Genomic DNA, 56300 nt, shown 5'->3' on the forward strand with positions numbered 1-56300 from the left:
TTATGTCTTTTTATCTTATTTAAGAAGGCTCTTTTTATTAAGTTATCAAGGTGCGAAACTTAAGTTATTAGACTAAGATAGAAAGAAGGGAATATATGATACGTGTAATTCGCTGGATATTTTACATGTCTGGTCTTGTGGTGTTTAGTTTTGGCATAACGATTACGTTGAAAATGCAGCATTTAGGTGTGCACCCGTGGGATGTTCTGAATGTTGCCTTATATGAAAAAGCGGGCTTATCGATTGGATCCTGGACAATTATTATTTCTATTTTATTAATCATTATTTCATGGATACTGGATAAAAGTTATATAAAAATAGGGACTTTTTTAAATGCTATTCTTGTGGGAGCGTTTGTCGATCTTTTTCTATGGCTGGATTTTCTTCCAAATGCAACCCATACATGGACAGATATCATCATCATAATTACTGGAATCATTATTATGGGACTGGGCGGTGGTCTGTATAATTCAGCTGAAGTGGGAGCAGGACCCAGGGATGGATTTATGCTTTCTATTTCAGATAAGCTTGGTGCATCCGTTGGCAAGGTGAGGATCATTACGGAAACGCTGGTGTTGCTGATTGGACTGGTTTTGGGAGGTCCGGTATTTATCATCACATTTATTTTTACTTTTATACAAAGTCCAATATTTGCTTTTTCTCTTGAACAATTTAAAAAGGTTATTGCCATCCTACAAGAGCGATATCTGAAAAAGCAATATTCTAAATCAAGTGCATAGTTTTAACAAAATAGAAGTGCATATTTTTATAAACAAGCGCACTTTATTGGGACTGATGTGATGTTAGGAATAATTGAGTATGATGATAAACGGATTTGAATTTGCCAGGTGAAAGTAGGCAGGAAGAGTCCTGTCTTTTTTTTTCGTTAGGAAATTCTAAAAAATTTACTTTCTCCTTAAGTGTATAAGTGTATAAGTGATATTCTGATCGCTGACGAAAAGTGTTTTTCGTTAATCTAAGTTAATTAGTCCAAATGCTTGCACTCCTATAAGTGCTTCTGAAAAAGCAAAATACGCTTGCAAAAGTCCTTTTATGATTGCCACGTTTTCTAAAATAGTTAAATTTATAAAATACGATCCTAAATGGCTAATAAAATTAAAATATGCTCTAGAGGAAAATTGAATTATCAGTGCTTATTCCCCTTGCAAAACAATATTTTAACTTCTGCAGCATTTTTCATTACATGCTAGAATAATAAAAAATTCAAAAAGAGAAGGAGTGTAATGAAAATGCAAACTTCTAATGTTATTTATTTTCCGGATCAAACCCAAAATAAATTATTAGAGATTTTTGATGACATTTTTAATTTTTCAGTGAATCGATTTTACCAAACCATTTTGGGAAGTACGGAAGAAATGATTACAAGTATGAATGTTTCGGATGTATTGGTGGATAGAGTTTTTCCGCAATTAGTATGGTGGACCATATTTTGTTCCCCTACTGAAAAGAGATTAACCATTTATCAACAGTATTTACATTATAATAAACATAAATGGCAGAAAATAAGTCCTGCTGTAAAGGAAGTACTAGTAAGCTGGCTCAATCTAAATCCAGGTTATTATTATGTTGACAACACAAATAGTGAGAGTGGAAGAGTTTTTTTATTAAGCGATGTAATTGACGGTGAGAATAAAATTGTAGGGATTTACAATAAAACATTTCAGGCTCCTGAAAAAGGGGAGATGATAATTGGTCTATTGCTGCCAATGGGTGATGGAATCTATACCACTCCAGGTGGGTTATTTCACATTCCTATACCGCTAACACAAAAGATAGTTCATGAAATATTACCTTACTATGAAAAGCATTCTATTTCTCCAAATTACCAGTTTAACCCGCATCTTTTTCCTTCATTGATTACAATTACACTTAAAAAGCTGGACAAACTGATTGAAGGTTCTTTGAATGAATTCTAATGTGACGAAAATAATTAATCAATTATCCAATGGCAAAATTAGAATTATTTTTGTTGAAAATATGAATAAGATAAAGTGGCAGCCTACTAAAGAGTCCAAACAATCATAAATGACCAGAGGAATCTCCTTTGGTCATTATCTGTTAATACATATTTATCGCAGTGTAACTGACTGTAATACTCCCACTTCAAGAATTAAGGGAACATAAAATTCTAAGGGGGAGATCCAACAGCCAGTAACGGCCCGATTGGTTCAAGGACCTTTAGGTCATACCGTGCGGTGCTAACATTCGGTGGGGGATGAAAAGAAAATGAAAAGAAAACCCCCACTGAATGAAGTTTCACTTAATTTCAATCGTTTTCGTATCTGCTCGATCCAAATCATATTCCTCAATAACATTTTGAAGCCAAAACCAACAAAGAACAAGAACAGCGAGTGTAGCAATTATTACTATAAAGACAGCTTTTTTACCTTTCATTATAAATCCCCCTTGTAGGAGTAGCTAGCTTAAGCGTACCAAATCAAACGTTTACTGTAAATCCTATTTTATATTTAAAAGAGCTGAAAAACAATATGAAATGGAGATTTCACTTAATGTTAACGATTACAGATGTTCCTGCGAATAACAGACAATATGGTATAGTAATAATATGTTAGTTTCTTAAGAGGTGTTGAGAGAAGCACGCCCGAAGTTTGGAGATAAACCAAGACTACATAATTATCTCTCAACTTTATGTAAGTTTCTCTCAACTAATTATATTTCTCTCGCAACTAATCCAGACGCACAAGCGGGAAATACCTCACCAACTAAAGTTTTACCGTATTGCTCCAGCCACCTCATAATCAGTTAAATCAATGTCGATCTCCTTGCCAAGAGCCAAATGAGCTAGTTGCAAGCCAATATATGGTCCCATTGTTAAACCGGATGCACCAAGCCCGTTTGCAAGCAACAGTCCATCAAAGCCGGGAAGTGGACCGATCACAGGAAGAAAACCTGGTGTAACCGGGCGAAAACCTATCCTTGTTTCCAAAACGGTGCTAGAAGCCAGTCCTGGAGCTACATCCAATGCTTTTGTTAATATTTCATGCTGTCCTCCTGCCGTAATTCGATAATCAAAACCAGTCTCGTCTTCATGTGTTGAACCAAGAATAATTCTGCTATCGTCAAATGCTAATAAATAGTGATTCGTTGGTGGCATTACGACAGGCCATTTTGACGTATCCATATGGGGTACTTTAACATGCATGATTTGTGCACGTTGCGGGGTAATATCAAATTCTACATCCAATGGCCTTAAAAGTTCATTCATCCAAGCCCCGGTTGCAGCAATAACTGTATCTGCTTCAACAACTTCATCATTAATCTTAACACCTGTAACCTGTGACCCCGCATGCATGATGCTGGCACTACCATAAAGTAATGAAGCACCATGCTTCTGTGCCTCTTTTAGTAATGCATCCCGAAGTTTACGACCATCCACTCTGGCAGCACCACTTACATGAACGGATCCATATCCATCATGCAAAAGCGGAAATTTAGCCTTTGATTGCGCAGAATCAAGCAGGGTAATTTCGCCAATCTCCGGAGTGTCTTCCCTGCGTTTTACCGCCCGATCACGTATTGCAGCTAGTTTTCCTTCATCTGTGTGAAGACTGATTGCTCCAACTTGGGCATAGCCTGTATCGTTTTCTCCCTTTGCTGCAAGCTCCTCGATCAGTTGAGGGTATATACGTGCTCCATTTTTTGCTAAATGATACCATGCTTTATTACGTCTTTGGGAAAGCCATGGACAGACAATTCCTGCTGCTGCGTCCGTTGCCTGGCCATTATCTTTCCGGTCTATTACAATGACCTCAGCACCGTTTTTTGCCAGTTGATATGCAGTTGAAACTCCTAAAATTCCGCCACCTATGATAATAAATTTCCCAGCCATTCAGTCTGCCTTTACTACTTGTTTCATTGCTTTCATTTTACCCAAATGCTCATTTTCATGCTGAATTATCATTTCAAAAATATCTTCGTAGGTTTTAAAATTACCAAAAGGCAATGAATATGGCAGATCCTGCTTAAGAAAATCTTCAGATAGTTCATTAATTCTTGGCTGTTGCTCCTCTAAATAGTTTACAAGCACTAAAAGCTTAGGTGCATCCATGTCCCAGTCAGCTGGCTTGGTACCACTAGCAAACAGCTTATTATAGCTTTCAGGGAAATTGGCAGATTGGCTCGGATAACCAAATAAAAATCCTTCAGCGGTTACAAGTACATGTCCAATATGCCAGCGTATGGTATTATTAAAATACTTTGCTTGAATATCAGCCGTTTTTTCGTCTAGCTCTTTAACAAAAGAAAGAAAAGCATCTCGGGTCATTTCAAATTGTTTCGACATAAAGAATCCCTCCATTATTTTATGTTCTTTATTCATCATAAGAATAATGAAGAGAAATGTAAAATTAATCGATTTTTAAAAGGAAAATAACGATTAATAAAGAATAATAATATAGAGGGGAGAGATAAAAAAATGAAGCAGAATAGATTAGGAAGAATTTTATTTTGGTTTGGTATTGCTGTTATAGTTATAGGAATTATTCAGGCATATATGATGGCGAGTAATACATTCTATGATGATGGCTTTGGAAATCAAGAGGTTATGATAGAATGGAGGTTTTTCTTTCAAATGGCATTTCAGTCAGCGATCAATGGAATGATTATTATTGGGATATCGGAGGTAATTAAATTACTACATAATACATATGGTGAAATTTCCGAGCTAAAATTGTTTAAAGCGGATCATCAAGCAGTACAGCCATCAGATATATCAAATGAAGTTCTTGAGAAATCATCGGATTGGACATTGGATGAAACTGATATTGAAAAAATTTATCAATTATATTCGGATGCTGCTATTATTGAACTTTTACCATCGCAAATGGAAGGATATTGTGTTGTTAAGCTCCAAAAGGATGAGGGAGCATTTATAAAAATAGTAGATGTTGGAGGATTTAGTGCACAGGAAGTTCATCATCCAGAGACCAAACAGAAAATTACAAACTGGTATAATGACAGAGTTTGATCACGTTGCCGATGCACTCGGGATTATGATAAAATTAAATAGGTTCAGTTGAGTAATTTTCTACTCATCACATGTTAAATTATGATAATCTTATAAGTGGAAAACATACTAGAAGGAGAATCGTCGAAATGAATAAAACATTAATTTTCGGTCATAAAAGTCCCGACACGGATACAATTTGCTCAGCACTTGCCTATGCTAATTTGAAAAATAAACTTGGAGTTCATGCAGAGCCTGCAAGACTTGGAGAAGTCAGCAAAGAAACACAGTTTGCATTGGATTATTTTGGTGTGGAAGCTCCACAATTCATTGAAAAAGTCGAATCAGATATTGAGGACGTTATTTTAGTTGACCATAATGAATTCCAGCAAAGTGTTGATAATATTAAAGATGTTCGGATTGCTGAAGTCATTGATCATCATCGAATTTCTAATTTTGAAACGAAAGAACCATTATACTTTCGAGCAGAGCCTGTAGGTTGTACTGCAACTATTTTGAATAAAATGTATAAAGAAAATGGAGTTCCTGTTTCTAAAGAAATTGCCGGGCTATTAGTGTCTGCAATTGTTTCCGATTCGCTTTTGTTAAAATCACCAACATGTACGAAAGAAGATGTGGATGCAGCCTATGAACTAGCGGAAATTGCCGGTGTGAATCTGGAAATCTATGGACTTGAGATGCTTCAGGCTGGTGCTGATTTAAGTGATAAAACAGTAACAGAGCTGTTAACAATGGATGCCAAAGTATTTGCAATGGGGGATGCTAAAGTCGAAATTGCCCAGGTGAATGCAGTCGATACAAGTAAAGTTTATGCATTTCAGGATGATATTACTACCGAAATTGCACAAATAATCAAGAATAAAGAACTTGACCTTTTCCTATTTGTTGTAACAGATATTTTAAATAACGACTCGGAAATTCTTGCACTAGGTAGTGGAAGAGATAAAGTAGAGCAGGCATTTGGAGTAAATCTAAAAAATGACAGAGCGCTTTTAAAAGGTGTTGTATCTCGCAAAAAACAAATTGTTCCCAATTTGACGGAAATATTTAGTAAATAGTGTAGTTAATTTTAATATCTAGGAATGAAATCTGGATGTTAATGGTGTAGCTGGATATTTAGAGCAAGGTTAATCGAATTATAGTTAATTTGTTTTCCACATTGTTTTATGCCATAAACGAGCTATTTAACGGAATAATGAAGGGGGAATTTACCATGGCTAACCATAAGATTTATACAATGAGTGTCGCAAGTGTCTATCCCCATTATGTTACAAAAGCAGAGAAAAAAGGTCGTTCAAAATCAGAGGTCGATGAAATCATCCGTTGGTTGACAGGATATAACCAGGAAGAGCTAGAAGTACAACTGGAAAAACAGACAGACTTTGAGACCTTTTTTGCGGAAGCTCCTCAACTGAATCGCGCGCGTGCTTTGATCAAGGGTGTGATCTGCGGCGTCCGAGTGGAAGATATCGAAGAACCAACAATGCAGGAAATTCGCTATTTGGATAAGCTAATCGATGAGTTAGCAAAGGGAAAAGCGATGGAGAAGATTTTGCGGAAATAGTACTAAAAGTTATAAACGAAAATACACTGCTTTCATTTCTAGTTGGAAGAGCGAAGAATAAGGGAATAGAAATCGAACCTCCATTTTAATGGAAGTTCTTTTGCAAGGGTGATTCGCTTTTTCGCTAAAGCAATGGGGTTGAACGAGAAGTTATTATAAATTAACATCGCATTTCGTATATATGAATTGCAGATAAGTAAAGGGTCAGATCACTTTATTAAGTGATTCTGACCCTAAAAGTATTGTTATTCTTTTGGCTGTAAATCTTCAATCGAATCAATGTCCACATATTCAGGTACAGTCAAACCAATTATTGTACCTTGTAAGTTTGGTCCTAAATCAACAATATCTTCCTTATATTCTTCATAGAAAGCACCGTGTGTTATAGGCAGCCATGGAGCAAGTGATGCATCAGCCTCACCGTTAGCAATTGCTTGGAATACAATTGCTGGGTCGACAGGTGTTAATGTTACCTGATACCCTTGTTCTTCTAATACAAGCCTCATCACTTCACCAGAAGAACGTTCTGAATCCCACGGGGTTAATACGAGTTCGATTTCTTCTCCCTCTACTGGTTCAACACCCTCAGTCCATTCATTTACCTTGTCTTGGTTCTCTTCTACCCAAGCACTCGCTGCTTCCTCGATCGAAGTGTCTTGTGCCTCAAGCATGACTCCTTCCATATCTTCTACTTCCCAGTTGAAACGATCAAGAATTTCATAAGCACTTGGCATGTCCTCTTCTAAACCAATTCTAGTTATTGTGTTTATGTTCTCCTCTTCACCAAATGTACCTTTTGGATCCTCTAAATATTTCAAATCATGAGAAGCAAACATATAGTGTGGATTCCAGCCTACTACAATAATTGGTTCTTCATTATTAATTGCCTCACCCAGCTCAGTCATCATACCTGCTGTTGAACTTTCTAAAAGTGTCCAACCCTCTAAGTTTTCATACTCCTCTAAAGTACTTTCTGTAAGTCCCATTGCTCCTGCACCAGGCTCTATGCCGACAATAGTATAATCGACCGCTTCACTTATATTGGCAGTTCCTTCTCCTGCATTCCCATTATTCTGCGCTTCTTCTTCATTACCGTCATTACCACAGGCGGTTAACAATAAAGAAAAAGACAAGGCAAACGCTATCCCAATTAACTTTAATTTTCTCAACTTTTCTTCCCCCTTCTAATGTAATAAGACTGAACATATGCCCTGAAATGTTTCCATCTTAGTTTAACGATAACTAACTTATGAATAAATTCAGGAAACCCAATGAAAAATTATACTATAGAGGGGGTTTCCAGTAAACGTGGATAAAACTCCGTATTATAGAATGTAAGATAATAAAGTTATGTTTAGGTAATTGAATTTCAAAATTCATAGAAATAATCATATATACTCCATATAACGAAGTATTACACAAACTTCTCATTTTTAAACTAGGTGTTAAACAAGATGAGGAATTGGCGAGGAATATTGCGGTAGTCGCTTATTAAGCTATGCGTTATTTAGTGAATTTCGGTTAATGAAATGATTGAACTTTATTCGAAAGCTACAAGAATAGAAAAAATATAGAAAAATAAAAAGGACTTCTCTTCAGTGAGAAGTCCTTTCATATTAGTTAGTTACGCTTTTTCAACGTTAGTAGCTTGTGGGCCACGGTTACCTTCTTCAATATCGAAAGTTACAGCTTGCCCTTCATCCAAAGTTTTAAATCCTTCGCCTTGAATTGCTGAGAAATGTACGAATACATCGTCTCCACCTTCAACTTCGATAAAACCGAAGCCTTTGTCTGCGTTAAACCATTTTACTGAACCTTTGTTCATGTTAAATTCCTCCAAGTGCATTTGTAGCACATTATTACTATTTTTGTTCTAAATTCAAGACGATAATCATTAAAAGTTTAATATTTATATCTTGTATTGCTAACGAACATCAATAATTAATAATAGTATACCACATATATAAAAATATATAAACCTTTATTAAAAAAAACTTAATAAAATCGGAAATATTTAAATGTAACGGTGTGTACGCTTGATACCTATGAAAAACCCAAATTTCTCTAGAGCCTTTCGAATTCTGCGACAGCCATATGCTTGTTCATCATAATGTATCCGATCAATGGCATTTTTGATATTGATTTCCTCTTGATCCGGCTGGTGCACCTTGATTTCATAATAAGCAGTTGACCTAGACAGGTTCAATAGTTCACACTGATGTTTGACCGTTAACTGCTTACTATCAAAGTCTATCAAAGCTTTTTTCTCTTCCACTCGGAGATCTGTTGTTGTTTTTTTAGCCAATTCATATCCACTGTCAGCTGTCCAATTTGATTAATCAGTTCCTCCTTTAGAATAATCCATCACATAGTAAATCTTAGGAATTACAGAGTAGCTAGATGTTTACGAATCATTTATAATGAATATAAATACTTTTTAAAGTAGGTGATGTTTATGAAACCAATTAAGGTTGATCACAAAGACATTAAAGATGCCGTTAAAACAGGGAATGCCTATATTCAAGTCGGTGAACAGAAATTTTTGTTGATGGAGGTTGAAGAGGCAAACGATGGTGCGGACTACATTGTAACAGATTCTCAGGAAGAGGAACAATTGCTGCATGCACTAGACGGTGATAATCCGATTTTATCCGAAGAAGAAATTAATAACATGCTAAGGCGGTAGGATATGGAGACACATTGGAGAAAGTCTGCAATCCAATCATTATTGGATTTAGATAAATGGAGATGGAGCATAGACCTGCCACCAATTGCGGAGTATTTAAAAAGTACTGTTGAAACGTATTTTAAACGTCAGGATTTTTCGTTTTATATTCCAGGACATCAAGTTCTTATTCGACATCCTCATCAAAAGCCACTTTTGTAAGGCATAACATATTCAATTATTAGTACTGTTATTGATAAAGATTGTACTGGAATTAGGTCAGATTGTAGAAGAAGGCGCAAATCTTAATTATAAGGTTTGCGCCTTTATAACATTAGCACAAAAAATCAAGTTACTTGAAAAATATTTAGTTATACTGGATTTGTAAGGTTAAGGGGTGACCAAATGTCCTATCAAGATTATGAAAAGGCTATTCAAAGATCATTAAATTTTATTGAACAACATTTAACTAATGAATTGCAACTTAACCTATTGGCTGAGCATGTCGGTTATTCGAGGTTTCATTTTCAACGTATTTTCCGAAAGATTATTGGTAAATCAATTGCTCAATATATAAGAGAACGACGAATGACCCAAAGTGCAAGGAAGTTAATTACTACGGATCAAAGAGTGATTGACATAGCTATGACCTTTCGATTTAATTCGCAGGAATCTTTTACAAGAGCCTTTAAGAAAGTTTACGACATGACACCAGGAGAATATCGGAAACTGCTTAGAAAATTAGTTAGCAAAGGAGAGTTCATTGTGAGTACTAAAAGTAACATACCTAACGGTTGGATTATGACAGGTGAATCGCCATTTGATTACGAAACTGGTTTAGACAACAGTGTTGTACATAGCGGTAATTACTCGGCATATTTGAAATCAAAAGATGAAAAAGCAAGAAGTTTTGTGACATTGATGCAACAAATTAAGTCAGATAAATATCGGGGAGAACGGGTTCGATTTTCTGTATTTGTGAAAAGTACAGATGTTAAAGAAAATGCTGGCTTGTGGATGAGAGTCGATCATTCTTCTGGGGAGGTCCTTGCCTTTGATAATATGATGAATCGTCCAATCAAAGGAACAAACGAATGGAATCATTTCAGCGTTGTATTGGATATTCCAATAAAAAGTGAAGTAATAGCATTTGGTGAGCCATTCGGGTTACGGAAAATCTATTAAACGACTTTATTTTTATGTGTGAATCCCGATTGAAACCAACCTATTTTACGCGGCAAGGCAAACTATCGTTTAAAAGCATCATTCTATTTAGTTTTAACTTTGTAAAAAAGAGTATCCAAATTGAGTTGGATACTCTTTTTGACCTCATGAACCAATCGGATATTAGAGTCAGTAAGCAGGCATTTTCTGAGGCTAGGCGAAAAATATCTCCTCATGCATTTATAAAACTAACTGACGCAGTTACAGACTGGTTCTATGATGACGATTCCTTTAAAACATTCAAAGGCTATAGGCTCTCAGCAATTGATGGTTCCATTTTTGAACTAAATAATTCAGAACGGCTAAGCGATGCCTATGGTTATGCTGAAGGCAGCAAAACGGTTAAACTTGCACGAGCTATGGCATCCAGTATCTATGATATAGAAAATGATATGATCATGGAAGCAACTATCACACGGTATACTTCTGCTGAACGTGATATAGCCATGGAACTGATAGAAAAGATGAAAATGAAGGGATTAAAGAACGATCTTATCCTCTTTGATAGAGGATATCCTTCAAAGAAGTTTATCTCCTACTTATACAATAGTGGAGTTCATTGCCTAATTCGTGCGCCCAAATCCACATTAAAAGTAGTCATGGAAGCAAAAGAACCAGATCAAATCGTAGAGTTAGAGATAGATGGAAAGACAATACCTCTACGTGTTCTAAGATTCACGTTAGACTCAGGTGTTGAAGAAATTCTTATCACTATTTTATTAGATCCAAGTTTGACAGTTCAAGATTTTAAAGAACTTTACTTCAAACGTTGGGGGATTGAAACAAAGTATGATGAATTAAAAAACAAACTACAGATCCAAAATTTCACAGGAGATACCGTCATCTCCGTAGAACAAGACTTTTATGCATCCGTTTATTTAGCGAATATGGTTGCTCTCGTAAAACAAGAAGTAAATGAGATAATCGCCCAAGAAGATGAAGAGAAACAACTAAAACATGAATACAAAGCGAATACAAATATTGTTATTGGCAAATTAAAAAATAAAATGATTCAATTGTTATTAGAAGATCAACCCGAAAGACGACAAGCAAAATTTCACCAAATTATGCAAGATATTTCACGCAACAAGATAGCGATCCGTCCTGGGAGGAGCTATACACGCAAAATGGGTCTAAATGCCAATAGGAATTCACTCAACCAGAAAAGATGTTTATAATTTCATTTTAATAAAAGATAGGAGGAAATTTAAAAGGCAATTGAACGAAACTCTGATAGATAAGGACTCATATGGATTTGTAAAAAAATAGAAATACAAATCCCGGGCATCCTATTGCTTTTTTTTAAGCTAATTGATTGAATTACTAAATTACTGTCGTCAAATATTTATTAGAATTTCAACTGTAAATTATTTCCATTTTAGCTTGATGACATTGGCCCCGACCCCTTCCAGCGATCACTAAGGAGTGGCACGGCGGTCAAGGGCAAGCAGCTTCGCTGTGGTTATGCATCCTTTCCAAAGTGTACAGTAGCCGGTGTCTTGTCTTCCAACGCCTGATGGGTCTTCTCCAGTTGTAATGATCAATGTAAAGCTTCGTCATTTGTTTTAATTCCAATACTGTTTCCGGATATAGTAAATAAAGTCTTTCCCATTTATAGCTTCGGAAAAAACGTTCTGTCCTAGCATTGTCCTTTGCGCGTCCTCTCCCATCCATACTGATTTTTATTGATTCATATTTTTTGATGCAGTCAATATAATCTTTAGATGTGAATTGACTTCCCTGATCGCTATAAACCGCTCAGCATAAAATTGATTGGAAAGAGATGCAACGATTAACCAAACAGATTGAACAAAAAGATAAAATGAATGATCAGCTAAAAAAAGAAAATGATAATCTAGCTAAAAAGGTTGAAGCCCTCATAAAAGAAGTTGCCCGTCTGAATCAAATCAATGGAATGGATGGTACCAATAGTGGCTTACCTACCAGTCAAACCCCCCTTCAAAAGAAAAAGCACGTTCCCAATAGTCGTTCCCAATCAAAGAAAAAGAAAGGTGGTCAACCAGGACATAAAAAGCATACGCTCAAGAAATTCGATGACCAAGAAATCAATGCGTATGAGGAACATAAAGTCTTGGAATGCCCGCATTGTCAAGGAACCATCGAAAAAATAGATGATGGAAAAACCAAAGATGAATTTGATTATGAGGTTGTCCTTGTCAAAAAACGCCATCATTTTCCCGTGTATCAGTGTACGAATTGTCATCGGAAAACACACACGTCCATTCCAGTCCGTTTGAAAGAAGAAAATCAATATGGTCCACATGTTCAAGCTATAGCACTTACTTTCATGAATGAAGGAAATGTGAGTATCAATAAAACGCAAGAGATGATCAAGGGATTTACGTTTAGTGAGATTGTTCCAAGTGAAGGTTATCTAGCTAAATTACATCGACGAGCTTCCAAAACATTAGCCCCTTTTTCGGAAGAAATGCATAAGCATCTTCTCACACAGTCGCTGATTCATTGGGACGATACTGTCATCATGGTCAATCAGCATCGTGCTTGTCTGCGTTTTTATGGAGACGAATATCTCGCTCTCTATAAAGCACATATGCAAAAGAATAAAAAGGGTGTCGTTGAAGATCAACTGTTGACTTTACTCAACGAGACGACAACCGTCATGCATGATCATCTCACGATGAACTATGGTGAAGAGTTCTCTTATACAAACGTTGAGTGTAATGTGCATTTACTGCTAGATTTGCGTAGCTGTGTAGATAATACCCAGCATCGATGGGCAGACGATCTCGCAAATCTAATCGGCGACACTCATAAAAAGAGAAAACAACTAATCGCCGAGGGTGTAGACGGTTTTTCCTTTCTAGAAGCAGATGCTTTCTTTATAAAGCTGAACGAGTGCTGGCTTTTAGGTGATAAAGAAAACAAAAAAGACGATCACCTCTATTATGTAAGGAAAGAACGGGCTTTACTCAATCGTCTAATGAAATACCGGATGGAGTACTTTAACTGGGTGCTAGACTTCAACGTTCCCTTTTCAAACAATACGAGTGAACGTAGTTTACGAAGTGTAAAGTCGAAGATGAAAATCGCTGGACAATTTCAGTCTATTCTATCCGCACAAAATTATGCGACCATTCGGATTTATGCAGAAACCTGCAAACGACATGGTTTTAATATTTTGGACGCTTTGCAGCGAGCCGTAGAAGGCAATCCATATACACTGAAAGAAATTTTAACCAATCAAATAAACCGATGAAAAATTTGAACGTCCATCGGTTTATTTGTCATGCCAAGAATAGGTAGGCTGTGAATAGTAACAATATTTATAGAAACTTGCCAAATGGTGCTGGGATTTGGTTTTCTTCCATACTAACTGGATTTTTGAATTGTATTGCTTTCTTTAAAAATCTGACAGGTAGCTTGACCAGTACGGGAACATGAAGGACATTTTCCAACATTAATCAATTGTAATCCGTAATCGACTGCATCTGCTGCATTATTAAAAAAGTGATCCGCACCTATTTCATCAACTAATCCACTTGTTTTAAACGTCTGATTAACTTCATCATTAAGCTCGGCAATTAAAGTTTTGCCACCCATCTTTCTAAAGTCTCTAAGTAGCGATCGTAAATTAGCTTCTCCAGTTGCATCAATCAGCGAAACATGCTTCATTTTCAGTACAAGAACAGTAGGACGCTTATTAATGGACCGGGTAATCATTGATTCAAATTTATCTGCAGCTCCAAAAAATAAAGGACCTTCAACTGTATAAAAGGCAAGCTGTGGACACTTAACGCCGAAATCCTCTGATTCCGGTAATTCATTTTTACCTTTTAATATAGCTGGAATAACCTTTTCAACCTCCAGTACCTCACTCATTCGTTTAATAAAGGAGACCATTGCCAGCAACAATCCAATTTGTACAGCGACAGTCAGATTGACTAAAACAGTTAATAAAAATGTAGCTGCTAGCACCAGAGAATCACTGGATTTTAGTTTTAATACATGGAAAAATGATTTGTATTCACTCATATTAAAAGCTACGATCATTAAAATTGGCGCCATACTTGCCAACGGAATATGGGATGCATAGGGCGCAAGTAGCAATAATGTGATTAAAACGAATATACTTTGAAAAACACCTGAGTATGGACTGACTGCACCACTTTTAATATTCGTGGCAGTTCGGGCAATCGCCCCTGTTGCAGGAATTCCTCCAAATAATGGTGTGACCATATTGGCAATTCCTTGTCCCATCAGCTCACGGTTGGAATGGTGGCGTTTGCCAGTCATCCCATCAGATACAACTGCTGATAATAAAGATTCAATCCCGCCAAGCATGGCTATTACGAAGGCAGGCTGCCACAGCATCAGTATTTTCTCCCAGCTTATTTTCGGTATATGAAAGCTGGGAAGCGATTGTGAAATCCCCCCAAATGCAGTTCCGATTGTTGCAATCTTATCAGGATAGAATAAAAATGCAATTATGGTTGGTATTAGTAGAGCAACTAAAAGTATTGGTACCCTTGGAAAGAATTTTGGAATAAAAACTATAATTAACAATCCGATAGCAGCAGTGAGAAAACTATACCAATTAATTGTATTAATATGCTGTAATAGTTGGATAATATTTTGATGGAAATATTCCTTTTTCTCAAGTCCTTCCAAACCTAAAAAGTCACCAATCTGACCACTAAATATAATGACTGCAATTCCAGTAGTAAATCCGATTGTAACTGAACGAGGAATGAACTTTATTAAATTTCCCAATTTAAAAATGCCCATGATTAGGAGCATTATCCCTGCCAGGAATCCTGCAATTAAAAGATTCTCATAACCATATTGTAAAACAATTGCCAATAGGATTGGGATGAATGCCCCAGTTGGCCCGGCTATTTGAAATCTTGAACCACCGAGTAATGCGACAAGTAAACCGGCAATAATTGTCGTGTAAAGACCATATTCCGGCTTTACTCCTGATGCTATCGCAAATGCCATTCCAAGCGGTATTGCAACAATCCCAACCGTGATTCCAGCGATTAAATCTTTTCTTAAGTCATTAAAGGATAATCCTTTAAAGCGATCATCTCTGAACAATTTTCGTGTCATCTCCTATAGTTATCTTCTGAAAAAATTAAATTAGGCTCCAATAGCTATCATACCATGTAAAATAATTTAATGAATAAATTACAATCATCGTCAGAGACTAAATACAAATTGGAAAGGGGGAAATTTTAAATGGCAGGGAAACCCAAAGGTCCAAAGCAGCAGGAGCGCCCGAAATTACCGCAAAGTCCAGACCAACCATATGGGGAGCCTTTAAGTGGCTCGAAAAAAGTTAAAAACGCAAATCACTCCAGGCAAAAGCATAACCCACATCATGGATTATAGAAGCAATAAACAAGTATCCTAATTGTAATTGGGGTACTTGTTTTGGTGTATAGAAAATGGTGAAAATTATGGACTGTGGATAATGAATTAAATGATCTACACCCATGCCCTGCTCCAGGAAACGTTTAATATTTGTCCTATCTGCATATGTGCATATAAATACTTCGTAAGCATGCACAGCGCAGACGTAGAGTATTATTCGTCTGAACTATGGCATCCGTCTAAAGGCTTGGCAAATGCCACGTTTTCTAATATCATTTTAATTATGCGCTATTCAAACTAACATTGTATTGGTAGTTAACGGATTAAGATGGGGAGATGATAAAAATGTGGAATGATTTTAAAGAATTTGCATTCAAAGGAAATGTAATGGATCTGGCTGTTGCGGTCGTTATTGGAGCGGCTTTTGGAGCAATTGTCACTTCATTGGTCGACAATATTATTACACCACTTGTTGGGGTTATGGCTGGTGGCATTAATTTTACTGGTTTATCTATTCAAGTTGGGTCTGCTGAAATATTATATGGTAATTTTATTCAATCTATTTTTGACTTTCTGATTGTCGCATTTTCTATTTTTTTGTTTATCCGGTTGTTAATGAAATTTAAACGGAAAAAAGAAGAGGAAGAGACTGAGGAAGCAGAAGAGGTAAATGTGCAGGAAGAGCTTTTAACAGAGATCAGGGATTTGTTGAAGGAACAAAATAGAACAAGTAACTAGAAAAAATGGTTGTATTGCTTCCAAGAAAGAAGCAAATACAACCATTTTACGTTTAAGAATATAATTTTCTAGTAATCAATGTTTGAAAAGTCAAGAATATGCCACCAACTGTCCAATATAATGGCAAAGCAGCAGGTGCATTAAAGGAAATGATCCCAATCATGAGTGGTGAAATGAATCCTAAAATGTCCATTTGTTTTTTCTGCTGGGCATCCATTCCCATTTGAGAAACTTTAAATTGGAAAAAATATACGGCTACAGCAATAAGTGTCAGCAGAATATCTGCCTGACCTAAATGAAACCAAAGAAAAGAGTGTGCAGCAATTTCAGGTGTACTTAAAATCGCATAATAAAAACCAATTAAGATTGGAAATTGTATGAGCATTGGTAAGCAACCGACAAATGAAGCAAGGGGATTCATTTGATGCTTCCGGTAAAGCTCCATAAGCTCCTGCTGCTTATTGGTTTGTGATTCACTATCTGTTTTACCTTTATATTTTTCATTTAATATATCCATTTCAGGTTTCAGCATACTCAGTTTTCCACGTAACTGAAGACTGCTTTTTGTTTGCTTCAAAAAGAACGGCATGATCGCAAGTCGTATTAATAATGTGATTAATATGATCGACCAACCATAATTACCATTCAGGAATGCTGCAAAACTCTTGAGTAAAAAGGAAAATGGATCTACTAAATAATTGTTGAACCAAATAGGTGATATATTGGTAGTGCCTTGGCAGCCTGCTAAAAAGATTAATAATAAAACTAAGGTAAACCGATATTTTTTAAAGAAAGTGAATACAGAATGTTTTCCCATTGTTGTCCTCCTCGTTTTATGTTTCTTTTATTTACGAACGAGAAGGCATGATTTTCGGAATCATCATCTGGTATTTCAATTCGCTTCATTTTATTTGTTAGCCAGTTTCTTTTTTCAAGAACCACACCGACAACTTCCACTAATGGGATTTGTTGTGCCTGAAAGGAATGCTGCTTTCTTGTGTAATATTCATTCATTTTCTTTATGTTAGATAAAGAAAAGTGGATAATTTGATAGGCACAGAAAATAGATAAAAACAAGCTTACATAAAAGGAAAGCAACGAGGAATCACCCAATATATCAAATAAAAACTCAATCAACATCTGTAGTCACCTCCTTCTAATTGTTACAAGTGTATAATTTTAGTACGTTTCAATTCGTTTAAGGTTTCCATGTTTACAAGTTTAAGATTAAAAAAGTACACAAAATTATAATAATTTTTGTTATGATTACCTTACGTTTTATAAATTTAGAGATGGGGAGCTAATTATGGTTTATATTCAAGATCCATGGTTTACGGTAGAAAAAATAAATGGAACAACATTCGCCATCAGTGAATATGGCCATTGGGAAAAGGTACATTCATTTTTGCTGATTGGAGAAGAAAAGGCTGCTTTGATTGATACAGGACTCGGCTTTGATAGTATAAAAAGAATAACGGATCAGTTAACAGACTTACCAATAATCGTGATCACTACACATGTACATTGGGATCATATTGGGAGTCATGCGGAATTCAACGAGGTTTATGTACATAAAATGGATGCAGATTGGTTAATGAACGGAATTAAAGGATTAAGTATCGAGCAGATTCGAAAAGATGTTGGCAGGGACATAACAAAGCCAACATCAGATATATTTGATCCATCAACATTCAAGCCCTATCAAGGGAAACCAACAGGGGTATTGAATGATGGTGATGTGATTGAGTTAGGAAATCGCAAACTAACTATTCTACATACACCGGGACATTCACCCGGACATATTTGTATTTTAGAACTACAGCATGGATATCTGTTTACAGGGGATTTATTGTATATCGGGACTCCAATCTATGCATTTTATCCAACGACAAATCCGGTTGACCTGGTCAATTCATTAGATAAAATTGCTAAGCAGAAAGGTGTCAGCAAAGTATTTGGATCACATAATCAGTTAGGATTGGATCCAGCGATTTTAAATGAAGTTCAAGCAGCGGTTAAAGAGCTGCGTGAAAAAGATGTTATAAGACATGGAACAGGTATTCACTATTTTGAAAGTTTTAGCGTGCAGTTTTAATTGAAAGAGAGGGTGCCATGTTTAACTCCTATGAACATATAAAGGATGGTAATGATAAACAGAAAAAAGCTTATATTGCAATCCATCATTTAAACATAATGAATGATTTAGCAGCGTATACACCAGTTCTTTGTGGAACAATTCCGATTGAGGTTGATCTGGCTAACTCAGACCTTGATATAGTCATGGAAGTGAATGAACTGGAGTGTTTTGAGAGAAAGATAAAAACGTTATATCACAACCAAGCAAGCTTTCGTAGTACACGAACTAATATCAGAGACAGAGAAGTGGTAAAAGCTAACTTCTTTCATAAAGGTTTTGAATTTGAATTGTTTGGTCAAAATCAGCCTGTCCATCAACAACATGCATTTCTGCACATGGTGATAGAGAAAGCGTTAATTGACGAAAATCCTAATCTAAGGGAACAAGTGATTAATCTTAAATTGCGGGGCTACAAAACAGAACCTGCCTTCTGTGAGGTATTAGGAATTGCTGGCGATCCCTATGAAGGTCTTATAGCTTATGGAGAAGAAAGAGGATTTGTGAGTTATCAGCTAGAATCTCCGCCTCAAGTCTGAGAATATTTCATGCTGCAGATAGTAGAGGGAAAAGTGACGACATGGTAGAATTTTTTATAGACAGGGAAATCAGAATCTTTCCAATAGAAAGGAAGAAATGAATGGACGCGATAATTGAAGTGAATCAGCTTAAGAAAATCTACAAAAAAAGAAGGTCTAAAGAATATATCCATGCAGTAAATGATATTTCTTTTACAGTGAATCGAGGTGAAATTCTGGGACTGCTTGGACCAAATGGAGCAGGGAAAACAACGACAATTAAAATGATTTGTGGGTTGTTAATTGCTGATTCCGGAACAATTACCGTAAATGGAATTAATATTCGTGAGAAACGGCTGGGAGCACTAAGCCACATAAGTGCAGTGCTTGAAGGGAACAGGAATTTGTATTGGCGCTTAACAGTCAGGGAAAACCTGGAATATTTTGCCGGTAATCGGGGGTTATCCCGTCAGGATGTCAGAGAGCGTGTTGATAACCTTTTGGTAAAATTCCGGCTGAAAGATAAGGAAAATGAACTCGTAAACCGTCTGTCCCGGGGGATGCAGCAGAAGCTGGCGATAGCTGTTGCAATGCTGGCGGAAAGTGATGTTATTTTACTCGATGAGCCTACACTTGGACTCGATGTAGAAACAGGCTATGAAGTGCGTGAATTGCTGAAAGAAATTGTGCGTGATTTTAAGCGGACGATTATTATTAGTTCTCATGATATGGACGTTGTACAGGATTTATGTGAGCGAACTGTAATTATTAATAAAGGAAAAGTTGTTACAGATGACAAGGTTGAAAATTTATTAAAACTTTTCGATGTTCGTGCATATACCATTACACTTGGCGGATTATTAAGTGAAAAACAGCTGCATTTATTACAAGAAAAATTCCCTCATCTAGAATACTCACCAGATACTTTTCAATCCACGCTAGAAGTTGATCTAGCTAAAAGTGAGGAAATATATGATTTATTTGATGTATTAAAACTGGAAAGTACCCCGGTAGAATCGATTGATCGACGTACCATTAATTTTGAGCAAATTTTCATGAAAATTGTAAAGGGGGATACGCAAAATGAAATGGCTCAATCTTCTTAAGGCGAATACGAGAAAAGAGTACCTTGAATTAAAGCGATATTTGCCAAATACAATTGCAATGCTTTTAACCTTTTATATTGTATTCCTTGGCTTATTTGGGACTATCCACTTTATTGGTGATCCAAGCACACAGGACGTGAATACACAGTATGTTATTGTCAATTATATTTTTTGGTTTTTAACCATTACGGTGATTAATAGCATTGGGTATGAAGTGATAAATGAAGGTATGCGGGGGACTTTGGAACAACTTTCCATGTCACCAATGGGAATTTGGCGGATAATGACTGTTCGCTTGATTTCTACAACGATCATCAATTTAATTATTGTTGTCGTGCTGCTATATGTGTCCATGCTTACGTCAGGCCAATGGCTGAATATAGATGTGATCACAATTGCGCCAATACTTATTTTGACATTGATCAGTATGTTTGGAGTCGGATTTATCATTGCTGGCATATCCATCATTTTGAAGCAGGTTCAGGCATTCTTGCAGATTTTACAATTTATTTTAATGGGACTGACATTTGTTCCATTGTCACTCTCACCAGTGATAGCCTATCTGCCGTTTGTAAAAGGAATTGATTTGGTACGAGAAGTGATGATTGATGGTTTAACATTAGGTCAGTTTACGATGGGGGATTTCATGCTTCTCGGTTTTAGTGCGATATTTTACTTTGCATTAGGACTTGGGGTGTTCGTCTATTGTGAGAGGGTTGCCATGAATAAAGGATTATTAGCGCATTATTAAAGATTTTTTACCTTAAGTAGGTACTTGACTTATACATATCCTCAGCCCCTGCCATAGGTTAATAGTGAACCTATAACAAGAAAGGGGATTAAATATGAGACATCGTCATAGACCGAATTGTGGTTGTCATGCTTGCAAAACAATTGTTCACCCTACCAAGTATAATTGTGTCGATCAATATTCACAAAGCTGCGTAAACCATGTTCATCCTTCCCATACAACTGTAATGAATCATCATACGGTTAAAAATAACCATGTATTTCCGCATTCAACATCTGTACAAAATACAACAAACAGTGTAGATTCGTATGGGGGATCATTCAATGTTCCAGCTGGACCGGGGAATCAGGTAGCCGGAGCAATGAGCCCAGGATACGGGTATGGATCGGAAAATCAGGTAGCCGGAGTGATGCAGCCGGGTGCAGGACATGGATATGGATATGGATCGGGAAATCAAGTAGCCGGAGCAATGCAACCGGGGATGGGCCCAGGTTATCATGGACACGGACCAAATCATTGGAAAAAACAAAAAAAATGGTGTTAACTTAACTAAAAGGCTGGCATTATTTTGTCAGCTTTTTTCTTAATAAGGCGGATAATACATATGAAAATCTTAGCGGTAACAGGATATAAATCAATGGAATTAGGTATTTTTAAAGAAGATGATCCGAGGATAACGTTTATTAAGGAAGCAATACAAAAAAGACTAATTGGTCTTATTGAAGAGGGACTCGAATGGGTTTTGATTTCTGGTCAAATAGGTGTGGAGCTTTGGACTGGAGAAGTCGTTCTGGATTTGCAGGAGATGTACGATATCAAGATTGGTATTTTCCCTCCCTTTGAAAATCAAGAAAGCCGTTGGCCAGAGCAGCTTCAAGAAAAATATCAGGAGCTAACGATGGTTGCTGACTTTTATAAACCTATTTATCAGGGAGATTACAAAGGTGCATATCAATTTAAAGCAAAGAACCTATGGCTTGTCGAAAAAAGTGATGGTTGTTTGCTCTTATTGGATGAAGCGTTTCCAGGCAGCAATCGTTTCTTTTATGAAGCGGCGAAGGGAGTAGATGGTGACTATCCAATTTATGTGATTACCCCTGCTGATTTGGATGATGTGGTGGAAGAACTACGTATGGCGGATCCGGAGTATTGGGATTGATGATGCTTTAAGGTATTGTCGATCGCAGCAGGTTCTTTGGTGGCGCTTGATGAGAATGGCTGAAGTTCACAGTGGAATGGTTAGAAGTTCACAGTGAAGTGGCTGAAGTTCACAGTGGAATGGTTAGAAGTTCACAGTGAAGTGGTTAGAAGTTCACAATTAAAGTCAAAGTTAACTGGGTCATACCACAATCATTTCCGTACATTATCTTATAAACTGCTGAAAGTCTTAATCATTCCGTCAAACGCTGCATAGTATCTAAGATAAAGAAAGAAGGGCGGAGTGAAGATGTATTATCCTTATGTAAATCAACCTCAGCAATACAGGCAAGGATCACAACGTATGATAACCGTAACAGGAACAGGAACGACCTCGGTAAGACCGGATATAGTCACCATTCAGCTGGAGGTTCAAACGCAAAATGAAACACTCAGCCAGGCGCAACAGGAAAATGCACAAACGATGAATCAGGTAATCCAAACTCTCCTGAACTTAGGAATTCCAGAAGAAAATATACAAACAACAGGATTTACTATTTTTCCAATGTATGATTACGTTGATGGGGAGCAAAAATTCAGAGGATACCAGGTTATGAATACGATCACTGTTAAGCTGACGACTATAGATCAAGCTGGTAGTGTAATTGACGCTGCTGTAAAAAATGGTGTTAATCAAGTATCAAATATCCAATTTTCAACTGAAAATCCCCAAAAGTATTATCAAAAAGCTTTAAATGAAGCACTAAAGGACGCCCAGGCTAAAGCGCAAACAATTGCTGGCAGCATGCAGCTTAATCTCGATCCTGTACCAATTAAAATCATTGAACAAATAAATGAGCCTCCAACCACCTATAAAGCGTTTGCTACAGCAGATGGTTCCTCCACACCGATTCAAACAGGACAATTAAGTATTAATGCTACTGTGAAAGTTAAATTTCACTATTAGGCTGAATTTGTTTTTTAATTTCATAAGTTAGGCAGGAATAATCAATCTAAAATAGAATAGATACAGTAATTCGGCTTTGATGCTGAAAATTATCAGAAAACACAAGGAGATAACTTTCATGAAAAAATTTCCGGAACTTGAAACAGCACGTCTTGATTTAATTAAAATTGGTTATCAGCATGTTGATGCGTACTTTAATATAATGCAACTAGATGAAGTAACAGCGTATTATGGAATGGATAGTTTAAAAAATAAAGAAGAAGCCATAAAGATCATTGATTCATTTCATACATTTTTTGAAGAGGGCGGCAGTATTCGCTGGGGGATAGTGCTGAAAAATACAGATGAATTCATTGGTACTATTGGTTTAAATCAACTTAATCCAAGCGGTAGAAAAGCAGAACTAGAATTCGAATTACATCCAACCTACTGGAAAAAAGGAATTTCAACAGAAGCCATTGAAGCGGTTCTAGATTATACATTTAATGAACTGAATCTATTCCGAATCGGGGCGATAACTTTTCCTGCTAATACAGCTACCAATAATCTATTGAAGAAAGTCGGTTTTATTCAAGAGGGGAAGCTGAGAGGCTACCTCTATCAGAATGACCAATCGCATGATGCACTTGTGTATTCTTTATTGAAACCAGAATGGATAAATAGTAATAAAAAAGAAGCATTCGAGATTGAAGAAAGGCTTCAGTACACAGACCATATGACCGAAATCATAAGGAAGGCAGAGAGCGATGGGCATTTTGATAACCTTCCAGGGAAAGGAAAACCTCTTCATCTAGGCAGAGATTACTTTAATCCTCCAGAAAAGCAGCTTTATAAAACATTGAAAGATAATCATGTATTGCCAAGATGGGTTGAACTTGCAAATGAGATTGATTTATTAAAGGAAGAGATCGTTACACTAGAAGGAAGAGAATTGCGTCGGCAAGTAAAAGAGACGAATAAGAAGATTAAAGAATACAATTATGCCTGCCCACCATCCCTGCAGAAAAATAAAATTGTGGAATAAGAGAAGAAGAGAGCGAATCGGCATAAAAAAAAGAAAGCGACATAATCGCCCCCTTTTTTACTGATTTGGAAATGATAAAATTATTGATTTGAGTAGAACTTAATTGCAGAATCAGCCACGTCCAATTGCGGCGCCCAGCAACTAGCAGGCTCTTTTTGCTGAGACGAGCGTAAAGCAGTTCCGGAGTGCTCCAGTTTGTACATTGCTAGACGGGCACTCGGCACTTTTGTTCCTAGTATCTGTCAACAAATCACATATTTTCACCATAGATAATCCAGTATTTCCTCACTGAATAAATTAGTATCAATATTACAGGTTTTTGCATCTATTGCATACTGCCAGCCATAAAGCATTGCATTTTCTGGTCCTTGTGGGTTGAATTCCGGGGCATTTTCTTTTGTGGTTATCTCTTCTTGGGGATAAGCGGTCCATACCACTGTATTTTCTTGAATATCCTGATTCATAGCATTATAGGCATCAAATAGATTACTTCCTTCATCAAAAACACCATATATTCCTGGTTGATAAACTGAATCTGACAACGTATTATGCCAGCCTTCCATAAACGCAGAATCCAATTATAATTAACAGGAAGCTTATAAGTGTCACGATTAATGGAATAATGTATCGCATTGAAGACTTTTTTTGCTAAAGAACAAACTTATTCCAAGTAAGAGAATTGCAGTGATGATGGATATAATGAGAAAGTTTGACATGTGAAATAACACACTCCTTCATACTGGTAAGACTATTAGAATATGACTAAACTATATGCTTCTCAATAATTGAGACTATCTCTTTAAAAGTATACTTGTTAACTACAATATTAACGATGAAATCCTGTTCTTTTTTTACATCCATTGTCCAGGTATAGCCGTTTAATTTTAAAAAGATAATAAGTGAAGCAAGTGCTGTACGTTTGTTTGCGTTGTGAAAAGGATGATTTTTTGAAAGTGATTCAGTTAAAGCAGCTGTTTTTTCAGAAATAGTCAGATACGCATCACTTTCAAATACAGATTGTTTCGGTCTGTTAATTGCTGAATTCAATAAGGCTGGCACCTTAACACCAATTCGTTCACCGGGGGAGTATAGCTGGATTTGCATGGTATTAATTGCAATAACTTGTTCAGTCGTTAAATAAATAAACTTATTTTCTTCTTGAGTCATTTATCGACCAGTCCTTTGAAAGCAACATCGTGTTCTTTTATTACATCATTTAATATGTTCATGAAATTACTATCAACGCCTTCAGGAAAACTAATCTCTTCCTTCTTACTTAACACAATTTCCCCGTTTTTTAATTCAAGTTTTATATCGTCACCATATGACAATCCTGATTCTTTTAATAATTCCTTTGGAAATGTAATTCCATAACTGTTGCCGATCTTAGTTATCTTTCTTTCATGTTTACTCAATATTTTCACCTCGTTTTATAGATTTCATTATAGTAATCATAACATGTTATAACAGTTATAACAATTTTACAACACAATAAATTCTGGCAGAAGTTTCATTTTAGCATTATACTAGTGTATATAATTAAACTAGGAGGAAATTCAGTGGATTTTATTCAAGTGATAATGACATTCGTGGTGTATGTTGCCCCGTTCATCATATTATATTTTGTAGTAGCAGCAGCGGTGAAAAAAGGAATTGACAGCTCACAAGCAGGACGAGCATTGATAGAAAAGGTAGATGAAAAGGCATCACGTAATGGTACAAACAAAAAATAATCTAAACGAAAAACGATTGGTAACTAAATAGAAACCAAGCGTTTTTTAATTTCTCCAATATATTAATTTAATTGTATAGTAATTGGAAAAATTCAGTGATAATATAGTGATAACATATTGCTGAGGGAGATTTAAATGGGATTTACAATACGTGAAATGAAAAGGTCAGACATAGCACAAGTTCAACATGTCGCCAAGTCGAGCTGGCATGCTACATATGAAAGCATAATTCCACGAGCTATTCAGGATAGTTTTCTTAATACTGCTTACAGTGATGAAGCAATGAAGCAGCGTTTGGAGGGTTCCCATATTTTTGTTGCTGAATCGGACGGAACGGTCTTTGGCTTTGCGAATTACTCACCGGTTACCAAGGATGGAAAAGCAGAATTAGGAGCTATTTATTTGCTTCCTGACTATCAGAGGAACGGAGCAGGCACTATCTTATTGCAAGAAGGAATAAGTAAATTAGAAGGAATAAAAGAAATTTATATCAATGTTGAAAAAGATAATCAAATTGGTAAGAATTTTTACCAAGCAAAAGGCTTTGAAGTTGTCTCTGAATTCGATGATAATTTTGACGGATATATTTTAAAAACCATTCGTATGGTATTAAAGGTAAAGGAATGATAATTCGGTAAAGAAGAAGAGGTGTACCAGTGAATAAAACACAATTGTATATTGGCTTAATTATATTTGGATCAGGTGTAATATTGTTTGGAATCATGCATTTAGCAGTAGCTATATATCTTCCTAATTTAACAGGTTGGGGCAGTGCAGGCAAGTTTGCAGCTGTACTCAGCGAGATTGGTGGATGGGTTCCATATATATTGAGTATCTCCTTGATGATTATAGGGCTAGTGATTACATTATTAGGAAATCAAAAGGTTAGAGAAACCTTTAATCTGGAAGAGTAAAGTGAAGTGATCAAACCCCCTAAATTGGAAGTATCAAATATGGCAGATTTCATGCCTGAAATAGATTCGGGAAGTTATAGTTTGAAAACATTAGCCGATATTATGTCAGACCATCAATTAATGGAAAAGCTTATCTTTTTAGTTAAAAAGGTGTATGAACAAATCCATTTGGCAAACCCTGTAGCGAAAATGAGTTTAGATAGATGGAAAAATTTGATTTTAGCGGATGATGTTATAACAGATGGAAGTTATATTTATGTAAATGCCGACCACAATGAAATTATGGCATATTCTTTTCTGCATGAATCTGAAGATACAGAAACCCTGGAACTTGGCTGGTGTGGGGCAGTCGACAATCAAAGGATAAGTTTGATTCCACAGCTAGTAATCCAGCAAATTGCATATATAGATAATCACGGATATAAGTATATGGAAGGTGAATTTGATACTACAAGTGAGTATGCAATGGAAGTATTTCGAACAATTTCTTTTCCACCAACTGTTTTATTGATTACATTACAAAAAAGATAATATGATTAATAAAAAGGGAGGTTACAGAATGGAGCAGGATGAAAGATATAAAAGAGCAAAAAAAAGAGTGGAAAACCTAAAGGCTTTTTATTCACATTTAACTGTTTTTATCCTGGTAAACATCATGCTTTTTACGATTAATATGTTGAATGATCCGGGACATTGGTGGTTTATTTATCCGCTGGGTGGTTGGGGTATTGGGCTGGCAGCACATGCTCTATCCGTTTTTTCTTTTGGCTTTTTTGGATCAGAGTGGGAGGAAAAGAAAATTAGGGAGTACATGGAGAAAGATAAAAGAAATTGATCGAAAATGTGGATTCAGTATTGGCTTCTGTTTGGTAGGTGAAGTATTTTTAGTATAACTGTACTTTGCTGAAAACAGGAAAAGTTAGGAAATAGGTCAGTTCTCTAAGTTGAGGGTAACTTGAATAATCACTGCAGGAAGTTGAGAGAAAACCCCACTATAATTTACTTTCTCTCAACATGTACCAAGTGTCTCTAAACTTTGCCGATTTATCTCTTAAGTCTCATCCAATACCTCTCGATTTTCCACTTGAATTATAGGACTACCTCATAGAGATGGCCATAAATTTGAATTACACACAGGAATATCGTTGGAATGTCTGAACTACTATAGACAGAATAAGGCTCTTGCGCATTTTACGATATGCACCATTTTCCAAGGTATAGGATCATTTAAATATAATTACAGTCACTTTAGAACTACATCGTTTTATGTGTAAGAGTACAGGCAAAATCTCGTATGGAATTTTATAATTAGAGAATGGGTTGATTAGATGAAGTATTTTTCAAATGTTATATTAATAATTTTATCATTGCTTGTGGCCTGTTCAAATGAAGCTAAGAGCGATGCTATTATCAACGAAGCTGTGCTGACGGATTTTGAAAATAACCTGATTGAAATTACAGGTGAACAATCCTTTGTATATGATATTAAGGTAAATAATGATGAGGTAAAAGAAATTTATTTATCTGTAGATTACTACGAGGCTGGAATATTTATCGATAATTTATCAGAGTTTAGCTTGGTAATTACAGAAGCAGATCGTGCAGATACAATAAGGGCACTTGTAAAAAGAGACATATTTGAAACAAAGGAGAAATGGCTTTCTTTCGTGATGACGAGTAATGGTAACGGCAGTACTGAATTAGTAAACGATATCTCGGAAAGGGAATTAACTGACACTGCCTGGGGAGGACTGACAGCAGAAATACCATTGCACATTGATGAAAAAAGAGTGATTGCATCAATGGTGCAATCAAATAAGCAAGGCGTTGCAGTATATAACAATATTGAAACAGAAGATGATTTAAAAAAAGCAACAGACTATGAGCATGTTTATATTATTTCAATTACATTGAAATAAAGTATTTTGCTATTAGGTTAGATTATTTAAAGTAAATCAGATACTACAGAGTCCTTCTTCTTGCTGTATATTGGAAAAAAATAGCTACTCTTCGTTCGAAAGCCAATAGACAAAATATTTATTTTTGCTATACTTGAGTTAGAATTCATACATATTAACAACTTAGATTTAGATTTTCCTTTAACTATAATTAAATATGCGAAAAATAGGTCGATTTTTAAATCGTGAAAAGGGAAGTCGGTGCAAATCCGACGCGGTCCCGCCACTGTATATGTGAGTTTTCTATTCATTAAGCCACTGTTTTAAAATGGGAAGGCGATAGAAAACGATGAACTGAGCCAGGAGACCTGCCTGTTTTTTACGCCAATTTATAAACCTACGAGGATAGGGGAGGTGGCTTACAGTGGTTATTTGTCATGGTTAATTATGATACATAACTGGTATTTCATGTACATCTCTTTATTGGTAGAGATGTTTTTTTATTGCAAAAATTCTATTTGGAGGTAGGAGAATGATTCAAAGTAGTAGATTGCAAAAAATAGTTATGATTGTTATGGCGGCAATTCTATTATACTCACAAGCTGGGCTGTATGGACTGCAATCGGTAAGCGCAGCAAGTTTGGATAATGCTGTTACTGTCTCAGCTATCAAAGAAGATGGAAAAGAAGTATTAAAACCTATGGCAATAGAAATTTCAGATGGAGATACTGTATTTGATGTGTTAGAAAAAGCTGATGAAGAACTGAAGTCAGAATCCTATGGAGATCTAGGAGAGCTTATAACTGGTATCGGTGGAATAAATGCAGATCCTGAAGTAAATTTCTGGTCATTTTATGTTAATGGATTACTCCAGGAGATGGGTGTTAGCTCTACTAAAGCTACTAATGGGGACAATATCCAATTTATCCTGACTACGCTTGGAAAATCTCCTTCAACTGTTTCTGTCACTGTCTCTGCAGTGGATGCCAATGGAGAAGGAGTCATAGAAGAACAGGTTGTCTCTATGCCACAGCATACAACAGCCTATGACGCACTGCATAAAGCTGCTGCAGATCAGGGTGTAGAGGTTAATGTTATAGTTGATTCTGAGCATTTAACATATCTAAACTATTTAGGTCAACCATTAGAACGAGATTGTGAATATTGGTCCACTTATATGAATGGTGAAATGACGAATACAGGATTACTCGGTCATTCACTACAAGAAGGTGATACGTTAGAACTTGTGGTGGATGATTGGTGTGAACCTGAGGAACCAATTGAAGAAGAGGATAAAAAAGAAGAGCCTTCAGTAGAGGAAGACAAAGATGAAACAGAAAAACCTCCAGCAGAAGAAAAAGACGGTGACGAAGATAATAACGATGTCACAATAGACTATAAAGAAGCATTACAGGCTGTTAGCGATTATATCATAGCGAATCCAGGCGAAATGGATTGGTATGGGTTTTCCGCACTTCATACCGCAAAAGAAACTATTTCAACTAAAATGGCTGATGATTTAGCTTCATCAATCACAGTTGATTATTCAGGAAATGCTACAGGGATTGCTAAAGATATCCTCATTTTGACTTCTGCTGGCTATGATGCAACAGATGTGAATGGGGTTAATCTAGTAAACAAATTAATGAATGAAAAAATGCCTTTGAGTAACCAGCTCGTTTATAGTTTGTTAGCTATCGATAGTGGAGATTATCCTATCCCAGAAGGTACGGAATGGACTAGAGCTAGTTTAATAGAAAAGATTCTTGATATAGAAGTAAATGCTGGTGGCTGGTCACTCTTTGGTGATACACCTAGCCCGGATATTACTGGTATGGCACTATTAGCTTTAAGTTCATACAAAGATCAAGCGAAAGTAAAGGATGCGCTCGATCGTGCAGTAGCTGTAATGTCAACACAACAAGGTGAAAAAGGCGGCTATGACGTGGCCTTCCATGGAGGATATTCAGCTGAATCTGCTGCTATGGTAATTATAGGATTATCTGCTGTTGGTGTCGATGCAACGAGTGATGCCTTTACAAAATCAGCAGGTAACTTATTGGAGCATTTCCTTGGTTTCCAAATGGAAGATGGCAGCTTTAAACACTTAATGGAGGATGAAATTTCAAGTGTTTTTGCAATCAATCAAGGTGCCTTAGCGTTAGTTGCTTACGATAAATTTCAAAACGGAACTGGTCCGGTGTTTAAATTCAAGAATAAAGAAGCACCTAAAGAACCTGAAGCACCTGAAGCACCTAAAGAACCTGAAGCACCTGAAGCACCTAAAGAACCTGAGGAACCTGAGGAAAATCCAAAAGATGACAATAAAGACAAGGACGACGGTACAGGTGAACCAAAAGAACAACCAGTAGAAGACCCTAATGAAGATGGAAATGGGGATAAAAATACGATAACACCACCACCGTCAAAAAATAAGGATTCCGATAAGGATGGAAAGAAACTACCAAAAACAGCTACAAATATGTTTAATCTACTAGCACTAGGTTTTATTTTAATTGCAGCTGGTATTGTACTCATTATTAAGCGAAGAAATAAAGCAATCGAGTAATTTGTATTGATGGATAATCTGCTCGGTTAATAGCAGATTATCCTCCCTTTTTTTACAAATACCAAGAAATCAGGAAAAAAGTATAAGTGCAGGCTTTATACTTTTTTCCATTATGGCTTGCACCTCAAAGTACATGGGTTTCTAAGAAAGCAAAAATAGCTTACAAGTATTCCTTTAACAATAAGCCAAGTTTTCTAGTAGAAAGGAAGTTTTATTATGAAGCATCTATTTCGGCTGGCAGTTATCATGTTTTCTTTCTTTATTCTTGTTGCATGTGGCGAGCAGGCTGAACCTCAGGTAAAACATGTATCCGATATAGCAACATCGGCCACCTCTATAGAAAAAAAAGAGTTACCTAAGGATAGCTCAATTGAGGAGGAGCAAGATGAATCAGATGATACAGATGACACAGAAACCGTTCAAGAAAATAGGGATGACAAAAATGAAGAAGTCACAGTTGCTGATTCATCACAAGATCAACAGGATAAGAGAAATAGCAACACAACCGATGATAATCGTCTAGCGGGTGAATCATCAAATTCGAATCAGTCGTCTGCTACGCCCAATAAGCACAAGGAAAAATCAACTAATTCATCATCAACAAATAAATCACCTGCAGCTGATGATAAAGATTCAAGTAAATCCAATCAAACAACGAAACCTAAGCAAGATTCCAAGCCGAAACCGAAAGACGAAGAAAAATCACCAGCCCCAACTCCAAAAAATACAGTTAAAGTGTCTGTTGAAAGCCCTAGTGATTTGAATGGTCCCAATTTAGCACCTACAGAGGTTGAAATAACTGATGGAGAAACCGCTTTTGCTGCTACGTTACGCGTGTTGAATAGGAAAGGGATAAGCGTTGATTACACTGGGTCAGGGGCAACTGCTTATGTAAAAAGTATTGGTGGTCTAGGAGAATTTGATGCAGGTCCTCTTAGTGGCTGGAACATATATGTTGAAGGTGTGCTTATCCCTAGAAGTGCGGATGCCTATGAAGTCTATAATGGCTATAAAATCCATTGGAAATATACTAAGAATTACTTGGAAAATTGAGGGATGTAAATGCTCAGAGGGTTTCGATCCTTTCACCCATTTTTATTACTACTCTATTATATCGTTATCATTGCTGGTCTCATGTTAAATCAGCATCCGTTTTTCTTAATAGCAGCATTTATTTCAATTGTTTTCGTTAATCTAATACTCGATAAAGGGGTCGAGCTGAATAAATGGAAATACATGATTATATTTTTGAGTTTGTTTGTATTTTTGTTTACCCCCATTTTTAATCAGCAAGGGAACATTGTGTTATTTAAAGTTTTTTCGCAAACAGTTTATTTAGAAGCGGTAATACAGGGCTTCATGATTGCCCTTACCTTGTCTGGAATAGTAGCAATATTTACGACCTTTAATATTGTCATTCCATCAGATAAGTTTCTTTATTTGTTTTCAAAAGTCTTTCCTAAATGGACCATGATTTTAATCTTGGCGCTTCGTTTTATACCCTTATTTCGGAAACGACTTGCTGACATTCAAGATGTGCAAGAATTGAAAGGTGTTTCTATGAAGGATGGAAAGCTACGTAAAAAAGCGGAAAATGGCATGCTCTTTATGCAAATTTTATTAACCTATTCTCTGGAAGAAGCAATACAAACAGCTGATTCCATGTCTGCCAGAGGCTATGGATTACAAAAAAGAAGCAAATACGATAGCTATTCCTGGAAGCGTCGGGACAGCTTTATGCTGCTTTATATCATCGCTTTTAGTCTGCTAATGATAGTGGGATGGCGATTAAATGAAAGTGTGCTAACTTTAACACCAATCTTAGAACCTATTATGCTTAAAGGAAATAGTTGGATCTTTCTTATGGGTTGGAGTTTACTCGTTAGTTTACCAATTTGGACAGAAGGTAAGGAGGTCATAAAATGGAGCTTCTATCAGCGAAACATATAAATTTCATCTATCCAAAGTCCTCTGTTCAAGCTTTAACAAATATTGACTTTAGTGTAAATGAAGGTGACTTTGTTGTTCTATGTGGCCCCTCTGGAAGCGGAAAGTCGACACTCGTTCGTTTATTTAAACAGGAATTGAATCTTCATGGGAAAAGAAGTGGAGAAATTAGTTATAAAGGCATTTCGCTTAAGGATAGCGACCCTTTCATCTTAGCAAAAGAAATTGGGATGGTGTTTCAAGATCCGGAAAACCAAATTGTGATGGGAACTGTGATGGAAGAATTGCTTTTTGGTATGGAGAACTTAGGTTTTTCATCGAATGAGATGCGAATAAAAATAGCAGAAATTGTTCATTATTTTGGTTTTAATCATTTATTACATCAGAGTACGAGTGAACTATCAGGTGGAGAAAAGCAACAAATTAATCTTGCTTCTGTATTATTGCTTAATCCGAAGATATTACTATTAGATGAACCTACAGCACAATTGGATCCTATAGCAGCTAAGGATTTTATACATTTATTAAAAGAATTAAATGATGAGTTTGGAATTACGATTATCATTGTGGAGCACCGATTAAATGAATTATTTTCAATTGCCAATCGGATTGTCATGCTTGAGGATGGACAGATTACGTTGGATGCAGAACCTCGGGATGCAATTAAGCTATTATGTTCAACAATGGATGCATATTTACCAGAAGCGTCCCGGCTATATCTAGCATTGATGGAAATGACAGAAGCTTCTCTCATTCCATTCAATGTGAAGGAAGCAAAGCAATGGTTGAATGGGATGGATATTGCGCTAAGTGAAAAGAAACATGAACAATCATCATCCGTAAAAAAGCCACTTCTTGAATTAAAGGAAATTGACTTTTGTTATACGAAACATTCGAAGCTTGTATTGAATAATTTATCATTATTTGTTCAGGAAGGAGAATGGTTAGCAATTCTTGGAGGTAACGGGTCAGGAAAATCGACAATACTTAAGATAATTGCTGGACTCATAAGGCCCCAGCACGGCAGGCTGAAATATAAAGGGAAGAAAATAAACAAGATGGATCAATCCCTTATCGGCTATTTACCACAAAATCCGAAGCTATATTTTTTACATGAAACCTTGCTAGAAGAATATGAGGCATTAGGAAAAAAGCATGGTAAATCTAACGCAGAAATGCTTGCCTTAGTAAGGGAATTTCAAATGGAATCTTTATTACATCACCATCCATACGATTTAAGTGGTGGTGAACTACAGAGAGCGGTCTTGGTCGGTATTTTAATTGGCAGCCCAGAATTACTGGTATTAGATGAACCAACAAAAGGTATCGATCCAGCATTTAAAGATGAGTTCGCCCAAATTATTCAAGCTGTAAGAAAATCAAGTGTGACTGTTGTGATGGTGACACATGATATCGAATTTGCAGCGAAGCATGTAACGAGGTGTAGTATGATGTTTCAGGGCGATATAATTGTTACAGAAAGTACGGCTGCTTTTTTTAAAGAAAACAATTATTACACGACAATGATTAACCGGATTACTAAGGAAAGTCATGTTCCAACCGTCGTTACAGTTGAGGAGGCAAAAGAACTTTGGCAAATGAAAAAGGAATTACGCTCATCGGTGTAGCAATCTTCTTTCTATTATTGATCTTTTTTCCGGATTTAATTATCGAACATTATTTATTAATTAGTATTTTGTTCATAATTGCGGTCTTGCTGCCATCGATTATTCGATTTTTAAGAAAGAAAATGTCGAGCAGAGAAATGGTAATGCTAGCGGTTTTAGCAGCTATTGCAGGGGTTTCGCGTATTCCATTTGCGCCTATTCCCAGTGTGCAACCGACTACATTTGTTATTATTGCTTCAGCGATTGCATTAGGTCCTAAAAGTGGATTGGTCATTGGAGCTTCCGCTGCACTTGTCTCTAATATGATACTGGGACAAGGACCGTGGACACCATGGCAAATGATGGCATGGGGGATGGCTGGCTTCGCTGCTGGTTTACTCGCAAAAACATTCTTCATGCGAACGATGACCTGGCGATTGATTTATGGATTTATAACTGGGTTTATTTTTGGTTGGGTAATGAACCTTTGGATTCTCTTTAGTGGCTTTGGAGAGCTTACGTGGGGAACCTTTATCGTCTTAAATACATCGAGTTTCTATTTCGATTTAGCCCACGCTTTATCGAATGTCTTTTTCCTCTTATTATTTAGTACGATATGGATAAAAATCTTGCACCGTTTTAAGGAAAAATATGGCGTCTTTTTGGATGAAGGCTAAATAAGATTTAACTCATCATCCATTTAGTAAGGAAAACATAAAGTAATTATTTAATAAGATGTCAATTCGCCTTCAGCTTTTATTACTGTTCTGAAAGCTTTATTTTCAATAAGAATATGTCACTTTATAATAATTTACATTAAATTTCTAAAAAACCCTTTGAAGCGTCATGCTCCTTTAAAGGGTTTTTAGTATTTATTTAGAAGGAAGCAAATATAAACGAAATCAGCTTTTTCTCCGATTTCTTCAAATCTGACTTCTGGTCTCTGACCTCTGGAAAGACGCTTTAGCGTTTTTCACAATTCTCATTTCTATTAAAAGTGCGCTATAGGTTGTTTTTCTCCTCATCAAGTCTTAAGTATTTCTAAACTTTTTTCAATTGATAAGAAAGTGGTTTTTTAGTAACGACTCTTTTTTAGAGCATCTTACACTTTATCTATTGATCTATTCATTATTTATCTACTACTGGATATGCATATGCTACAAATCGGTCGGGTGCACTTCCTATATAGCTAAATGGATAACAGGTGGAGACAACAAGGACTTCTTCTCCCATTTGCCCCACTACGGATGTATCGTCTTCTGGTACGATTCGAGTTTGGCGAATTTCGTATTCATAGTCACCATAAGGCATCTGAACGATGAAAATGTCGCCTATTTCAAGTTCCCCAAAATTCCGAAATACAGTATCACGATGTCCGGATAACACGATTTGCTCATCTTGTCCGGGATAGGCAGTTTCATTCATATGCCCGACGCCTTTGGATAATGCATCTTCATCGGCACCTTCCACGATGGCGAGTGTTTTTTCTAATTTTGGTATTTCTAAAGTAGCGAATGCTTGCATATGTTCAGCAGTATATGATTGTACTGTATCTATATCATTAGTCTGCTGAGAAGTTGCTTTTTGCGATCTACTAATACTTTCCTGAGCCTCTGCTAAGGATTTGTCTTGATCCATTTCATGTGAGATGTAATCATATCCGAAGAAGCCAATTAAAAGAAGTCCAATTGTAATAAAAATCGTTCCAACAATCTTCATTTTAATCCCCTTTCTTGAAAAAATAGAATGGTAATTTACCCAAATAAGTAGTTTTAATATTTTTTGGAAATTTCTCTGATCCCATAAGACCAAAGATTTCCGAAGTTGAATTCTTTATATATAATGTGAACAATGATCTCTCAAGTTCAATTGTATTGTATTAATGATATATAATCAAAGCAAATAACAAAATGATTTGGATTTGGGTACAATGTGCTATTTAGGTAAAAGGTTATTAAAAGGATGAGGATACAATTCTTATTATGCTTAAAGGTCAATTTATAGTAAAATGAAGGAAAGTTGAAGAATCACATATATTTGATGCAAATCATGAAGCGAAAATAAGAAAGTTTATTCTCCTTGGAGCTATTGCTGATAATTTTCAGGATTGGTTTGATGTCTATCAATCTAGATTGGATCGTGCTAGAAGTTTTTTTGAAATGAGGAAAGGCAGATGAGAGTATTATTGGAGTTATTTCGAATTATAATAATTTTAGCGTTACTTGGCGGATTGAGTTGGTTTATTTTAAGTCAGCTTTATTCCGATAATATGGCTTCGGATGATTATCAATGGCTTGGAGCAATTGGTATATATCTGATCCTTTTTGTGCTTTACCGCAATAAACTGCAATTTTCTGGATGGTATCAAGGAAATGGAAGAACTAAACTATCAAGGAAGGTTACACGAGTGCTGATGGCAATCGCAGCATTGCTGATTGCTGCTCCTTTCTTTATATAAATTTTCTGCTGGGGATATGCAGAATAGGAGAGATACTATGTTAAGCGCAGCAATCCAATTAAGTGAATAAGAAGAAAATGAAGAGGCAAGAAAGATGTTGTTTAATATCCTCATAATAAGGAATAATAAAAACAACCAAATTCCTATATGATGGAGGATTGCATAATGGGAAGATTGATAAGAAGACTGATAAGATATGGACCAATTATTTACCCAATTGTAAAGAAGTTTTTGAATAAACGAAGGCAAAAAAAGAGTTTAAGGAAATGAGTTTGCACATGGTATTTCTTATTGGAAATACCATGTGTTTTTATTTTCAATCGTACATTTTTAAAAATTGGAAAGTTGTGTTAATTGGAAAAAAATAGTATGATAGTCTTGCAGAAATGTACATAGGGGCGGTGGATAACATACGTGTATTTACAGTGGGGGCAGCAGTTTTTATCGTATTGTTCTTATTTCCTGTTAGTTGTGTAATGGCCACCACAGTTATTCAATTGGAAGAAGGGCAGGAAAATTATCCTTTAGGCCCTGTTATGGAACTGCTGGAGGATAAGGATGGCACATGGGATATTAAGGATGTGGCGAGTGGAGCGCTCGACGACCATTTTTTTCATTATGATGGTAATGTTCCCAGCTATGGCTATAAGTCATCAACTTACTGGATTCGTTTGACCCTTGATAATAAATCTTCCATAGACGAATGGCTGTTGGAAGTTGCATATCCTCCACATGATTTAGTGAGTCTTTATACGTCGACAACAGATGGTGGATTTCATTTAAGTGAAACGGGAGATTTACTGCCTTTTTCGACGAGGGATTTTCCCCATCGAAATTTTGTCTTTGAACTAATGGTTCCACCAGGAGAGGTGATAACATATTTTTTAAGAGTTAAAAGTGATGGATCGATGCAATTACCGGTAACACTTTGGTCAGAGAAGGAATTTCAGCAAAAAAGTATACTGGAGTATATGCTTTTAGGTCTTTATTTTGGATTCGGACTTATTATGATTATTTATAACCTTTTTTTGTATGGTTCGCTTCGGGTATCCAGTTATCTATGGTACGTCCTATTTATCTTTTCCATTATGCTTGTTCACTTTACGTTAAATGGACTATCTTATCAATACATATGGCCGGACATGAGCTGGTGGAATAATCGAGCCATCTTGTTTTTTATGGCAGGTACGAATATCACTGCATTACTTTTCACAAAATCATTTCTTAATACAAAGGTATTTACACCAAAGGCAAATAAGCTGATCAATTGGTATATTTGCTTACAACCGATATTAATCGGTGTTTTGTTGGTTCATTATGAGACGGCACTAAATTTAATTATGGTGGAAACGATTGGTGTGATTGGTATTGTGATCACAGTGGCAGTATTGTCCTGGAAAAAAGGCTATCACCCAGCAAAATATTTCTTTTTCGGATGGATAATCTTTTTGATTGGTGTTGCGATCAGTTCTTTTGCTGATATGGGGTTGTTACCCATTATATTTGTTACGAAATATGCATCACAAATGGGTTCTGGAGTAGAGATTATACTATTTTCCCTCGCACTGGCAGAAAAAATCAAGCGCTTACGTTTGGATAAAGAAACTGCTGAACAGAATGCAATCAAAAGCCAAAAGCTTGCTGTCGAACATTTAAAACAAGCCAATCAGGTTAAAGACGAATTTTTAGCAAATACCTCTCATGAATTAAGAACACCATTGCATGGTATCATTGGAATTGCCGAATTATTACTCAACAGGCAAGGATTGGATAAACAAGTTAAGCATCATCTTTCCTTAATTATTTCCAGTGGGAGCAGACTTTCACATTTAATTAATGATCTGCTGGATGCGTCAAAGCTGAAATATAACGGGATAGAGTTGGAAATTGATCCAGTCCATTTAAAAGAATTAGCTGATGTTACGATTGCAGTTTCTTCATCGATAGTAACTAAACCGATTACGATTAAAAATCTGATTCCTGATACGCTCCCCCCTGTAGCTGCTGACAAAAATCGGCTTCAGCAAATTATGTATAATTTAATCGGAAACGCATTGAAGTATACGGATATGGGAGAGATTGTCCTGTCAGCAGAGATAGAGGAGAAAAAAATAACCGTATCGATTAAAGACACAGGGATAGGTATTTCGGAAAACGATCTAAAAGACATATTTGATAGCTTTAAAAGAGGAACAAATTCATCAGATAGATTCACTGTTGGTACTGGATTAGGGTTAAGTATTACGAAACAGTTGGTAGAATTGCATGGTGGAGAGATAAGGATTCACTCCATACTTGGAGAGGGAACAATCGTATCTTTTTCCATTCCAATTTATGAAGGAACCAAACAATTTACCCAGCAAATTTTTAAGAACCCATTATCAGTTCCGTCAGCTGAGAAAAGTAACGATGAAATTGCAGCATATGCCAGTAGCGAAAAATCCGATGGAAAAATTCTGATTGCGGATGATGAATCGATAAATGTTCATGTCTTATTAAACCATTTGTCTATTACCGGATATGAACTTGCGGTAGCGAATGACGGACAACAAGTGTTGGAACATCTTGCTGAGGATTCGTTTGATCTTGTGATCTTGGATGTGATGTTGCCAAAACAATCAGGTTTTGATGTTGCAAAGAAGATAAGGGAACAATTTTCACTAACTGAGCTGCCCATTTTAATGCTAACAGCTCGGTCTGAGTTGGAGGATATCATAACAGCCTTTGATGCTGGAGCAAATGATTATTTAACCAAGCCATGCTCTAAAGAAGAATTGCTGGCACGTGTCAGGACGCTTCTATCATTAAAGTTGGCTATGGAAGAGGTGGTCACTGTAAACAATGAGCTCAATGATTTGAATCACTCACTGGAAGGACAGGTCATGAAACGTACGGAAGAATTGGAATTAAAGACAGATCAGCTAACGAGAATGGAAAAAGCAAGAAGACAACTGATGTCCAATATCTCTCATGAACTAGGGACACCGATGACATCTGTCCGGGGGTATGTAAAAGCAATGATTGATGGTGTAGTCCGGGGGGATGATCAGAATTACTTACGCGTTGTGTATCAAAAGGTATTGGTCATTGATCGACTAATTCATGATTTGTATGAACTCTCGAGGCTTGAAGCAAGACAAGTTAGCTTTAGATGGAGTCAATATCCTGTAGGTGCGTTAATATCAACTCTTTTTACTAAATATGAGATGGATGTGAAGGCCCATGGCATTCATTTCTCGATTCATAACCATTTACAAAAATCAGAAAATGAAGAAATTCTCACGGTTGATCTGGATAGAATAGATCAAGTACTAAACAACCTTATTTTTAATGCAATTCAATACACGAAGAAGTTCGGTCTCATTGAAATTGATATTAAGAAAATGAATGTGCTGCCAGAATTACCGTCATTCCAACAAACTGGGGAGGGTTCTTTTTTGCAGATAAGTATAAGGGATAATGGTATGGGGATATCTACTGAAGCGATTCCACATATTTTTGAGCGTTTTTATCGGGAAGAACAAGCACGTACTGGAAAGGGTACAAATACAGGTTTAGGGCTTTCGATTACAAAGGAAATTATAGAATGCCACCAAGGTCATATATGGGTCGAAAGTAAAATCGGCCAAGGAAGTATATTTCATTTTATTCTCCCGCTTGATTCGGAAAAACTGGAGGGGATCAGTCTTGAAGAATGAAAAAGTACTAATTGTTGAGGATGATGCTGAAATTCGGCATTTGATACAGCTTTATTTAGAAAAAGAATATCAAGTAATCTTGGCAGGCAATGGAAAAGAGGCACTCGAAGCAGTTAAGCTGGATTCACCAGATGTTATTCTTCTGGATATTCTCCTGCCTGGAAAAGATGGGTTGGAAGTTTGTAGGGAAATTCGAACATTTAATGTGGATGTTCCGATAATATTTTTGAGCTCAAGAAGAGAATATGAAGATCGGATTTTCGGACTGGAAGCTGGTGCTGATGATTATATTACAAAGCCTTTTGATCCGGGTGAGGTTCTTGCGAGAGTAAGGGCACATTTAAGAAGGAAAGAGATTTCGGCAAGACATTTTGATGCGAACCAGACCGTTCGACGATTTGGTAATTTAGAAATTAATATGGATAATTATACGGTTCATCGCAGTGGTGAACCGATTCAATTATATACAAAGGAAATGCAACTCCTATTTTTCTTGATTAAAAACCCAAATCGAGTATTTTCGATTGAACAACTTTATGATCAAATTTGGGGTGAGGATAAATTTGGTGATTATACAACTGTAAAAGTCCATATTAGTAACCTCAGAAAAAAAATAGAAAAATCGCCGGAAAATCCCTCATTTATTAAGACCGTCAGAGGTTTTGGCTATAAATTTACTACGAAAAATTAAGCTATTACAATGATATTAAAGACATGTTCAACTTCTTTTCAGCAGGAGACTTTAGCATGAAATGGGGATTTAAATATTCTGTGTAAGTTGGCTCCTGTTTGATTTAGCAAAATCATTTAGACAGCTGCTGTAATTTATCGTATAATTGACTGAAAAAATTCATTATCACCATAGGGGAGTTAGAGAAATGGATGAAATGATAGAAATTCAAAATGTTTCATGGAAAAGACAAAAGGAAACAATCCTCTCGAATGTAAACTGGGAAGTGACAAAAGGTCAGCACTGGGCTGTACTTGGTCTAAATGGCTCCGGCAAAACGACGCTGCTTAATATAATTAATGGTTATCTTTGGCCAACGACTGGTGAAGTCAGGGTACTTGGGAAACAATTCGGTAAAACGGATCTTAGAGAATTAAGGAAATCTATCGGCTGGGTCAGCTCTTCATTTCAAGAGAGGATTAAGGAAACAGATTTAACCGAAAATATTGTTGTGAGTGGCAAATATGCCTCAATTGGATTGTACGAGCGTCCCACAGAAATGGATTATCAAAAAGCATCGGAAATCATGGAACAGCTTGGCTGTAGTAACTTAGCGGGGCGATCGTATCAAACATGTTCCCAAGGAGAAAAACAAAGGGTTCTGATTGCACGTGGATTAATGAGTTCACCGGATTTGCTTATATTGGATGAACCATGTAATGGACTCGACTTTATTGCCAGGGAAGATTTATTGGCTGTAATAAGTGATCTGGCAAATCAGGAAAATACTCCAACAATTATATATGTCACACATCATATTGAAGAAATTCTGCCTATATTTACACATACGCTCTTATTGCGTGAGGGAAAAGTATTTGATAATGGTGAAAATCAAAATGTGTTAACAAGCGACTGTTTATCACATTTTTTTGCTAAACCTGTTCAATTAAAATGGCATAAAAATCGACCCTGGATGACACTCTTGGATGAATTATGACAGTTATTTTGGCGAAGATTATCATTATAAGAGGTTGTTCAAAAGGTTCAGTAACAATGACACTTCGGGATAGGGGATCTTCAACTAATTACCGACACGTCCCGGGACTGCACCGAAGCTCGCTCCACCGAGAACCTTGGGACTGCGCTAAAGTTCATCCCATCGAAAACCACTGTGTCGAACGTCGAGGTAACCACATCACACGAGAAGTTTGTATGTTTCTTTTTTGTTTGCTTGGAAAAGAAAACACTTTTCCTGCGTGTTAGAATGTTACCTCACGTATTAATTGTATACGTTCCGGTACGGGGATCTACGCTGCTTCGAACTTCTCGATCCTTTATATTCTCTTTTTTGAAAACGCAAAAATAAAAGGCTGCTCAATTTGAATAGAACAGCCTTTAATCAGTGCTTATCTCCTGTATTCCTTTTCCGTTCCATTCGAGAATTCAATTTCAAGCTCAACGTTTTTGGCGTCATCGGGAATGTTGAATGCTTCCGTTACGGTATTCAGTACTTCATCATCTGCGGTATTTTCATCAAATTCAAAGTTGGAAAATAGTTTATCAAGTTCTTTCATCGCCGCATTACCCTTAAGGTTGATGTTTTGTGATTTATCTTCATACGTTGCTTCTGTCTCATCTTTGTCCTGATCATAGTTAATGTCAATGGTATCACTTGTATCATTAAAATCTGCTTCAAGATCAAAACCGGCAAATAAATAATTCGCATTTGTAGTATTATTTTCAGTATTGCCCCCATCGTTATTCGTGTCTTGCTGTATTTGCTCATTTGCATTTTGCGGTGGGTTCGTTACTTCATCATCATCTCCACATGCTGCAATTATAAATACTGTTATCAAAAGTGGAATCATCCATTTAAACTTGTTCATTATTTGAGATCTCTCCCATCCATCGTATTAATTGTAAATATTATTTCCTTTGGCAAAAATTTTAAACATAGCAGCTTCAAAAATATTGTGCGAAGTTTACGCTTTGAATAATCGTAGCCCTCTATTGTTGAGTTATAGCTTTGATTCCAATTAAGTAGTGGAATTTATTTATCGTGCTGTTAGTTGTGCTACCTGAAAAAATGGTTCAATACATTTTGCGGGGAAGGTTGGATCAGTTGGTTTATTCGGAACCGGTATAATAAGTATTTATAGAAACAAACCTATTATTTTCTCTGTACTTTGTGAAAGATCCAAAAAAATTAAGAATAGGCGGACATTAAACTTTTCAAGACAAGTTGTTAGTGGTATGATTACTAATTGTTTCTATCTCACAGAATGAAGTAGGGAATTATCATTCTGCAGTAAAGTAAATATGGGCTGCGGTGAGAAATATGTAATGGCTTGATAAGGAAAGAAGGAATACAATGGATAATAATAAAGTCCAGCCCCAAGAGGTGAAGGAAATTAATAAAGTTCCTCTTATTATTGTTCTGATTTCCGGAGCATTTGTTGCTATATTAAATCAGACACTTTTAGGAACTGCTCTGCCCCATATCATGCGTGATTTGAAGGTGGATGAAAATACGGTTCAATGGCTTCAGTCTATTTTCATGTTAGTTAATGGAATTATGATTCCAATCACTGCATTTTTTATTGAACGATTTACAACAAGAGGTCTATTTCTCACAGCGATGAGTATTTTTGGATTGGGTACAATAATTTGTGCTGTAGCTCCGGATTTTAGCTTTTTATTAGCAGGTAGGGTCCTGCAGGCTGCAGGTGCCGGAATCCTTATGCCACTAATGCAAACCCTTATGTTTCTTATATTTCCGATTGAAAAACGCGGATCAGCGATGGGGATGTTCGGTTTGGTCATTGCCTTTGCTCCCGCTATAGGACCAACGTTATCCGGTTGGCTTGTGGAACATTTTCCGTGGAGAAGTTTATTTTATGTCATTCTGCCAATCGTTATTATTGATATTGTGGTTGCTTATTTCATATTAAAGAATATCACGAAAAGAACATTTCCCAAGGTGGATATTCTGTCAATTATCTTATCCACATTAGGATTTGGTGGTTTGCTATACGGATTCAGTACAGCCGGAAGCAGTGGTTGGGTAAGTAGTCATGTTGTCATATCGATGATCATTGGTTCGATTACATTGGCCTGGTTTATCCTCAGACAGTTGAAATTGAAACAGCCAATTCTTGAATTTCGCGTATTTAAATATTCGATTTTCACATTAACTACTGCTCTTGGAATGACAGTGTTTATGGCACTGATTGGAACTGCTATCATCATACCAATATTTATGCAGAATATGCTTGGTTTTTCTGCTGTAGAATCCGGCTTGGCCTTAATGCCAGGTGCAATCATAATGGGTCTGATGAACCCTGTGACAGGAAGATTATTTGATAAATTTGGTGCTAGATGGTTGTCAATTATTGGACTGGCGATTTTAGTTGTAACTACATTTATGTTTGCTGTATTTACTAGTGATACGACTTTCACGTATATTGCTGTTGTTAATTCCGTTAGAATGCTCGGTATGGCGATGGTGATGATGCCTGTCACAACAGCTGGCCTGAATCAGCTGCCAACCAATTTAATACCACATGGAACAGCGATGAATAATACAATGCGTCAGATGGCGGGTGCTGTTGGAACCGCATTGCTAGTTACGTTAATGACGAACAATGCTATTTTGTCTGAGGGAGTCGAAGGAGCAATTCATGGGGTGAATGTATCCTTCTTTGTAGCTGGTATATTTGCAGTTATTGGACTTGTAATGTCGTTCTTTATTAAAAATTCCCGTCCAGGTATGGAGGATATTCACTAGAATTTAAAATACAAGTAAAATGATCTCCAATCCGGTGGTTGGAGATTTTTTTAATGCAATCGTCTGCGGACTTAATAGATACCCTTCTGTCACGGGTCAACCATATATGATCATATGTTATCAAGGGTTAACCTAAAGACAGGAGGAAAAAGGATGTATTCAAATTATCCATATATGCATCATACAAACTGGTTTGTAAATTATCCCTATTGGCAGCATTCATATGCCAGGCAGTACTATAATAATTCAATGTTATTCGATATCACTGAACGTCAGCAATCTGTTAATGGTCAGGCAACATGGACAGAGGGAGGACAGGTTACACAGTGTGGGATTCCTTGGTCAGATAATCAGTATATGACTGCAGCTGTTGGCATTAATTCCCCTTATCAATGTGGACAGACACTTAAAATAAGGAATCTCTCCATACCTGGACAAAGGGAGGTACTGGTAACGGTGGTTGATAAAGTTCCAGGCTACCCAGCAAATAGAATTAATCTCCATCGCAGAGCATTTGAAGCACTTGGTTCAAACCCAAGTGTTGGGGTTATCAATGTAACGATTACACCTTCGCCGGAATTAGAGGAGCAGAAATGGGGGAAATATTTGCTAGAAATTGCACAAACAGCTTATCCAAATTATGATGTTACGGAGTATGACAAAGTGGAGGAAAGTCAACTATCCGAAACCCAAACTCAGGAAGTATATGAATATCTACTTGCCTCCCCTCAAGGTGATATTAGAGTAAGGGGAACCGTTATTTATGACACGGAAACTGACCGGGTTATTTCGTTTGATCTAATGGAAGCGTGAATAATTAAGAAGCGGTACAGCCTGTTCGTGATATCGAGCACTGTATCGTTTTATTATCGCCGCTCACCGGACGATAAATCTGTTCACCGGGCGATAAATCCATTCTCCTGGCGATATCGCCGCACACCGGACGATAAATCTGTTCACCGGGCGATAAATCCATTCTCCGGACGATATCGCCGCTCACCGGACGATAAATCTGTTCACCGGGCGATAAATCCATTCTCCGGACGATATCGCCGCACACCGGACGATAAATAGGTTCACCGGGCGATAAATCCATTCTCCGGACGATAAATCCATTCTCCTGGCGATATCCACGTTTTCCGGACGATATCCAAGCTCTCCCGATGATATATTCGTTTACCCAGTTTACCGATAGCCTATATCCTGATCTGCAGTAATCTCATTTAGATATCTCTGACTACTAAGACAATGAATCCGTTTCTCCCTTCTGGACTGCTTATTTTATGCGCATAAAATGTTGAAATGTTATACTTGAAATAAAAAAGGAATAATAGATATGACAAAAGATAATTATTTTAATGAAAATTCCCATGAGAGATCAAATCAAACTTTATCAAAAATTTTGGCAGCAACAATTAAAACAGGTATCATCAAATCCAATTTAATTCCAATGCTCGCAGGGTTAACATTAGCTTTATATACATACCAGATTGATTTAATCGATAAGGTTCCAGAAATTTTATTTGCTTTGATTGGTTCTATCTTAGTAATTGGTGCAGCAGGAGCTTATAATAACGTATATGATCGTGATATAGATACTATTATGGAGAGAACAAAAAACAGACCAACAGTAACAGGAGAAATAAAGATCAAAACTGTATTGTGGCTTGCTTTGTTCATGGCAGTGCTTGGAATAGCTTCGCTTGCATTGACAACCAAATTAGCAGCATTATTAGGATTTTTAGGTTTATTTTTTTATGTTGTCCCATATACGATGTGGAGTAAAAGAAGGACAGTTTATAATACCGAGATTGGAAGTATTTCCGGAGCTATGCCACCCCTGATTGGATGGGCAGCTATTTATCCGGATATTACCCATCCAGCTATTCTTGGTCTGTTTGTTATTACAATTATTTGGCAAATGCCACATTTTTATGCCATAGCTATTCGCAGACATGACGAGTATAAGGCAGCTAAGGTTCCAATGCTTCCGGTAGTGAAGGGTGTTAGAAGAACGTATATACAAACAAATATATATTTAGTCATTTTAATTGCAATTAGCTTTCTGTTTGGCTCTTTAAGTCTTGGATTGATGTTAGTGGCACTTCTTCTAAGCATTGTTTGGCTTGTTCTAAGTATGTATGGGTATAATAAAATGGATTCAGTGAAATGGGCAAAATCAATGTTTGTTTATTCACTTCTTCATATGACTGTTCTATTTTCGACTGTAATTATTTATTCACTTATGGGTATTTTCTTTGATTTATGAAATAGCTTAGCCAGTAAATGCTTAAGGTTAATCTCTATAAAAGAGATTGTTCAAAAAATCCGGTAATTGACACATCGATGTTTTTATTTGGCTTGCTTTTGGGTTCCTTGGATAGGAAAAATACTTTTCCTGCAAGCGAGAACATTTTCTCACTTATTAATTACATACGTTCCGCTACAGGGAGCTATGCCGTCTAGAACTCCTCGGTCCTTTTTATCACGCATTAACGGGCTGTAATCACCCACCTCTAAGCGTGAGAAATCCCAAACGTGAAGGTGGGGGATAAAAACAGCCCGTAAATTTCCTGATTCTGTTCAAGGGCCTTTAGGTCATATCATGAGGTACTAACATTCAGTGGGGGAGGAAGGGAACCCCCCCACTGAATGAAGTTTCACTTTATTCTCCTTCTTAAACACGCACTTAAAGAAGGATATTCAGGAAAAAAACAGAAGTAATATAATATGGATAAGATAATTTATCATCTAAATTGGAGGCGCTTGTTATGATAACGATTGAAGATTTTACAAAGCTGGATATCCGTATCGGTACTGTGTTGAATGCGGAGGCTTTTCCGGAAGCAAGAAAACCCGCAATTAAATTAAAAATTGATTTTGGGGAAATTGGCATTAAAAACTCATCAGCACAAATTACACGAAGATATGAACCCGGGCAGCTTATTGGTCGCCAAGTTGTTGGGGTAGTAAATTTTCCCCCAATGCGTGTTGCAGGTTTCAAATCGGAAGTACTGGTAATTGGAGGTGTACAGGAGGAAGGTGACGTGGTGCTTTTAAGACCGGATGAAACTGTTGAAAATGGTACACCAATCTCTTGATTTCTTGTAGAACTTAGCCCATATCCTCAGCACAATATGATAGGATTATTATATTGTAACGAATTATTAAACAAATGATAATAAAGGATTAAGGAGATGAACCACATGAGTCTTTTTGAAGAATTAGAGAAAGCGTTATCACCTGAGCGTGTAACCAAAAACGATACAATTCTGGAATTACATAGTAAAGATGAATCCTATCATACCCCATATTTACCTGATGTCGTAGTATTTCCTGAAAACAGGGAAGAAGTAAGCGAGATTATGAAACTGGCAAAAAAATACGAGACTGTTGTTGTACCGTTTGGTCTAGGATCAAGTCTTGAAGGAAATATGATTCCCTATGAACAGGGGATAATGATTGATTTTTCCATGATGAATAAAATTTTGGAGGTTAGAGCAGAGGATTTCCTTGTTAAGGTACAGCCTGGTGTTACAAGGACACAGCTGGATAAGGCATTGAAAAAGCATGGGTTATTTTTCTCTGTAGACCCAGGTGCAGATGCGACACTTGGCGGGATGGCTGCGACGAATGCAAGCGGAACCACTTCCGTAAAGTATGGAATCATGCGGGATAATGTTCGTGATTTGGAGGTTGTTCTTGCAGATGGTACAGTTTTTCATACCGGGAGTTTAGCTGCAAAGTCCTCATCCGGATATCATCTAAATGGTATTTTCATAGGGTCTGAGGGAACATTGGGATGTTTTACAGAATTAACGTTAAAAGTTTACGGTATACCTGAACATACAACGGCGGGAAGAGCAGCTTTTAGTTCGATTGATGACGCAGTCGATGCGGTTATTGGTATACTTCAGGCAGGCATTCCTATTGCACGGGTTGAATTGGTTGATGAACAGTCAATGAAACAGATCAATTGGTATAGCGAAACAGAATATGCGGAAGTGCCAACATTATTTTTGGAATTTCACGGGAATGAAGCAGGCCTTAAGCAGGACGTGAATTTCACACGTGAAATTGTAAGTGATTTTAACTGTAAGGAGCTTATTTTTGAAACCGATACAGCCGCACGAAACCGCCTGTGGGACGCACGACACAATGCAGCATATGCATATATTCATGGGAACCCCGGTAAAAGGCAAATGGTAACAGATGTCTGTCTGCCAATCTCAGAACTTGCAGGAGCTATTAAGGATGCTAGATCCGCTGTAGAAGCTTCAGGACTGGTGGGAGGAATTGTCGGGCATGTTGGTGATGGCAATTATCATATCTTATTAATGATTGATGTAAATAATCCATCAGATATAGCAAAAGCCAATCAGGTGAATGAACAAATCGTGGGTTATGCACTTGCCAGAGGTGGCACCTGTACGGGGGAGCACGGTGTTGGTGTCGGAAAAAAGAAATATCAGCAACAGGAACACGGACCTGCGCTTGATGTTATGCGAAAGATAAAAGCTGCCTTGGATCCCGCTGGTATGCTTAATCCTGGAAAAGTTATTGATCTGGATTAAATGAGGAGACAAATATAATGAAAAATTACACAAACCCAACGATTGCTGCCATTCAAGCAGTACCTGAAATTTTCAATCTGGAAAAAAGTCTTAAAAAAGCAGCTAATCTAACAAAAGAGGCCGCTGCCAAAGGTGCTAACATCGTTGTTTTTCCAGAATCCTATTTGCCTGCATATCCACGGGGGATGAGTTTTGGTGCGATAATAGGAAGTCGCAACGATGCCGGACGGAGTGACTTTGTTCGATATGTGGAAAATTCTGTTGCTGTACCTTTAGAGGAAACGGATTATCTGGGCGAAATTGCCAAAGAAAATAATGTATATTTGATCATGGGAATCACAGAGCGTGATAATCAGTGGAGTGACACAACACTGTATTGTACTGTGTTATTCTTTAGTCCAGAAGGTGAGTTGCTTGGAAAGCATCGTAAGCTAAAGCCTACTGGATCGGAACGCCTGATTTGGGGTGAAGGTGATGGAAGTACGATGCCTGTTTTTGATACACCTTTTGGTAAAATTGGTGCACTCATCTGCTGGGAAAATTACATGCCACTCGCCCGTGCAGCTATGTATTCCAAAGGTGTGCAGATCTACCTTGCCCCGACAGCAGATATGCGTGAATCCTGGCAATCAACATTACGCCATATTGCCATGGAAGGACGTTGTTTTGTCGTCGGAGTCAATCAGTATGTAACCAAATCCATGTATCCTGAAGATTTGGCCTGCTTTGCTGAACTGGAAAATGCAGCCGATGAAATGTCTAAAGGCGGAAGCGCCATTGTTGATCCACTGGGCAACTATCTTGTGGAGCCTTCCTGGGAACAAGAGGAAATCCTGATCACGACACTTGATTTAAACAAAATTACTGCCGCAAAATTTGATTTTGATCCAGTAGGACATTATGCACGTAATGATATCTTTCAATTACAGATCAATGAAGAAAAGCAAGAACCGAGGAAAAATATGAAACTTTAACTTGCAAAATCTGTATCAGTCAGCAACAGCATGGAGGTAAGAAATGAAAGAAATCATTATCATATTGGCAGAAATAGTTAATACAATTCATGATATATTGATCGACATGTTTGGCCTGCACCTGACTGACAAGCAGCTTCATTTCTGGGTGATTGGTATCATTGGGATTGTAACCTTTTTCTTTGTATATATTTTCTTTAAATTTATCGAAATGATGAAATGGAATATTACTATTCTGGCATTTATTTATACCTTTACAGTCATGGTTGTTTTAGTTTTTGCAATTGAGCTGCAGCAGGCCATTACGAATCGGGGAAACATGGAATTTGCAGATGCCGTCATGGGATTATGGGGTTTTCTGGTATTCTTCTTGTTCTATGCCGTTGTAGCCTTCGTAATTTATATGATGTTTAAATCCTTTAGAAAGAGAAAATAAACGAAATGGAGGAGGTTTACATGGATGTGTTTCAAGCAATTCAAGCACGAAGGGAAATTACAAAATACAAGAATAAACCAATAGATGCTGATATTTTAAATAAGGTAGAGGATGCGGGGTTTTTTGCCCCGACAGGTAATAACCTGCCGTCCAAAAACTTAATTGTTGTTAAGAATCGTGCTAATCTGGATAAACTTGCAGAAACAACACCATATATGAAATGGCTGAAAGAAGCACCTGCAGCTATTGTTATCAGTGGGATACCTGATGCCAGCAAGTACTGGCTGCAGGATACTTCCATTGCAGCAGCATTTGTCTGGCTGGAAGCAGTGGAGGTTGGATTAGGAGCAGCATTCGGTGCAGTCTATCATTCAGAGGATGAACAGGAATCGATTGACAGAGAAAACCATGTGCGAGGCCTGCTGGATATACCACAGGATTACCGTGTGGTTGCGATTTTGGGTCTTGGTTATCCGGAGGAAACTCCAAAGTCGAAGAAACATATTGCACGGGAGAATGTGGTTCATTATGAGAAGTTCGACGGCGCATCTGACTGAACTACTTTTATAAAAACAGCTAACAATGGTTGTGGTTTTAAAATAAAGTTTGGTGAAATTGTGTTGATTGTAGAATTCTTTAAATTACGCAATCAGGGATTGTAGATTTTCAAACCTTCCTTCCATTCGTGTTTCAAATGAATTATTATTAATATGCTTATAGTGGATTGGAGTGAAATGTAATGGGAACTTATTGGGGGGCAACGGGAATATCAAAGCGCTTTATTAATGAATTGCAAAGATATTGTGAGAATAATCATCAAATAGAAAAAGTTGTTTTATTTGGGTCCCGTGCAAGAGGTGACTATCACAGGTCTTCTGATATCGATTTGGCTGTCTTTACTATAAATAGTACTCATTCTATACAGAATTTAATGGAACACTCTATATACGAATTGCCTACACCATTAAAAATTGATGTGGTTTTTATGAACCGGCTATCTAAGGAAAAGATGATTTTAAATATCCAAAAAGAGGGTGTGGTTATTTATGAACAGGGAAAGGCTCTACGAGAAGCTTGATGATTATAAACGTGCGAGTAGCCGGCTTAATGAAGCAACAAAAATTCAAATATACGATGATATTGTTTACGACGGCGTTATACAGAGATTTGAATTTACTTTTGAATTAAGCTGGAAGTTGATGAAAATGTATTTAGAATATACGGGGATTATGAACTCGGGAAGTCCCAGGGCAACTATCAGAGAAGCTTATACATACGGTTTAATTGAGGACGGGGAACAATGGATTGATATGATGATAGACCGAAATAAAACTTCCCATCTCTATGATGAAGAGGAAGCTAGACTGATTTATAACAAAGTGAAAAGCACCTACAGCTATCTTTTGTCTAAACTGGGTAGTACCTTGGAAGAAGAATTAAAAAAGATAAGATAGTTTTTAGGTAATTGTTACTATTAGTGGGACAGCTGAAGCCAGCAAGTATTGCAGCAGGATACTTCCACCGCAGGCTGCATTTGTCTGGCTGGAGGCAGTAAAATATATAACCTGAGTACCATCAATTAGTTATTTGTAGTTTTTCCATTACTGAAGTTTCAAGAGTGATTAATAAAAAAATTCCAAATAAAATGAACACATTGGATCGTTTATTAACAATTCTTGAATTTGAATTAACATATATCCCTTCTGATTATACACCATATTTAATTCCAGATATCCGTGATGAAAAGGATATTCCTATTCTTTTGTCACTCGCAATTGCTGAACCCGGTATTTTGATAACTAGAGATAAAGACTTCCATACTGATGAAATTAAGGAATATACAACGGTTTATACACCATCTGACTTTCTTCGGGATTTTACATAGTCAAGGAGAGATTTTTTCACCGGAAAGGCCACTTGTTTTAATGAATCCCCATCTAAATTCACCTGTAAGTTTGAAGATCAGTATAATAAAAAAACAGATGGGTTTATTAATTTCAAGAAGAATCCATTTTGAACAATCTTCTTTTAAAATGGATTCTTCTACTTAATCGTAACAGATGGGTTTGTAAGTGTTTTTAACCAAACTTTATTCGCAAGCTACAGTAGAAATATTGTTCGCTGAAAACATATGGAGCCTTCACATCAAATTGAAATCATTAGACAAATAAGTATGACAAAACTGACAACTTCAACTGACTCTAATGCAGCAAGCCTGATTAACTCCCGTATTAACGGCTTTTTGTTACCATTTTCTGCTTCAAGCCATAGGAAATCATCTGTAAAGATCATCATCATCTCTCTATATCCAACAATTATTCCCCAAACCAATGTGAAGGTACCAATGAGCAATGCAGCAAGCCAGGTGTTTCCATATGCCGTATTCCATAAAATATCCCACGATACAATGGGACCCAGAATAGTGCCAAGCAATATTCCTGTAACGATAACAAAAAATCCAGCCAATGTAAGAAAATGATGCGCCCATTTCATTAGAGAGGTAAGAAATTTTCGTTGAATAGCAAGTGACAAACTCATCGTTGCAGGATAAACACCCCAGCCAATAAACATAATTCCCCCTGCCCAAACAATGGCAAGAAATATATGAATCAAAAGAATAATTTCACGCATCACACTCACCTTCCGTCCCATGTGTATAGTGTAATGGCTTTTTGTTAATATAATGTGATCATTATCACGTTTATAGTTACGAATGCAACGGAATGGTGAACTAAAATGTGTAATGTTATGATAATAAGTATAGATTAATAAAGAATAGGAGACTTATAGATGCTTAAAGCAATTATTTTTGATTTGGACGACACTCTGCTTTGGGATAAAAAGAGTATTGCAGAGGCTTTTAATTCCACGTGTAAACTTGCCGAGGCAAAGTATGGAATTAATTCTGCAAAATTAGAAGAGAGAGTAAGAGAGAATGCCAGAACGTTGTACGCTTCGTATGATACATATGATTTCACACAGATGATTGGAATTAATCCATTTGAAGGACTGTGGGGGGATTTTTCAGATGAGGGTGATGCTTTTCAGAGATTAAAGGAAATTGTACCTGTCTATCGAAAGGAGGCCTGGACAAAGGGATTAAAGGATTTGGGAATTGACGATCCTGAATTTGGATCTGTACTTGCGAAAGACTTTCCTGAGAAACGCAAGGAAAAAGCATTTGTTTATGAGGATTCATTTAGCGTTTTGGATCAACTGAAAGGCAAATACCAATTGCTGCTGCTTACCAACGGGTCACCGAGTCTTCAGCAAGCAAAGCTTAAACTCACACCTGAATTCAATTCTTATTTTGAACATATCGTTATCTCTGGAGCATTTGGAAAAGGAAAGCCAGACCCGGCAATTTTTGCACATGCATTGGAACTTCTTTCTGTTCGAAAAGAAGAGGCGTTGATGGTGGGAGATAATTTAAATACAGATATAATAGGAGCAGTACGATCTGGGATAGATTCGGTCTGGGTGAATCGCCATCAATTGGAAAGAGGAGATGTGAGTCCGACATATGAGATTACTAGTTTGAGTGAGCTTATGCCTTTGATTCGATAAAGGCATACAGCTAAAAGAATTGGGGTATAAAATCGAAAATGAATAAGTAAGTTTTGTAAATACCAATAAAATGGTGGAAGTATTTGGAGTAGGGTAGTTAGGCAGGTTGAATAAACAACAAATATTAAGGGCTTAGAGAAAAAATCTCTAAGCCCTTTTAATGTGAAATGAGTAGAGCAATTCTAAAAATAGTCAAATACCGCATTGACATATAAAGAAACAACTGTTATGGTTATACACACATGTATATAACCGTATAAGTGTATAACGGTTCTACAGAATGGTGGTGAATAAAGATGAGCAACCCGTTTGATCAAGATAAACCTATCTATATACAGGTACGCGAAAAAATAGAAGATCAAATTATCAATAATCAATTAAAAGAAGGGGAGCAAGCACCTTCGACAAACCAGCTTGTGAATTTTTACAAAATCAATCATGCCACTGTATCAAAAGGAATAAATCAGTTAGTTGATGAAGGAATTCTTTATAAAAAGAGAGGGATCGGTATGTTTGTCGCAGAAGAAGCAAAGGAAAAACTGATCGGACAGCGAAAAGAGGCATTTATTGAGGATTATGTTTTGAGGCTCGTGCATGAAGCTGAAAAACTGGAAATTACAGAAGCTGAAATTATTCAATTTATAAAAAGAGTGAAAGGTCGTGACTTGTAATGAATGTTAAGGTCGAAAATTTAGGGCTGCGTTATGGCAGGGATGATGCATTAAAAAATATTACATTTGAACTAACGGATAAGAAAATATATGGGCTACTCGGAAGAAATGGCGCAGGAAAAACATCTCTTCTATCTATTCTGGCATCCTTCCGGGAAGCAACATCTGGGTCAATTACGATGAATGGAGAAGTACCGTTTGAAAATGCGAATATCATGCAACAAGTACTATTTTTGTACAACAAAGATTTTAAAGATGAATCAGACAATATAAAATCAATGCTTAAAGATGTACAAAGGTATCGGCCAAATTTTGATATAGACTATGCGGAGCATTTGATTAAGCGATTTAAACTTGATAAGAAGAAACCGCTTAAGAAATTTTCAAAAGGAATGCAATCCGCATTTAATGTGGCGGTTGGTTTAGCAACGAGAGCACCTATAACCATATTTGACGAAGTATATCTTGGAATGGATGCACCTTCAAGGGATATTTTTTACAAGGAACTCTTGCAGGATCAAGCAGAATATCCTCGAACCTTCATCCTTTCCACGCATCTTGTTTCGGAAATGGATTATTTATTTGATGAAGTTATTTTATTACACA

At 36.8% G+C, this 56300-nt stretch carries 67 protein-coding genes, 1 pseudogene and 1 riboswitch (1 of these 69 running past the window's edge); of the genes and pseudogenes, 51 read left to right on the plus strand and 17 right to left on the minus strand.

Annotated elements, in window-relative coordinates:
• Positions 1–95 precede the first annotated feature (95 nt).
• Positions 96–740 carry a YczE/YyaS/YitT family protein gene (locus tag AC6HVZ_RS14180; RefSeq protein WP_497558829.1) on the plus strand — a complete coding sequence of 215 codons (645 nt, stop codon included), beginning with the start codon at positions 96–98 and terminating at the stop codon, positions 738–740.
• 510 nt (positions 741–1250) lie between these two features.
• Positions 1251–1937: a hypothetical protein gene (locus AC6HVZ_RS14185; protein ID WP_497558830.1), complete on the plus strand. Its 687-nt coding sequence runs from the start codon at positions 1251–1253 to the stop codon at positions 1935–1937.
• Between the two features lie 340 nt (positions 1938–2277).
• Here AC6HVZ_RS14185 and AC6HVZ_RS14190 read toward each other — a convergent pair whose 3' ends face one another.
• The 3 genes from AC6HVZ_RS14190 to AC6HVZ_RS14200 form a co-directional block, all read right to left on the minus strand.
• Positions 2278–2415 carry a hypothetical protein gene (locus AC6HVZ_RS14190; protein WP_497558831.1) on the minus strand — a complete coding sequence of 46 codons (138 nt, stop codon included), beginning with the start codon at positions 2413–2415 and terminating at the stop codon, positions 2278–2280.
• A gap of 337 nt (positions 2416–2752) precedes the next feature.
• Entirely contained in the window at positions 2753–3871 is a 1119-nt protein-coding gene (locus tag AC6HVZ_RS14195) for an NAD(P)/FAD-dependent oxidoreductase (protein WP_497558832.1), read from the minus strand.
• The gene (locus AC6HVZ_RS14200) at positions 3872–4324 is read right to left on the minus strand and encodes a DinB family protein (RefSeq protein ID WP_497558833.1); all 453 of its coding nucleotides are present in this window, start codon (positions 4322–4324) and stop codon (positions 3872–3874) included.
• Positions 4325–4456: 132 nt separating this feature from the next.
• On the opposite strand from AC6HVZ_RS14200, the gene AC6HVZ_RS14205 reads away from it, so the two are divergent.
• The 3 genes from AC6HVZ_RS14205 (at position 4457) to AC6HVZ_RS14215 (ending at position 6572) form a co-directional block, all read left to right on the plus strand.
• Complete coding sequence (locus AC6HVZ_RS14205; RefSeq protein WP_497558834.1) at positions 4457–5008, plus strand: hypothetical protein; 552 nt, start codon at positions 4457–4459, stop codon at positions 5006–5008.
• A gap of 128 nt (positions 5009–5136) precedes the next feature.
• Positions 5137–6066, plus strand: coding sequence for a manganese-dependent inorganic pyrophosphatase (locus tag AC6HVZ_RS14210; RefSeq protein ID WP_497558835.1), 930 nt, complete (start codon positions 5137–5139; stop codon positions 6064–6066).
• A gap of 155 nt (positions 6067–6221) precedes the next feature.
• Positions 6222–6572, plus strand: a complete 351-nt coding sequence (locus AC6HVZ_RS14215) for a DUF2200 domain-containing protein (protein WP_497558836.1) — start codon at positions 6222–6224, stop codon at positions 6570–6572.
• Positions 6573–6817: 245 nt separating this feature from the next.
• Here the strand turns inward: AC6HVZ_RS14215 and AC6HVZ_RS14220 are convergent, their stop codons facing one another.
• The 3 genes from AC6HVZ_RS14220 to AC6HVZ_RS14230 all read right to left on the minus strand — a co-directional run bounded on the left by AC6HVZ_RS14220 (position 6818) and on the right by AC6HVZ_RS14230 (position 8877).
• On the minus strand, positions 6818–7741 hold the full coding sequence (locus AC6HVZ_RS14220) for a glycine betaine ABC transporter substrate-binding protein (protein WP_497558837.1): 924 nt from the start codon (positions 7739–7741) through the stop codon (positions 6818–6820).
• Positions 7742–8196: 455 nt separating this feature from the next.
• Positions 8197–8397: a cold-shock protein gene (locus tag AC6HVZ_RS14225; protein WP_497558838.1), complete on the minus strand. Its 201-nt coding sequence runs from the start codon at positions 8395–8397 to the stop codon at positions 8197–8199.
• A gap of 189 nt (positions 8398–8586) precedes the next feature.
• Positions 8587–8877, minus strand: coding sequence for a hypothetical protein (locus AC6HVZ_RS14230; RefSeq protein WP_497558839.1), 291 nt, complete (start codon positions 8875–8877; stop codon positions 8587–8589).
• 150 nt (positions 8878–9027) lie between these two features.
• Here AC6HVZ_RS14230 and AC6HVZ_RS14235 point away from each other — a divergent pair, with 150 nt between their 5' ends.
• From AC6HVZ_RS14235 to AC6HVZ_RS14250, 4 genes are all read left to right on the plus strand, one after another.
• The gene (locus tag AC6HVZ_RS14235; RefSeq protein ID WP_497558840.1) at positions 9028–9258 is read left to right on the plus strand and encodes a hypothetical protein; all 231 of its coding nucleotides are present in this window, start codon (positions 9028–9030) and stop codon (positions 9256–9258) included.
• Between the two features lie 3 nt (positions 9259–9261).
• Positions 9262–9459, plus strand: a complete 198-nt coding sequence (locus AC6HVZ_RS14240; RefSeq protein ID WP_497558841.1) for a hypothetical protein — start codon at positions 9262–9264, stop codon at positions 9457–9459.
• 183 nt (positions 9460–9642) lie between these two features.
• A complete protein-coding gene (locus AC6HVZ_RS14245) occupies positions 9643–10422 on the plus strand; it encodes a helix-turn-helix domain-containing protein (RefSeq protein ID WP_497558842.1) in 780 nt (259 codons plus the stop codon).
• Between the two features lie 8 nt (positions 10423–10430).
• Positions 10431–11639 (plus strand): IS4 family transposase, encoded by a 1209-nt coding sequence (locus AC6HVZ_RS14250; protein WP_497558904.1) that lies wholly within the window; start codon positions 10431–10433, stop codon positions 11637–11639.
• 284 nt (positions 11640–11923) lie between these two features.
• Here the strand turns inward: AC6HVZ_RS14250 and AC6HVZ_RS14255 are convergent.
• A pseudogene (locus AC6HVZ_RS14255) lies at positions 11924–12210 on the minus strand (transposase); the annotation flags it as partial.
• A gap of 34 nt (positions 12211–12244) precedes the next feature.
• On the opposite strand from AC6HVZ_RS14255, the gene AC6HVZ_RS14260 reads away from it, so the two are divergent.
• Positions 12245–13699, plus strand: a complete 1455-nt coding sequence (locus AC6HVZ_RS14260; RefSeq protein ID WP_497558843.1) for an IS66 family transposase — start codon at positions 12245–12247, stop codon at positions 13697–13699.
• 113 nt (positions 13700–13812) lie between these two features.
• On the opposite strand, the gene AC6HVZ_RS14265 is transcribed toward AC6HVZ_RS14260, so the two are convergent.
• Positions 13813–15552, minus strand: a complete 1740-nt coding sequence (locus AC6HVZ_RS14265) for a SulP family inorganic anion transporter (RefSeq protein WP_497558844.1) — start codon at positions 15550–15552, stop codon at positions 13813–13815.
• A 129-nt stretch (positions 15553–15681) separates the two neighbouring features.
• Here AC6HVZ_RS14265 and AC6HVZ_RS14270 point away from each other — a divergent pair, with 129 nt between their 5' ends.
• Positions 15682–15834: a small acid-soluble spore protein P gene (locus AC6HVZ_RS14270; RefSeq protein WP_497558845.1), complete on the plus strand. Its 153-nt coding sequence runs from the start codon at positions 15682–15684 to the stop codon at positions 15832–15834.
• 327 nt (positions 15835–16161) lie between these two features.
• Complete coding sequence (mscL, locus tag AC6HVZ_RS14275) at positions 16162–16554, plus strand: large conductance mechanosensitive channel protein MscL (RefSeq protein ID WP_497558846.1); 393 nt, start codon at positions 16162–16164, stop codon at positions 16552–16554.
• 52 nt (positions 16555–16606) lie between these two features.
• Here the strand turns inward: mscL and yidC are convergent, their stop codons facing one another.
• Entirely contained in the window at positions 16607–17371 is a 765-nt protein-coding gene (gene yidC, locus AC6HVZ_RS14280; RefSeq protein WP_497558847.1) for a membrane protein insertase YidC, read from the minus strand.
• Positions 17320–17694, minus strand: coding sequence for a hypothetical protein (locus tag AC6HVZ_RS14285; RefSeq protein WP_497558848.1), 375 nt, complete (start codon positions 17692–17694; stop codon positions 17320–17322). Before AC6HVZ_RS14285 ends, yidC begins: the two co-directional genes overlap by 52 nt.
• 166 nt (positions 17695–17860) lie before the next feature.
• Between AC6HVZ_RS14285 and AC6HVZ_RS14290 the strand changes: the two genes are divergently transcribed.
• The 9 genes from AC6HVZ_RS14290 to AC6HVZ_RS14330 all read left to right on the plus strand — a co-directional run bounded on the left by AC6HVZ_RS14290 (position 17861) and on the right by AC6HVZ_RS14330 (position 24191).
• Entirely contained in the window at positions 17861–18649 is a 789-nt protein-coding gene (locus AC6HVZ_RS14290) for an MBL fold metallo-hydrolase (RefSeq protein WP_497558849.1), read from the plus strand.
• A gap of 17 nt (positions 18650–18666) precedes the next feature.
• On the plus strand, positions 18667–19227 hold the full coding sequence (locus tag AC6HVZ_RS14295) for a DUF4269 domain-containing protein (protein WP_497558850.1): 561 nt from the start codon (positions 18667–18669) through the stop codon (positions 19225–19227).
• A gap of 101 nt (positions 19228–19328) precedes the next feature.
• Complete coding sequence (locus AC6HVZ_RS14300) at positions 19329–20312, plus strand: ABC transporter ATP-binding protein (protein WP_497558851.1); 984 nt, start codon at positions 19329–19331, stop codon at positions 20310–20312.
• Entirely contained in the window at positions 20290–21063 is a 774-nt protein-coding gene (locus tag AC6HVZ_RS14305; protein ID WP_497558852.1) for an ABC transporter permease, read from the plus strand. The genes AC6HVZ_RS14300 and AC6HVZ_RS14305 overlap by 23 nt, the downstream gene beginning before the upstream one ends.
• 94 nt (positions 21064–21157) lie before the next feature.
• A complete protein-coding gene (locus AC6HVZ_RS14310) occupies positions 21158–21607 on the plus strand; it encodes a CotD family spore coat protein (protein WP_497558853.1) in 450 nt (149 codons plus the stop codon).
• Between the two features lie 60 nt (positions 21608–21667).
• Entirely contained in the window at positions 21668–22222 is a 555-nt protein-coding gene (locus AC6HVZ_RS14315) for an SLOG family protein (protein ID WP_497558854.1), read from the plus strand.
• A gap of 93 nt (positions 22223–22315) precedes the next feature.
• Positions 22316–22477 carry a hypothetical protein gene (locus AC6HVZ_RS14320; protein WP_497558855.1) on the plus strand — a complete coding sequence of 54 codons (162 nt, stop codon included), beginning with the start codon at positions 22316–22318 and terminating at the stop codon, positions 22475–22477.
• A 33-nt stretch (positions 22478–22510) separates the two neighbouring features.
• Positions 22511–23167 carry an SIMPL domain-containing protein gene (locus AC6HVZ_RS14325; protein WP_497558856.1) on the plus strand — a complete coding sequence of 219 codons (657 nt, stop codon included), beginning with the start codon at positions 22511–22513 and terminating at the stop codon, positions 23165–23167.
• 118 nt (positions 23168–23285) lie between these two features.
• Positions 23286–24191, plus strand: coding sequence for a GNAT family N-acetyltransferase (locus AC6HVZ_RS14330; protein WP_497558857.1), 906 nt, complete (start codon positions 23286–23288; stop codon positions 24189–24191).
• A gap of 260 nt (positions 24192–24451) precedes the next feature.
• Here AC6HVZ_RS14330 and AC6HVZ_RS14335 read toward each other — a convergent pair whose 3' ends face one another.
• From AC6HVZ_RS14335 to AC6HVZ_RS14345, 3 genes are all read right to left on the minus strand, one after another.
• The gene (locus AC6HVZ_RS14335) at positions 24452–24754 is read right to left on the minus strand and encodes a glycoside hydrolase family 25 domain-containing protein (protein WP_497558858.1); all 303 of its coding nucleotides are present in this window, start codon (positions 24752–24754) and stop codon (positions 24452–24454) included.
• Positions 24755–24953: 199 nt separating this feature from the next.
• Positions 24954–25358, minus strand: a complete 405-nt coding sequence (locus AC6HVZ_RS14340; RefSeq protein WP_497558859.1) for a type II toxin-antitoxin system death-on-curing family toxin — start codon at positions 25356–25358, stop codon at positions 24954–24956.
• Positions 25355–25606, minus strand: coding sequence for an AbrB/MazE/SpoVT family DNA-binding domain-containing protein (locus tag AC6HVZ_RS14345; RefSeq protein ID WP_497558860.1), 252 nt, complete (start codon positions 25604–25606; stop codon positions 25355–25357). The genes AC6HVZ_RS14340 and AC6HVZ_RS14345 overlap by 4 nt, the downstream gene beginning before the upstream one ends.
• A 144-nt stretch (positions 25607–25750) precedes the next feature.
• Here AC6HVZ_RS14345 and AC6HVZ_RS14350 point away from each other — a divergent pair, with 144 nt between their 5' ends.
• The 11 genes from AC6HVZ_RS14350 to AC6HVZ_RS14400 all read left to right on the plus strand — a co-directional run bounded on the left by AC6HVZ_RS14350 (position 25751) and on the right by AC6HVZ_RS14400 (position 35536).
• Complete coding sequence (locus tag AC6HVZ_RS14350) at positions 25751–25924, plus strand: hypothetical protein (protein ID WP_497558861.1); 174 nt, start codon at positions 25751–25753, stop codon at positions 25922–25924.
• Positions 25925–26059: 135 nt separating this feature from the next.
• On the plus strand, positions 26060–26551 hold the full coding sequence (locus AC6HVZ_RS14355; RefSeq protein ID WP_497558862.1) for a GNAT family N-acetyltransferase: 492 nt from the start codon (positions 26060–26062) through the stop codon (positions 26549–26551).
• A gap of 29 nt (positions 26552–26580) precedes the next feature.
• On the plus strand, positions 26581–26838 hold the full coding sequence (locus AC6HVZ_RS14360) for a hypothetical protein (protein ID WP_497558863.1): 258 nt from the start codon (positions 26581–26583) through the stop codon (positions 26836–26838).
• A gap of 24 nt (positions 26839–26862) precedes the next feature.
• Positions 26863–27369 (plus strand): hypothetical protein, encoded by a 507-nt coding sequence (locus AC6HVZ_RS14365; RefSeq protein WP_497558864.1) that lies wholly within the window; start codon positions 26863–26865, stop codon positions 27367–27369.
• Between the two features lie 28 nt (positions 27370–27397).
• Positions 27398–27673: a 2TM domain-containing protein gene (locus AC6HVZ_RS14370; protein WP_497558865.1), complete on the plus strand. Its 276-nt coding sequence runs from the start codon at positions 27398–27400 to the stop codon at positions 27671–27673.
• Between the two features lie 493 nt (positions 27674–28166).
• A complete protein-coding gene (locus tag AC6HVZ_RS14375; protein ID WP_497558866.1) occupies positions 28167–28757 on the plus strand; it encodes a YgaN family protein in 591 nt (196 codons plus the stop codon).
• 190 nt (positions 28758–28947) lie between these two features.
• Positions 28948–29126: riboswitch (cobalamin riboswitch) on the plus strand.
• Between the two features lie 142 nt (positions 29127–29268).
• Entirely contained in the window at positions 29269–31305 is a 2037-nt protein-coding gene (locus tag AC6HVZ_RS14380; RefSeq protein ID WP_497558867.1) for a DUF4430 domain-containing protein, read from the plus strand.
• Positions 31306–31521: 216 nt separating this feature from the next.
• Positions 31522–32358 (plus strand): DUF4430 domain-containing protein, encoded by an 837-nt coding sequence (locus tag AC6HVZ_RS14385; RefSeq protein ID WP_497558868.1) that lies wholly within the window; start codon positions 31522–31524, stop codon positions 32356–32358.
• A gap of 9 nt (positions 32359–32367) precedes the next feature.
• Positions 32368–33255: an energy-coupling factor transporter transmembrane component T gene (locus AC6HVZ_RS14390; RefSeq protein ID WP_497558869.1), complete on the plus strand. Its 888-nt coding sequence runs from the start codon at positions 32368–32370 to the stop codon at positions 33253–33255.
• The gene (locus AC6HVZ_RS14395) at positions 33228–34880 is read left to right on the plus strand and encodes an ABC transporter ATP-binding protein (protein ID WP_497558870.1); all 1653 of its coding nucleotides are present in this window, start codon (positions 33228–33230) and stop codon (positions 34878–34880) included. Before AC6HVZ_RS14390 ends, AC6HVZ_RS14395 begins: the two co-directional genes overlap by 28 nt.
• A gap of 2 nt (positions 34881–34882) precedes the next feature.
• A complete protein-coding gene (locus tag AC6HVZ_RS14400; protein WP_497558905.1) occupies positions 34883–35536 on the plus strand; it encodes an ECF transporter S component in 654 nt (217 codons plus the stop codon).
• A 451-nt stretch (positions 35537–35987) separates the two neighbouring features.
• Here the strand turns inward: AC6HVZ_RS14400 and srtD are convergent, their stop codons facing one another.
• On the minus strand, positions 35988–36578 hold the full coding sequence (gene srtD, locus AC6HVZ_RS14405; protein ID WP_497558871.1) for a class D sortase, LPxTATN-specific: 591 nt from the start codon (positions 36576–36578) through the stop codon (positions 35988–35990).
• 454 nt (positions 36579–37032) lie between these two features.
• Here srtD and AC6HVZ_RS14410 point away from each other — a divergent pair, with 454 nt between their 5' ends.
• The 5 genes from AC6HVZ_RS14410 to AC6HVZ_RS14430 all read left to right on the plus strand — a co-directional run bounded on the left by AC6HVZ_RS14410 (position 37033) and on the right by AC6HVZ_RS14430 (position 42682).
• Complete coding sequence (locus AC6HVZ_RS14410) at positions 37033–37317, plus strand: hypothetical protein (protein ID WP_497558872.1); 285 nt, start codon at positions 37033–37035, stop codon at positions 37315–37317.
• Positions 37318–37482: 165 nt separating this feature from the next.
• Positions 37483–37587: a small protein YxzF gene (gene yxzF / locus AC6HVZ_RS14415; protein ID WP_497558873.1), complete on the plus strand. Its 105-nt coding sequence runs from the start codon at positions 37483–37485 to the stop codon at positions 37585–37587.
• A gap of 155 nt (positions 37588–37742) precedes the next feature.
• On the plus strand, positions 37743–41015 hold the full coding sequence (locus AC6HVZ_RS14420) for an ATP-binding protein (RefSeq protein ID WP_497558874.1): 3273 nt from the start codon (positions 37743–37745) through the stop codon (positions 41013–41015).
• Entirely contained in the window at positions 41005–41706 is a 702-nt protein-coding gene (locus tag AC6HVZ_RS14425) for a response regulator transcription factor (protein ID WP_497558875.1), read from the plus strand. Before AC6HVZ_RS14420 ends, AC6HVZ_RS14425 begins: the two co-directional genes overlap by 11 nt.
• 187 nt (positions 41707–41893) lie before the next feature.
• On the plus strand, positions 41894–42682 hold the full coding sequence (locus tag AC6HVZ_RS14430) for an ABC transporter ATP-binding protein (RefSeq protein ID WP_497558876.1): 789 nt from the start codon (positions 41894–41896) through the stop codon (positions 42680–42682).
• A 409-nt stretch (positions 42683–43091) separates the two neighbouring features.
• Here the strand turns inward: AC6HVZ_RS14430 and AC6HVZ_RS14435 are convergent, their stop codons facing one another.
• Positions 43092–43571, minus strand: a complete 480-nt coding sequence (locus AC6HVZ_RS14435; RefSeq protein ID WP_497558877.1) for a YusW family protein — start codon at positions 43569–43571, stop codon at positions 43092–43094.
• Positions 43572–44056: 485 nt separating this feature from the next.
• On the opposite strand from AC6HVZ_RS14435, the gene AC6HVZ_RS14440 reads away from it, so the two are divergent.
• Together AC6HVZ_RS14440 and AC6HVZ_RS14445 are read left to right on the plus strand one after the other, a co-directional pair.
• Positions 44057–45472 carry an MDR family MFS transporter gene (locus AC6HVZ_RS14440; protein WP_497558878.1) on the plus strand — a complete coding sequence of 472 codons (1416 nt, stop codon included), beginning with the start codon at positions 44057–44059 and terminating at the stop codon, positions 45470–45472.
• Positions 45473–45625: 153 nt separating this feature from the next.
• Positions 45626–46285: a DUF3889 domain-containing protein gene (locus AC6HVZ_RS14445; protein WP_497558879.1), complete on the plus strand. Its 660-nt coding sequence runs from the start codon at positions 45626–45628 to the stop codon at positions 46283–46285.
• A 4-nt stretch (positions 46286–46289) separates the two neighbouring features.
• Here AC6HVZ_RS14445 and AC6HVZ_RS14450 read toward each other — a convergent pair whose 3' ends face one another.
• The gene (locus AC6HVZ_RS14450) at positions 46290–46568 is read right to left on the minus strand and encodes a hypothetical protein (RefSeq protein ID WP_497558880.1); all 279 of its coding nucleotides are present in this window, start codon (positions 46566–46568) and stop codon (positions 46290–46292) included.
• Positions 46569–46808: 240 nt separating this feature from the next.
• Here AC6HVZ_RS14450 and cyoE point away from each other — a divergent pair, with 240 nt between their 5' ends.
• From cyoE to AC6HVZ_RS14495, 9 genes are all read left to right on the plus strand, one after another.
• The gene (gene cyoE, locus AC6HVZ_RS14455; protein ID WP_497558881.1) at positions 46809–47741 is read left to right on the plus strand and encodes a heme o synthase; all 933 of its coding nucleotides are present in this window, start codon (positions 46809–46811) and stop codon (positions 47739–47741) included.
• Positions 47742–48243: 502 nt separating this feature from the next.
• Entirely contained in the window at positions 48244–48573 is a 330-nt protein-coding gene (csaA, locus tag AC6HVZ_RS14460; RefSeq protein ID WP_497558882.1) for a chaperone CsaA, read from the plus strand.
• Between the two features lie 105 nt (positions 48574–48678).
• Positions 48679–50046, plus strand: a complete 1368-nt coding sequence (locus AC6HVZ_RS14465) for an FAD-binding oxidoreductase (RefSeq protein ID WP_497558883.1) — start codon at positions 48679–48681, stop codon at positions 50044–50046.
• Positions 50047–50063: 17 nt separating this feature from the next.
• Complete coding sequence (locus AC6HVZ_RS14470; protein WP_497558884.1) at positions 50064–51020, plus strand: carbon-nitrogen hydrolase family protein; 957 nt, start codon at positions 50064–50066, stop codon at positions 51018–51020.
• A gap of 43 nt (positions 51021–51063) precedes the next feature.
• Positions 51064–51456 carry a hypothetical protein gene (locus AC6HVZ_RS14475; RefSeq protein WP_497558885.1) on the plus strand — a complete coding sequence of 131 codons (393 nt, stop codon included), beginning with the start codon at positions 51064–51066 and terminating at the stop codon, positions 51454–51456.
• A gap of 20 nt (positions 51457–51476) precedes the next feature.
• Positions 51477–52013: a nitroreductase family protein gene (locus tag AC6HVZ_RS14480; protein ID WP_497558886.1), complete on the plus strand. Its 537-nt coding sequence runs from the start codon at positions 51477–51479 to the stop codon at positions 52011–52013.
• Between the two features lie 182 nt (positions 52014–52195).
• A complete protein-coding gene (locus AC6HVZ_RS14485; RefSeq protein WP_497558887.1) occupies positions 52196–52534 on the plus strand; it encodes a nucleotidyltransferase domain-containing protein in 339 nt (112 codons plus the stop codon).
• Positions 52503–52910 (plus strand): nucleotidyltransferase substrate binding protein, encoded by a 408-nt coding sequence (locus tag AC6HVZ_RS14490; protein WP_497558888.1) that lies wholly within the window; start codon positions 52503–52505, stop codon positions 52908–52910. The genes AC6HVZ_RS14485 and AC6HVZ_RS14490 overlap by 32 nt, the downstream gene beginning before the upstream one ends.
• A 164-nt stretch (positions 52911–53074) precedes the next feature.
• Positions 53075–53341: a hypothetical protein gene (locus AC6HVZ_RS14495; protein ID WP_497558889.1), complete on the plus strand. Its 267-nt coding sequence runs from the start codon at positions 53075–53077 to the stop codon at positions 53339–53341.
• Between the two features lie 260 nt (positions 53342–53601).
• Here the strand turns inward: AC6HVZ_RS14495 and AC6HVZ_RS14500 are convergent, their stop codons facing one another.
• The gene (locus AC6HVZ_RS14500; RefSeq protein WP_497558890.1) at positions 53602–54087 is read right to left on the minus strand and encodes a hypothetical protein; all 486 of its coding nucleotides are present in this window, start codon (positions 54085–54087) and stop codon (positions 53602–53604) included.
• Positions 54088–54246: 159 nt separating this feature from the next.
• Between AC6HVZ_RS14500 and AC6HVZ_RS14505 the strand changes: the two genes are divergently transcribed.
• The 3 genes from AC6HVZ_RS14505 to AC6HVZ_RS14515 form a co-directional block, all read left to right on the plus strand.
• Positions 54247–55023, plus strand: a complete 777-nt coding sequence (locus AC6HVZ_RS14505) for an HAD family hydrolase (RefSeq protein ID WP_497558891.1) — start codon at positions 54247–54249, stop codon at positions 55021–55023.
• A gap of 296 nt (positions 55024–55319) precedes the next feature.
• Positions 55320–55694 carry a GntR family transcriptional regulator gene (locus AC6HVZ_RS14510; RefSeq protein ID WP_497558892.1) on the plus strand — a complete coding sequence of 125 codons (375 nt, stop codon included), beginning with the start codon at positions 55320–55322 and terminating at the stop codon, positions 55692–55694.
• On the plus strand, positions 55694–56300 hold the 5' portion of the coding sequence (locus AC6HVZ_RS14515) for an ATP-binding cassette domain-containing protein (RefSeq protein WP_497558893.1). Its footprint extends 275 nt past the window's final position; 607 of the gene's 882 nt are visible here — the first part of the coding sequence; the start codon lies at positions 55694–55696; its stop codon lies beyond the right edge, outside the window. Before AC6HVZ_RS14510 ends, AC6HVZ_RS14515 begins: the two co-directional genes overlap by 1 nt.

The sequence above is a fragment of the Oceanobacillus sp. NCCP-135 genome, assembly GCF_059698015.1.

Bases quoted from the DNA above. Each gene is read 5' to 3' on its own strand.
- AC6HVZ_RS14340 (WP_497558859.1), bottom strand. From the start codon at position 25,358: ATGACTCAAGAAGAAAATAAGTTTATTTATTTAACGACTGAACAAGTT.
- AC6HVZ_RS14410 (WP_497558872.1), top strand. From the start codon at position 37,033: ATGAGAGTATTATTGGAGTTATTTCGAATTATAATAATTTTAGCGTTA.
- AC6HVZ_RS14270 (WP_497558845.1), top strand. From the start codon at position 15,682: ATGGCAGGGAAACCCAAAGGTCCAAAGCAGCAGGAGCGCCCGAAATTA.
- AC6HVZ_RS14305 (WP_497558852.1), top strand. From the start codon at position 20,290: ATGAAATGGCTCAATCTTCTTAAGGCGAATACGAGAAAAGAGTACCTT.
- AC6HVZ_RS14245 (WP_497558842.1), top strand. From the start codon at position 9,643: ATGTCCTATCAAGATTATGAAAAGGCTATTCAAAGATCATTAAATTTT.
- AC6HVZ_RS14185 (WP_497558830.1), top strand. From the start codon at position 1,251: ATGCAAACTTCTAATGTTATTTATTTTCCGGATCAAACCCAAAATAAA.
- mscL (WP_497558846.1), top strand. From the start codon at position 16,162: ATGTGGAATGATTTTAAAGAATTTGCATTCAAAGGAAATGTAATGGAT.
- AC6HVZ_RS14190 (WP_497558831.1), bottom strand. From the start codon at position 2,415: ATGAAAGGTAAAAAAGCTGTCTTTATAGTAATAATTGCTACACTCGCT.
- AC6HVZ_RS14385 (WP_497558868.1), top strand. From the start codon at position 31,522: ATGAAGCATCTATTTCGGCTGGCAGTTATCATGTTTTCTTTCTTTATT.
- AC6HVZ_RS14330 (WP_497558857.1), top strand. From the start codon at position 23,286: ATGAAAAAATTTCCGGAACTTGAAACAGCACGTCTTGATTTAATTAAA.
- AC6HVZ_RS14465 (WP_497558883.1), top strand. From the start codon at position 48,679: ATGAGTCTTTTTGAAGAATTAGAGAAAGCGTTATCACCTGAGCGTGTA.
- AC6HVZ_RS14375 (WP_497558866.1), top strand. From the start codon at position 28,167: ATGAAGTATTTTTCAAATGTTATATTAATAATTTTATCATTGCTTGTG.
- AC6HVZ_RS14395 (WP_497558870.1), top strand. From the start codon at position 33,228: ATGGAGCTTCTATCAGCGAAACATATAAATTTCATCTATCCAAAGTCC.
- AC6HVZ_RS14440 (WP_497558878.1), top strand. From the start codon at position 44,057: ATGGATAATAATAAAGTCCAGCCCCAAGAGGTGAAGGAAATTAATAAA.
- AC6HVZ_RS14225 (WP_497558838.1), bottom strand. From the start codon at position 8,397: ATGAACAAAGGTTCAGTAAAATGGTTTAACGCAGACAAAGGCTTCGGT.
- AC6HVZ_RS14205 (WP_497558834.1), top strand. From the start codon at position 4,457: ATGAAGCAGAATAGATTAGGAAGAATTTTATTTTGGTTTGGTATTGCT.
- AC6HVZ_RS14505 (WP_497558891.1), top strand. From the start codon at position 54,247: ATGCTTAAAGCAATTATTTTTGATTTGGACGACACTCTGCTTTGGGAT.
- srtD (WP_497558871.1), bottom strand. From the start codon at position 36,578: ATGAAGATTGTTGGAACGATTTTTATTACAATTGGACTTCTTTTAATT.
- AC6HVZ_RS14380 (WP_497558867.1), top strand. From the start codon at position 29,269: ATGATTCAAAGTAGTAGATTGCAAAAAATAGTTATGATTGTTATGGCG.
- cyoE (WP_497558881.1), top strand. From the start codon at position 46,809: ATGACAAAAGATAATTATTTTAATGAAAATTCCCATGAGAGATCAAAT.
- AC6HVZ_RS14335 (WP_497558858.1), bottom strand. From the start codon at position 24,754: ATGGAAGGCTGGCATAATACGTTGTCAGATTCAGTTTATCAACCAGGA.
- AC6HVZ_RS14370 (WP_497558865.1), top strand. From the start codon at position 27,398: ATGGAGCAGGATGAAAGATATAAAAGAGCAAAAAAAAGAGTGGAAAAC.
- AC6HVZ_RS14430 (WP_497558876.1), top strand. From the start codon at position 41,894: ATGGATGAAATGATAGAAATTCAAAATGTTTCATGGAAAAGACAAAAG.
- AC6HVZ_RS14390 (WP_497558869.1), top strand. From the start codon at position 32,368: ATGCTCAGAGGGTTTCGATCCTTTCACCCATTTTTATTACTACTCTAT.
- AC6HVZ_RS14480 (WP_497558886.1), top strand. From the start codon at position 51,477: ATGGATGTGTTTCAAGCAATTCAAGCACGAAGGGAAATTACAAAATAC.
- AC6HVZ_RS14470 (WP_497558884.1), top strand. From the start codon at position 50,064: ATGAAAAATTACACAAACCCAACGATTGCTGCCATTCAAGCAGTACCT.
- AC6HVZ_RS14180 (WP_497558829.1), top strand. From the start codon at position 96: ATGATACGTGTAATTCGCTGGATATTTTACATGTCTGGTCTTGTGGTG.
- AC6HVZ_RS14435 (WP_497558877.1), bottom strand. From the start codon at position 43,571: ATGAACAAGTTTAAATGGATGATTCCACTTTTGATAACAGTATTTATA.
- AC6HVZ_RS14485 (WP_497558887.1), top strand. From the start codon at position 52,196: ATGGGAACTTATTGGGGGGCAACGGGAATATCAAAGCGCTTTATTAAT.
- AC6HVZ_RS14290 (WP_497558849.1), top strand. From the start codon at position 17,861: ATGGTTTATATTCAAGATCCATGGTTTACGGTAGAAAAAATAAATGGA.
- AC6HVZ_RS14210 (WP_497558835.1), top strand. From the start codon at position 5,137: ATGAATAAAACATTAATTTTCGGTCATAAAAGTCCCGACACGGATACA.
- AC6HVZ_RS14445 (WP_497558879.1), top strand. From the start codon at position 45,626: ATGTATTCAAATTATCCATATATGCATCATACAAACTGGTTTGTAAAT.
- yidC (WP_497558847.1), bottom strand. From the start codon at position 17,371: ATGGGAAAACATTCTGTATTCACTTTCTTTAAAAAATATCGGTTTACC.
- AC6HVZ_RS14215 (WP_497558836.1), top strand. From the start codon at position 6,222: ATGGCTAACCATAAGATTTATACAATGAGTGTCGCAAGTGTCTATCCC.
- AC6HVZ_RS14490 (WP_497558888.1), top strand. From the start codon at position 52,503: ATGAACAGGGAAAGGCTCTACGAGAAGCTTGATGATTATAAACGTGCG.
- AC6HVZ_RS14240 (WP_497558841.1), top strand. From the start codon at position 9,262: ATGGAGACACATTGGAGAAAGTCTGCAATCCAATCATTATTGGATTTA.
- AC6HVZ_RS14315 (WP_497558854.1), top strand. From the start codon at position 21,668: ATGAAAATCTTAGCGGTAACAGGATATAAATCAATGGAATTAGGTATT.
- csaA (WP_497558882.1), top strand. From the start codon at position 48,244: ATGATAACGATTGAAGATTTTACAAAGCTGGATATCCGTATCGGTACT.
- AC6HVZ_RS14195 (WP_497558832.1), bottom strand. From the start codon at position 3,871: ATGGCTGGGAAATTTATTATCATAGGTGGCGGAATTTTAGGAGTTTCA.
- AC6HVZ_RS14450 (WP_497558880.1), bottom strand. From the start codon at position 46,568: ATGGATTTATCGCCCGGTGAACCTATTTATCGTCCGGTGTGCGGCGAT.
- AC6HVZ_RS14260 (WP_497558843.1), top strand. From the start codon at position 12,245: ATGCAACGATTAACCAAACAGATTGAACAAAAAGATAAAATGAATGAT.
- AC6HVZ_RS14310 (WP_497558853.1), top strand. From the start codon at position 21,158: ATGAGACATCGTCATAGACCGAATTGTGGTTGTCATGCTTGCAAAACA.
- AC6HVZ_RS14265 (WP_497558844.1), bottom strand. From the start codon at position 15,552: ATGACACGAAAATTGTTCAGAGATGATCGCTTTAAAGGATTATCCTTT.
- AC6HVZ_RS14295 (WP_497558850.1), top strand. From the start codon at position 18,667: ATGTTTAACTCCTATGAACATATAAAGGATGGTAATGATAAACAGAAA.
- AC6HVZ_RS14235 (WP_497558840.1), top strand. From the start codon at position 9,028: ATGAAACCAATTAAGGTTGATCACAAAGACATTAAAGATGCCGTTAAA.
- AC6HVZ_RS14510 (WP_497558892.1), top strand. From the start codon at position 55,320: ATGAGCAACCCGTTTGATCAAGATAAACCTATCTATATACAGGTACGC.
- AC6HVZ_RS14300 (WP_497558851.1), top strand. From the start codon at position 19,329: ATGGACGCGATAATTGAAGTGAATCAGCTTAAGAAAATCTACAAAAAA.
- AC6HVZ_RS14355 (WP_497558862.1), top strand. From the start codon at position 26,060: ATGGGATTTACAATACGTGAAATGAAAAGGTCAGACATAGCACAAGTT.
- AC6HVZ_RS14475 (WP_497558885.1), top strand. From the start codon at position 51,064: ATGAAAGAAATCATTATCATATTGGCAGAAATAGTTAATACAATTCAT.
- yxzF (WP_497558873.1), top strand. From the start codon at position 37,483: ATGGGAAGATTGATAAGAAGACTGATAAGATATGGACCAATTATTTAC.
- AC6HVZ_RS14325 (WP_497558856.1), top strand. From the start codon at position 22,511: ATGTATTATCCTTATGTAAATCAACCTCAGCAATACAGGCAAGGATCA.
- AC6HVZ_RS14285 (WP_497558848.1), bottom strand. From the start codon at position 17,694: ATGTTGATTGAGTTTTTATTTGATATATTGGGTGATTCCTCGTTGCTT.
- AC6HVZ_RS14200 (WP_497558833.1), bottom strand. From the start codon at position 4,324: ATGTCGAAACAATTTGAAATGACCCGAGATGCTTTTCTTTCTTTTGTT.
- AC6HVZ_RS14500 (WP_497558890.1), bottom strand. From the start codon at position 54,087: ATGCGTGAAATTATTCTTTTGATTCATATATTTCTTGCCATTGTTTGG.